This is a genomic window from Sphingopyxis sp., assembly GCF_019459305.1.
GTDB lineage: Bacteria > Pseudomonadota > Alphaproteobacteria > Sphingomonadales > Sphingomonadaceae > Sphingopyxis.
This window is the reverse complement of the sequence record NZ_JAIBES010000035.1, coordinates 1-55,035: the sequence shown is the minus strand read 5'-3', so window position 1 is coordinate 55,035 and position 55,035 is coordinate 1. Positions and strand designations below refer to the sequence as shown.

61 protein-coding genes (1 of these 61 only partly in view) are annotated in these 55,035 nt (G+C 64.5%); 34 read left to right on the top strand and 27 right to left on the bottom strand.

Translation table 11 applies throughout. The features are described from left to right. Positions 1-1,106, top strand: the 3' portion of a protein-coding gene (locus K0M74_RS03920) for a M20/M25/M40 family metallo-hydrolase (protein ID WP_293968258.1). It extends 301 nt beyond the left edge of the window; only the last 1,106 of its 1,407 coding nucleotides appear in the window; its start codon lies off the left edge, out of view; its stop codon occupies positions 1,104-1,106. Positions 1,107-1,402: 296 nt separating this feature from the next. Here the strand turns inward: K0M74_RS03920 and K0M74_RS03915 are convergent, their stop codons facing one another. Then, positions 1,403-2,686 (bottom strand): acyltransferase, encoded by a 1,284-nt coding sequence (locus tag K0M74_RS03915; RefSeq protein WP_293968256.1) that lies wholly within the window; start codon positions 2,684-2,686, stop codon positions 1,403-1,405. A 153-nt stretch (positions 2,687-2,839) separates the two neighbouring features. Between K0M74_RS03915 and parC the strand changes: the two genes are divergently transcribed. Beyond that, the gene (gene parC, locus K0M74_RS03910; RefSeq protein WP_293968254.1) at positions 2,840-5,140 is read left to right on the top strand and encodes a DNA topoisomerase IV subunit A; all 2,301 of its coding nucleotides are present in this window, start codon (positions 2,840-2,842) and stop codon (positions 5,138-5,140) included. An 89-nt stretch (positions 5,141-5,229) separates the two neighbouring features. Then, the gene (locus K0M74_RS03905) at positions 5,230-6,912 is read left to right on the top strand and encodes a bifunctional diguanylate cyclase/phosphodiesterase (protein WP_293968252.1); all 1,683 of its coding nucleotides are present in this window, start codon (positions 5,230-5,232) and stop codon (positions 6,910-6,912) included. On the opposite strand, the gene K0M74_RS03900 is transcribed toward K0M74_RS03905, so the two are convergent. The 4 genes from K0M74_RS03900 to K0M74_RS03885 form a co-directional block, all read right to left on the bottom strand. Next, a complete protein-coding gene (locus K0M74_RS03900) occupies positions 6,885-8,081 on the bottom strand; it encodes a CCA tRNA nucleotidyltransferase (protein WP_293968250.1) in 1,197 nt (398 codons plus the stop codon). The two genes, K0M74_RS03905 and K0M74_RS03900, sit on opposite strands and share 28 nt — an antisense overlap. Beyond that, entirely contained in the window at positions 8,078-8,662 is a 585-nt protein-coding gene (locus tag K0M74_RS03895; RefSeq protein WP_293968248.1) for a CoA pyrophosphatase, read from the bottom strand. Before K0M74_RS03895 ends, K0M74_RS03900 begins: the two co-directional genes overlap by 4 nt. Continuing rightward, entirely contained in the window at positions 8,662-9,246 is a 585-nt protein-coding gene (locus K0M74_RS03890; RefSeq protein WP_293968301.1) for a DUF1285 domain-containing protein, read from the bottom strand. Before K0M74_RS03890 ends, K0M74_RS03895 begins: the two co-directional genes overlap by 1 nt. Before the next feature lie 175 nt (positions 9,247-9,421). Beyond that, positions 9,422-9,925, bottom strand: a complete 504-nt coding sequence (locus K0M74_RS03885; RefSeq protein WP_293968245.1) for a GNAT family N-acetyltransferase — start codon at positions 9,923-9,925, stop codon at positions 9,422-9,424. A 90-nt stretch (positions 9,926-10,015) separates the two neighbouring features. On the opposite strand from K0M74_RS03885, the gene K0M74_RS03880 reads away from it, so the two are divergent. Beyond that, positions 10,016-10,387 (top strand): dihydroneopterin aldolase, encoded by a 372-nt coding sequence (locus K0M74_RS03880; protein WP_293968243.1) that lies wholly within the window; start codon positions 10,016-10,018, stop codon positions 10,385-10,387. Continuing rightward, positions 10,384-11,145 carry an SDR family oxidoreductase gene (locus K0M74_RS03875; protein WP_293968241.1) on the top strand — a complete coding sequence of 254 codons (762 nt, stop codon included), beginning with the start codon at positions 10,384-10,386 and terminating at the stop codon, positions 11,143-11,145. Before K0M74_RS03880 ends, K0M74_RS03875 begins: the two co-directional genes overlap by 4 nt. Positions 11,146-11,187: 42 nt before the next feature. Here K0M74_RS03875 and K0M74_RS03870 read toward each other — a convergent pair whose 3' ends face one another. Both K0M74_RS03870 and K0M74_RS03865 read right to left on the bottom strand, forming a co-directional pair. Then, positions 11,188-12,621 (bottom strand): NAD-dependent succinate-semialdehyde dehydrogenase, encoded by a 1,434-nt coding sequence (locus K0M74_RS03870; RefSeq protein WP_293968239.1) that lies wholly within the window; start codon positions 12,619-12,621, stop codon positions 11,188-11,190. Between the two features lie 126 nt (positions 12,622-12,747). After that, complete coding sequence (locus K0M74_RS03865) at positions 12,748-13,347, bottom strand: TIGR02466 family protein (protein ID WP_293968237.1); 600 nt, start codon at positions 13,345-13,347, stop codon at positions 12,748-12,750. Positions 13,348-13,393: 46 nt separating this feature from the next. On the opposite strand from K0M74_RS03865, the gene K0M74_RS03860 reads away from it, so the two are divergent. The 8 genes from K0M74_RS03860 (at position 13,394) to K0M74_RS03825 (ending at position 18,525) form a co-directional block, all read left to right on the top strand. Continuing rightward, positions 13,394-14,314, top strand: a complete 921-nt coding sequence (locus K0M74_RS03860; protein WP_293968235.1) for an SMP-30/gluconolactonase/LRE family protein — start codon at positions 13,394-13,396, stop codon at positions 14,312-14,314. A 26-nt stretch (positions 14,315-14,340) separates the two neighbouring features. Continuing rightward, positions 14,341-14,805, top strand: a complete 465-nt coding sequence (locus K0M74_RS03855) for a heme-binding protein (protein ID WP_293968233.1) — start codon at positions 14,341-14,343, stop codon at positions 14,803-14,805. A 64-nt stretch (positions 14,806-14,869) separates the two neighbouring features. Then, positions 14,870-15,127: a type II toxin-antitoxin system Phd/YefM family antitoxin gene (locus tag K0M74_RS03850; RefSeq protein WP_293968231.1), complete on the top strand. Its 258-nt coding sequence runs from the start codon at positions 14,870-14,872 to the stop codon at positions 15,125-15,127. Further along, on the top strand, positions 15,124-15,510 hold the full coding sequence (locus tag K0M74_RS03845; protein ID WP_293968228.1) for a type II toxin-antitoxin system VapC family toxin: 387 nt from the start codon (positions 15,124-15,126) through the stop codon (positions 15,508-15,510). The genes K0M74_RS03850 and K0M74_RS03845 overlap by 4 nt, the downstream gene beginning before the upstream one ends. 11 nt (positions 15,511-15,521) lie before the next feature. After that, entirely contained in the window at positions 15,522-16,211 is a 690-nt protein-coding gene (locus K0M74_RS03840) for a VIT family protein (protein ID WP_293968226.1), read from the top strand. Between the two features lie 93 nt (positions 16,212-16,304). Further along, positions 16,305-17,408 (top strand): DUF2855 family protein, encoded by a 1,104-nt coding sequence (locus K0M74_RS03835; RefSeq protein WP_293968223.1) that lies wholly within the window; start codon positions 16,305-16,307, stop codon positions 17,406-17,408. A 48-nt stretch (positions 17,409-17,456) separates the two neighbouring features. Then, a complete protein-coding gene (locus K0M74_RS03830) occupies positions 17,457-17,861 on the top strand; it encodes a hypothetical protein (RefSeq protein ID WP_293968221.1) in 405 nt (134 codons plus the stop codon). Between the two features lie 16 nt (positions 17,862-17,877). Further along, positions 17,878-18,525 (top strand): HAD-IA family hydrolase, encoded by a 648-nt coding sequence (locus K0M74_RS03825; RefSeq protein WP_293968219.1) that lies wholly within the window; start codon positions 17,878-17,880, stop codon positions 18,523-18,525. A gap of 185 nt (positions 18,526-18,710) precedes the next feature. Here K0M74_RS03825 and K0M74_RS03820 read toward each other — a convergent pair whose 3' ends face one another. Continuing rightward, positions 18,711-19,604: a LysR family transcriptional regulator gene (locus K0M74_RS03820; protein ID WP_293968217.1), complete on the bottom strand. Its 894-nt coding sequence runs from the start codon at positions 19,602-19,604 to the stop codon at positions 18,711-18,713. Positions 19,605-19,695: 91 nt separating this feature from the next. Here K0M74_RS03820 and K0M74_RS03815 point away from each other — a divergent pair, with 91 nt between their 5' ends. The 8 genes from K0M74_RS03815 to K0M74_RS03780 all read left to right on the top strand — a co-directional run bounded on the left by K0M74_RS03815 (position 19,696) and on the right by K0M74_RS03780 (position 25,775). Then, a complete protein-coding gene (locus tag K0M74_RS03815) occupies positions 19,696-20,406 on the top strand; it encodes a CoA transferase subunit A (RefSeq protein ID WP_293968215.1) in 711 nt (236 codons plus the stop codon). Further along, positions 20,406-20,735: a DUF5076 domain-containing protein gene (locus K0M74_RS03810; protein ID WP_293968213.1), complete on the top strand. Its 330-nt coding sequence runs from the start codon at positions 20,406-20,408 to the stop codon at positions 20,733-20,735. Before K0M74_RS03815 ends, K0M74_RS03810 begins: the two co-directional genes overlap by 1 nt. A gap of 26 nt (positions 20,736-20,761) precedes the next feature. Further along, on the top strand, positions 20,762-21,610 hold the full coding sequence (locus tag K0M74_RS03805) for an HAD family acid phosphatase (RefSeq protein ID WP_293968211.1): 849 nt from the start codon (positions 20,762-20,764) through the stop codon (positions 21,608-21,610). Next, complete coding sequence (locus K0M74_RS03800; protein ID WP_293968209.1) at positions 21,610-22,245, top strand: CoA transferase subunit B; 636 nt, start codon at positions 21,610-21,612, stop codon at positions 22,243-22,245. The genes K0M74_RS03805 and K0M74_RS03800 overlap by 1 nt, the downstream gene beginning before the upstream one ends. A 4-nt stretch (positions 22,246-22,249) precedes the next feature. Then, the gene (locus tag K0M74_RS03795) at positions 22,250-22,699 is read left to right on the top strand and encodes a hypothetical protein (protein ID WP_293968207.1); all 450 of its coding nucleotides are present in this window, start codon (positions 22,250-22,252) and stop codon (positions 22,697-22,699) included. Between the two features lie 50 nt (positions 22,700-22,749). After that, positions 22,750-24,057 (top strand): serine hydrolase, encoded by a 1,308-nt coding sequence (locus K0M74_RS03790; RefSeq protein ID WP_293968205.1) that lies wholly within the window; start codon positions 22,750-22,752, stop codon positions 24,055-24,057. A 72-nt stretch (positions 24,058-24,129) separates the two neighbouring features. Next, positions 24,130-25,107 (top strand): NAD(P)-dependent oxidoreductase, encoded by a 978-nt coding sequence (locus tag K0M74_RS03785; protein WP_293968203.1) that lies wholly within the window; start codon positions 24,130-24,132, stop codon positions 25,105-25,107. Continuing rightward, positions 25,095-25,775 (top strand): glutathione S-transferase family protein, encoded by a 681-nt coding sequence (locus K0M74_RS03780; RefSeq protein WP_293968201.1) that lies wholly within the window; start codon positions 25,095-25,097, stop codon positions 25,773-25,775. Before K0M74_RS03785 ends, K0M74_RS03780 begins: the two co-directional genes overlap by 13 nt. 99 nt (positions 25,776-25,874) lie before the next feature. On the opposite strand, the gene K0M74_RS03775 is transcribed toward K0M74_RS03780, so the two are convergent. Next, positions 25,875-26,393 carry a sterol desaturase family protein gene (locus K0M74_RS03775; protein WP_293968198.1) on the bottom strand — a complete coding sequence of 173 codons (519 nt, stop codon included), beginning with the start codon at positions 26,391-26,393 and terminating at the stop codon, positions 25,875-25,877. Positions 26,394-26,550: 157 nt separating this feature from the next. Here K0M74_RS03775 and leuC point away from each other — a divergent pair, with 157 nt between their 5' ends. The 7 genes from leuC to K0M74_RS03740 all read left to right on the top strand — a co-directional run bounded on the left by leuC (position 26,551) and on the right by K0M74_RS03740 (position 31,670). Next, positions 26,551-27,981, top strand: a complete 1,431-nt coding sequence (leuC, locus tag K0M74_RS03770; protein ID WP_293968195.1) for a 3-isopropylmalate dehydratase large subunit — start codon at positions 26,551-26,553, stop codon at positions 27,979-27,981. Positions 27,982-28,006: 25 nt separating this feature from the next. Continuing rightward, positions 28,007-28,855, top strand: coding sequence for an N-acyl homoserine lactonase family protein (locus K0M74_RS03765; protein WP_293968193.1), 849 nt, complete (start codon positions 28,007-28,009; stop codon positions 28,853-28,855). Position 28,856: 1 nt separating this feature from the next. Beyond that, positions 28,857-29,450 (top strand): 3-isopropylmalate dehydratase small subunit, encoded by a 594-nt coding sequence (gene leuD, locus K0M74_RS03760; protein WP_293968190.1) that lies wholly within the window; start codon positions 28,857-28,859, stop codon positions 29,448-29,450. A 10-nt stretch (positions 29,451-29,460) separates the two neighbouring features. Then, entirely contained in the window at positions 29,461-30,456 is a 996-nt protein-coding gene (locus K0M74_RS03755) for an NADPH:quinone oxidoreductase family protein (RefSeq protein ID WP_293968186.1), read from the top strand. Positions 30,457-30,524: 68 nt separating this feature from the next. After that, positions 30,525-30,734, top strand: a complete 210-nt coding sequence (locus K0M74_RS03750) for a DUF167 family protein (RefSeq protein WP_293968183.1) — start codon at positions 30,525-30,527, stop codon at positions 30,732-30,734. Positions 30,735-30,810: 76 nt separating this feature from the next. Further along, positions 30,811-31,098: a hypothetical protein gene (locus K0M74_RS03745; protein WP_293968180.1), complete on the top strand. Its 288-nt coding sequence runs from the start codon at positions 30,811-30,813 to the stop codon at positions 31,096-31,098. 95 nt (positions 31,099-31,193) lie between these two features. Further along, entirely contained in the window at positions 31,194-31,670 is a 477-nt protein-coding gene (locus K0M74_RS03740; RefSeq protein ID WP_293968177.1) for a type II toxin-antitoxin system RelE/ParE family toxin, read from the top strand. A gap of 61 nt (positions 31,671-31,731) precedes the next feature. Here K0M74_RS03740 and sdhA read toward each other — a convergent pair whose 3' ends face one another. From sdhA to ald, 6 genes are all read right to left on the bottom strand, one after another. Next, on the bottom strand, positions 31,732-33,534 hold the full coding sequence (gene sdhA / locus K0M74_RS03735) for a succinate dehydrogenase flavoprotein subunit (protein ID WP_293968174.1): 1,803 nt from the start codon (positions 33,532-33,534) through the stop codon (positions 31,732-31,734). Between the two features lies 1 nt (position 33,535). Beyond that, positions 33,536-33,937 carry a succinate dehydrogenase, hydrophobic membrane anchor protein gene (gene sdhD, locus K0M74_RS03730; RefSeq protein WP_293968172.1) on the bottom strand — a complete coding sequence of 134 codons (402 nt, stop codon included), beginning with the start codon at positions 33,935-33,937 and terminating at the stop codon, positions 33,536-33,538. Beyond that, positions 33,937-34,380, bottom strand: coding sequence for a succinate dehydrogenase, cytochrome b556 subunit (sdhC, locus tag K0M74_RS03725; RefSeq protein WP_293968169.1), 444 nt, complete (start codon positions 34,378-34,380; stop codon positions 33,937-33,939). The genes sdhD and sdhC overlap by 1 nt, the downstream gene beginning before the upstream one ends. A gap of 243 nt (positions 34,381-34,623) precedes the next feature. Further along, complete coding sequence (locus K0M74_RS03720) at positions 34,624-34,818, bottom strand: hypothetical protein (RefSeq protein ID WP_293968166.1); 195 nt, start codon at positions 34,816-34,818, stop codon at positions 34,624-34,626. Positions 34,819-34,855: 37 nt separating this feature from the next. Next, on the bottom strand, positions 34,856-35,098 hold the full coding sequence (locus tag K0M74_RS03715) for a hypothetical protein (protein ID WP_293968163.1): 243 nt from the start codon (positions 35,096-35,098) through the stop codon (positions 34,856-34,858). Between the two features lie 20 nt (positions 35,099-35,118). Continuing rightward, complete coding sequence (ald, locus tag K0M74_RS03710; protein WP_293968160.1) at positions 35,119-36,234, bottom strand: alanine dehydrogenase; 1,116 nt, start codon at positions 36,232-36,234, stop codon at positions 35,119-35,121. 159 nt (positions 36,235-36,393) lie between these two features. Here ald and K0M74_RS03705 point away from each other — a divergent pair, with 159 nt between their 5' ends. The 4 genes from K0M74_RS03705 to K0M74_RS03690 all read left to right on the top strand — a co-directional run bounded on the left by K0M74_RS03705 (position 36,394) and on the right by K0M74_RS03690 (position 40,293). Beyond that, the gene (locus K0M74_RS03705) at positions 36,394-36,867 is read left to right on the top strand and encodes an Lrp/AsnC family transcriptional regulator (protein ID WP_293968155.1); all 474 of its coding nucleotides are present in this window, start codon (positions 36,394-36,396) and stop codon (positions 36,865-36,867) included. 126 nt (positions 36,868-36,993) lie between these two features. After that, entirely contained in the window at positions 36,994-38,346 is a 1,353-nt protein-coding gene (locus K0M74_RS03700) for a methyl-accepting chemotaxis protein (RefSeq protein WP_088442619.1), read from the top strand. 156 nt (positions 38,347-38,502) lie between these two features. Next, complete coding sequence (locus K0M74_RS03695) at positions 38,503-39,195, top strand: SDR family oxidoreductase (RefSeq protein WP_293968150.1); 693 nt, start codon at positions 38,503-38,505, stop codon at positions 39,193-39,195. Between the two features lie 129 nt (positions 39,196-39,324). Beyond that, positions 39,325-40,293 (top strand): 50S ribosomal protein L11 methyltransferase, encoded by a 969-nt coding sequence (locus tag K0M74_RS03690; protein ID WP_293968147.1) that lies wholly within the window; start codon positions 39,325-39,327, stop codon positions 40,291-40,293. 34 nt (positions 40,294-40,327) lie between these two features. Here the strand turns inward: K0M74_RS03690 and phhA are convergent, their stop codons facing one another. The 12 genes from phhA to K0M74_RS03630 all read right to left on the bottom strand — a co-directional run bounded on the left by phhA (position 40,328) and on the right by K0M74_RS03630 (position 53,742). After that, complete coding sequence (gene phhA, locus K0M74_RS03685) at positions 40,328-41,197, bottom strand: phenylalanine 4-monooxygenase (protein ID WP_088442625.1); 870 nt, start codon at positions 41,195-41,197, stop codon at positions 40,328-40,330. Positions 41,198-41,237: 40 nt separating this feature from the next. After that, positions 41,238-42,590: a PepSY domain-containing protein gene (locus tag K0M74_RS03680; protein ID WP_293968142.1), complete on the bottom strand. Its 1,353-nt coding sequence runs from the start codon at positions 42,588-42,590 to the stop codon at positions 41,238-41,240. A 15-nt stretch (positions 42,591-42,605) separates the two neighbouring features. Then, entirely contained in the window at positions 42,606-44,636 is a 2,031-nt protein-coding gene (locus K0M74_RS03675; protein ID WP_293968139.1) for a TonB-dependent receptor, read from the bottom strand. A gap of 71 nt (positions 44,637-44,707) precedes the next feature. Further along, a complete protein-coding gene (locus tag K0M74_RS03670; RefSeq protein ID WP_293968136.1) occupies positions 44,708-45,130 on the bottom strand; it encodes a DUF2946 family protein in 423 nt (140 codons plus the stop codon). Positions 45,131-45,241: 111 nt separating this feature from the next. Beyond that, positions 45,242-46,411 (bottom strand): sterol desaturase family protein, encoded by a 1,170-nt coding sequence (locus tag K0M74_RS03665; RefSeq protein ID WP_293968133.1) that lies wholly within the window; start codon positions 46,409-46,411, stop codon positions 45,242-45,244. 168 nt (positions 46,412-46,579) lie between these two features. Further along, on the bottom strand, positions 46,580-48,709 hold the full coding sequence (ligA, locus tag K0M74_RS03660; protein ID WP_293968130.1) for an NAD-dependent DNA ligase LigA: 2,130 nt from the start codon (positions 48,707-48,709) through the stop codon (positions 46,580-46,582). Then, positions 48,706-49,107: an antibiotic biosynthesis monooxygenase family protein gene (locus K0M74_RS03655; RefSeq protein WP_293968127.1), complete on the bottom strand. Its 402-nt coding sequence runs from the start codon at positions 49,105-49,107 to the stop codon at positions 48,706-48,708. The genes ligA and K0M74_RS03655 overlap by 4 nt, the downstream gene beginning before the upstream one ends. After that, positions 49,104-49,790 (bottom strand): GNAT family N-acetyltransferase, encoded by a 687-nt coding sequence (locus K0M74_RS03650; protein ID WP_293968124.1) that lies wholly within the window; start codon positions 49,788-49,790, stop codon positions 49,104-49,106. Before K0M74_RS03650 ends, K0M74_RS03655 begins: the two co-directional genes overlap by 4 nt. 4 nt (positions 49,791-49,794) lie before the next feature. Further along, positions 49,795-50,457, bottom strand: a complete 663-nt coding sequence (locus K0M74_RS03645) for a hypothetical protein (RefSeq protein ID WP_293968121.1) — start codon at positions 50,455-50,457, stop codon at positions 49,795-49,797. Further along, positions 50,454-52,121, bottom strand: coding sequence for a DNA repair protein RecN (gene recN / locus K0M74_RS03640; protein WP_293968118.1), 1,668 nt, complete (start codon positions 52,119-52,121; stop codon positions 50,454-50,456). The genes K0M74_RS03645 and recN overlap by 4 nt, the downstream gene beginning before the upstream one ends. A 47-nt stretch (positions 52,122-52,168) precedes the next feature. Beyond that, positions 52,169-52,960, bottom strand: coding sequence for an outer membrane protein assembly factor BamD (locus K0M74_RS03635; RefSeq protein WP_293968115.1), 792 nt, complete (start codon positions 52,958-52,960; stop codon positions 52,169-52,171). 62 nt (positions 52,961-53,022) lie between these two features. Then, on the bottom strand, positions 53,023-53,742 hold the full coding sequence (locus tag K0M74_RS03630) for a peptidylprolyl isomerase (RefSeq protein ID WP_293968112.1): 720 nt from the start codon (positions 53,740-53,742) through the stop codon (positions 53,023-53,025). 190 nt (positions 53,743-53,932) lie between these two features. Here K0M74_RS03630 and K0M74_RS03625 point away from each other — a divergent pair, with 190 nt between their 5' ends. Together K0M74_RS03625 and K0M74_RS03620 are read left to right on the top strand one after the other, a co-directional pair. Next, positions 53,933-54,310: a metalloregulator ArsR/SmtB family transcription factor gene (locus tag K0M74_RS03625; RefSeq protein WP_293968109.1), complete on the top strand. Its 378-nt coding sequence runs from the start codon at positions 53,933-53,935 to the stop codon at positions 54,308-54,310. A gap of 2 nt (positions 54,311-54,312) precedes the next feature. After that, a complete protein-coding gene (locus K0M74_RS03620; RefSeq protein ID WP_293968106.1) occupies positions 54,313-54,846 on the top strand; it encodes an SRPBCC family protein in 534 nt (177 codons plus the stop codon). The last annotated feature ends 189 nt before the right edge of the window (positions 54,847-55,035 follow it).

Below are 55,035 nucleotides of genomic sequence, written 5' to 3'. Positions count from 1 at the left end.
TGCTGATCGCGCATATCGACGTGGTCGAGGCGAAGCGCGAGGATTGGGAGCGAGACCCGTTCGTGATGGTCGAGGAAAATGGCTATTTTTACGGCCGCGGCACCGCCGACATCAAATCGCAGGCGGCGGTGTGGGTCGACACGCTGATCCGGTTCCAGCAGCAGGGCTATAAGCCCAAACGCACCGTCAAGATGGCGCTGACATGCGGCGAGGAAACCAATGGCGCTTTCAACGGCATCGAATGGCTGGCGGCGAACAAACGCGACCTTATCGACGCCGAATTTGCGCTCAATGAAGGCGGCGGCGGTGATAGCGACGGCAAGGGCAAGGTGATCGGCCAGTCGGTGCAGGTCGGCGAAAAGACCTTCGCCAACTTCCGCCTCGAGACCCGCAACTCCGGCGGTCACAGCTCGGCGCCGGTGCCTGACAACGCGATCTATCAACTGGCGCGCGCGGTAACGAAGATCGAGGACTATCGCTTTCCGCTTGAAATGACCGCAACGACGCGGCGCTATTTTGCCCAGGCGGGCGCGGTGCGCGGCGATGCGATCGGTAACGCGATGGTCGCGTTGGCCAAGAACAACGCCGACAAGGATGCCGAAGCGATCGTCAACAAGGATCCGTTCCTGCACAGCAATTTACGCACCACCTGCGTCGCGACCTTGCTCGATGGCGGTCACGCCGCCAACGCGCTGCCGCAGCGCGCCGGTGCCAACATCAACTGCCGCATCTTTCCGGGCCACAGCATCGAATCGATCAGGGACGAACTGGCGACGGTGATCGGCGACCCCGGCGTCACCATCACCCAGCTGCCCCCCAAACGCCCCGCCCCGCCCGCCCCCCCGCTCGATCCCAAGATCATCGGCCCGATGGAAATGCTGGTCGCCAAATATTGGCCGGGGCTGAAGGTCATCCCGTCGATAGCGAACGGCTATACCGACGCGACCTTCCTGGGCGCGGTCGGCATCCCGACCTATGGCATCCCGGGCATGTGGGGCGACCCCGACGGCAACGGTGCGCACGGCCTGAACGAGCGGATGGAGGTCAAGTCGGTGTATGTCGGGCGCGACTATATGTTCGATCTGGTGAAGGCTTATGCGGATTAGCGGCCGCTGAGCCGACAGGCCGGACCTGAAAAGTGCAGCGCACGACGGCTTGCGACCATTGCTCCTCCCTATGGCGCAGCCGTGGGGAAGTGGCAGCGCGAAGCGCTGACGCAGGGGCAATTGCGCAAACGTCGCTGCCCCTCCACCCCTCGCTTCGCTGCGCGACAGGGAGGATTTTCTCCTCATCGTCATCGCGGACTTGATCCGGGATCCAAAACCGCACTGCCGTCGTGGATCCCGGATCAAGCCCGCGATGAAGATGCTGGCAAGCGTCCGCTACCCTAAAAAACCAACCCTCACCCCGACCGCGCCAGCCGATGCACCGGTCCAAACTGCGCAACCGCCGCCCCGACGAACGGCAGCGCAACCAGCCATAGCCTCACTCCGGTGACGCCTTCGGGGCTCGCAATGCTGATCGCCGCGGTCGCGCCGAGCCCGGCGCAGATGAGTAGGAGCCCGACGATTAGACGCCAGTGCGCAACCGCCTTGTCGCTGCCGCTCGCACGCTCGTAGCGGGCAAATGCCATGATCAGCGGAAACAGCGCCGCGATATAGAGCGCAAACCAAATCGGCCGCGCGAGCCACCACGCGGCACTGCCCGGCGGCACGTCGAGCCCGATGCCGCCAAGCAGCCACGCCGCGATCATGACAAGGACGAACGCGGTGAGGTGCCAAAGATAGATCGTCATGATCATGCCGTTGACGAACACCACAGAGGTCCAGATGCGAATCCCGTCGAGCATCCGCCGCCCCGCGGGTTGGAGCGCCAGCGCGAAGCCGCTTTGCGCGATGCCGAGCGCGAGCAGCGCGAGCGTCGGCGGCATCGAATTGCTGAGCCCCTCCCCCGGCACCCCGATCATCGCCACCGGATAGGGGCCAAGACCGACGAGCAGGCCGAGCGCGGCCAATCCGCCGACTCCCCACCATAGCGCATTATTCGGCGCCAGCCGTCCCTCGCTCCACGCAAAACCCAGCTGGTGGATCGCCAGCCACACGAAAGCGAAGTTGAGGAAATTGACATACGGCACGTCGAAGCGCAGAACCGCGACATCGATCAGCACCGCCCCCGCGACGAGCATCCAGAAAGACGCGAAGCCGAACCGCCGCCACGCCATCCACGTCAGCGGCACGACCGCCGCGACCATCAGATAAACCGCGAGGAACCACACCGGGATCAGCGCGAGCTGCGCCGCCATTGCGACCACGGAGCGTTCGATCCCCAGCAAAGTCCCGAACATCGCGACCAGCGTCCAGATCAGGAACAGCGGCAGCACCGGGTTGATCAGCCGCTGCAAACGCCCGCTGTACCAGCTGGCGTAGCTGCCACCCTTGCGCCGCGTCGCGGCCCACGACATGCCGTTCGAAAAACCGCCGACAAGGAAGAACAGCGGCATCACCTGAAACCCCCAGGTCAGCCACTGCGTCCACGGCAAGATACCGAGCAGATGCCCACCCTCGACCGCACCGTCCTTCATATAGGGCGAAGCGACGAGCCAATGCCCGACGACGACCGCCAGGATCGACAGTGCGCGTAGGAAATCGACGTAGCGATTGCGTTCGGGCGGCGACTTTTGCGCCATGTCTTTCGCGCGGGACCAGATGTTTTTTCGAACGGCGCCAGTGGTTTCGTTCAAGATGTCGCCCCTCTTGCGATTGATCGGACAAGCTAGTGTTGCCGGGCGCGAACGCAAGGCTTTGCGTTGGCGCGCCAGCCTTGCTATCGCGCCGCGACCATGGCGACCACCACCGACGATCCCGACAGTCCAGAACCCGTCCCCGGCATGACCGACACGCCGTTCGGCAGCGCGCTGTCCGAGCGCTATCTGGTCTATGCGCTATCGACGATCACCGCGCGATCGCTGCCCGATCTGCGTGACGGGTTGAAGCCCGTCCACCGCCGCCTTCTGTGGGCGATGCGCGCGATGCGGCTCGATCCATCGCAGGGTTACAAGAAATCCGCGCGCGTCGTGGGCGACGTGATCGGTAAATTCCACCCGCACGGCGATGTCGCGGTCTATGATGCGATGGTCCGCCTCGCGCAGGATTTCTCGCTCCGATATCCGCTCGTCGACGGCCAAGGCAATTTCGGCAATATCGACGGCGATAACGCCGCTGCCTATCGTTACACCGAAGCGCGGCTGACGCGCGTCGCGGTCGACCTGATGCAGGGGCTCGACGAGGGCACCGTCGATTTCAAGCCGACCTATAATGGAGAGGATGAAGAGCCCGAAATCATGCCGGGGCTGTTCCCCAACCTGCTCGCCAATGGCGCCAGCGGGATCGCGGTCGGCATGGCGACGAATATCCCGCCGCACAATGCTGCCGAGGTAATCGGCGCCGCGCTGCTGCTGATCGAAAACCCGCAGGCCGAGCTGTCCGAACTGCTCGCGCATGTCAAGGGCCCCGATTTTCCGACCGGCGGCATCGTCGTCGACAGCGCCGAGACGATCGCCCACGCCTATGCTACCGGTCGCGGTGGCTTCCGCGTCCGCGCGCGCTTTTCGACCGGCAAGACCGACGGCGCTTGGGAGGACAGCGGGATCGAGAAACTGCCTGGCGGCACCTGGCAGCTGGTGATCAGCGAGATTCCCTATGGGGTCGCCAAGGGCAAGCTGATCGAACAGATCGCACAGCTGATCGCCGACAAGAAATTGCCGATCCTGGAAGATGTTCGTGACGAAAGCGCCGAGGATCTGCGCATCGTCATCGAACCCAAGAGCAGGAACGTCGACCCCGATATTCTGAAGGAAAGCCTGTACCGGCTCACCGATCTCGAAAGCCGCTTCGCGCTCAATCTCAACGTCCTCGACGCAACACGGACGCCGAAGGTGATGGGGCTGCACCAGCTGCTCACCGAATGGCTCCAGCACCAGATCGTCGTGCTGGTCCGCCGCGCGCAGCATCGGATCGCGAAGATCGACGACCGGCTGGAGCTAGTTGCGGGCTATATCATCGCCTTCCTCAACCTCGACCGGATCATCGAGATCATCCGCACCGAAGATGAGCCCAAGCCGGTGATGATCGAAGAATTCATCCTGACCGATCGGCAGGCCGAGGCGATCCTCAACATGCGGCTGCGGAGCCTCCGCAAGCTCGAGGAGATGGAGCTCAAGCGCGAGCAGGCGGACCTCACCGCCGAGCGCGAAGAGCTGGTCAAACTGGTCGAAAGCCCGCAACGCCAGCGCACCCGGCTGCGCAAGGATCTGGAAAAGCTGCGCACCGTTTACGGGCTCGACACGCTGCTCGGTGCGCGCCGCACGACGATCGCCGAAGCTGCCCCGGCGCGCGACATTCCGCTCGACGCGATGATCGAGAAGGAGCCGGTGACAGTCATCCTTTCGAAACGCGGCTGGATCCGCGCCCAGCGCGGCCATGTCGCGGCCAATCAATGGGCGGAATTTAAGTTCAAGGAAGGCGACGAACTGCTGTTCGCCGCGCACGCGCAAACCACCGACAAACTGCTGATCGCGGCGAGCGACGGGCGTTTCTTCACCATCGGCGCCGACAAGCTGCCCGGCGGGCGCGGCTTTGGCGAGCCGCTGCGGCTGATGGTCGACATCGACCCGGAGGCAAAGGTCGTCGCGATGATCCCGGCGAGCGCCGACGGTCGCCTGCTGCTCGCCTCGACAAGCGGCCATGGTTTCATCGCGCAAATGGCAGAGGTGGTCGCCGAGACGCGCAAGGGGCGCAACGTCGTCAACCTTAAGACCGGCGCGCAGCTGGCGGTCGTCCGCTCGATCGTCGTCAGTGACGACAGCGTCGCGGTGGTGGGCGAAAATCGCAAGCTCGTGGTCTTCCCGATCAGCGAAGTGCCGGTGATGGCGAGGGGTCAGGGGGTCATGCTGCAACGCTATCGCGACGGAGGCCTGTCCGATGCAGTCAGCTTTGCCTTTGCCGACGGGCTAAGCTGGGCAATGGGCGGCGAAACGGGGCGGACGCGGACCGAAACCGATCTGGCGCCTTGGCGCGTCGCGCGCGGCGCGGCGGGGCGGATGCCGCCAACCGGCTTTCCGCGGAACAATCGCTTTGTCTGACCGCATTTTCCCTTTGCCGTAAATAGCTTCTTTACCTCCCGCCCCATAAGCATATGCCAATGGGGAAAGGTCGCACAAAACCCACTGTTATGCCACTTGATCGAACCGGTGAAGACCGGCCCTTGTTGTTTGTCGGCTGGATCGACGCGCTCCCGGTGCCAGCGGCACTGATCCGCCCGCTCGCGCGCGGCAATTTTCGCCTGCACGCAAGCAATGCTGCATTCGACCGGTTGCGTCTGTCGCCCGCCGGCGCCGACGCCCCGATCCAGCTCTTGCGTGCCGTCGAACGCGCGGCGCAATCTCCCGATGACACGCAGGAATTCAGCTGCCAGCTGGGCGACGGCGTCGCGGCGCGCGACCTGCGCGGATCGATCGGGCCGCTGCCCACCGAAACGGGCGACGAAAGCCTATTCCTTTTGACACTGATCGACCGCACCCAGGAAATGATGACCGAGCGCAACCTGCGCCGTGAACTGGTGTCTGACAGCCTGACCGGCCTGCCCAATCGCGCCGGGTTCGAAGAAATGGTCGAACAGCGCGGCGTCACCGACGGCATCGGCGCCGACCATGCCGTCCTCCTGCTCGACCTCGCGCGCTTCAGCCGCATCAACGAACATATCGGCCCGATGGCGGGCGACGAGCTGATTATAACCGTCGCGCGACGGCTGAAATCATCCTTGCGCAGCGGCGACATTTTGGCCCGCACCGGCGGCGATGAATTCGCCATTTCGACCCGCGTCGCGGGTGGCCGCGCCGATGTGCGCGAAATGGCGCGGCGTATCCGCGGCTGTTTCGATCATCCTTTCCGCATCGGCGACCTGAAGGTCAGCGTCGATTGCGCGCTCGGCTGCGCGATCCAGCCCGCGACCGAAATCGACGTCGCCGACCAGATCCGCCACGCCCAGATCGCGCTGAAACGCGCCAAACAGACCGATCGCATCGAAATCTACGAACCCGAATCGGCAATGCTGTCGGACAATCGTTTCGGGCTCGAAACCGAATTGCGCAATGCGATCGAGGACGACCGGCTCCACCTGGCTTTTCAGCCGCTGATCGAGCTTGCGACCGGCAAGGTCGCCGGTTTCGAAGCGCTCGCGCGCTGGGACAAACAGGACGGGCATGCGATTTCGCCGAGCGAATTCATCCCGATCGCCGAGGATTCGGGGCTGATCGTCCCGCTCGGCCAATGGGCGATCGGCAAGGCGGCGGCGGTGCTCGCCGACTGGGACAAACAAAATGGCGGCGAGACGGTCGATTGCTATGTCTCGGTCAATGTCTCAGCGATCCAGCTGCTGCGCGACGATGTCGCGGCGGTGGTGCGGGGCGCGCTCGAAAAGCACAAGATCGGCGGCGAGCGGCTGATGATCGAGCTCACCGAAAGCGCAATCATCGGCGACCCCGATCTCGCGCTGTTGGTGCTCAGCGAGTTGAAGGCGCTCGACGCGCGCGTTGCGATGGACGATTTCGGCACCGGCTATTCGAACTTGGCTTATCTCCAGCGTCTGCCGCTCGACGTGCTCAAGATCGACCGCAGCTTTGTCGAGCATATGGTCGACGACCGCGACAAGGTGGCGATCGTCCGCACGATCCAGAGCCTGGCCGAAGTGCTGGGAATGAAGACCACCGCCGAGGGGGTCGAGACCACCGATCAGGCACGCCTGCTGTCGGCGCTCGGCTGCGATTTCGGGCAGGGCTATTTGTTTGCGCGGCCGCTGGAAGGCGCCGCGGCGCTCGATTTCTGGCGTCAGTCGCTGGTGCGCCCGATCTTCTGATTGACGAGTTCCACGACGCGCGCCGCATCGGGAAAATCTTCGGCCACCCACGCCGCCTCGATATCCTTCAGGATGCGCGCGACCTCTGGCCCGACCGCAATCCCGCGCGCGACGATGTCGCCGCCTTTGACTGGCAGCTGCGGCACTGCCCATCCCGTCAGATCGCGCACCGCGGCGGCGTCCCCCGCGATCAGATGCACGTCGCGTGCCGCCTCGACCCCGATCGCATGCGCAAGCTGCCGGATCGGCCGCGCGACGTCGCCGCGATGCTCGGCCACGGCGCTTAGATATTTGCGCTGCCGCGTCGATAGCCGCAGGCGGCTCGCCACGTGCTCGGCAATCGCGCGATCGGCGGGGAGTAGCGCCGCAAGACGGCGGTGCGCCGCCACATCGGCCCCGGCCGCGGCTTCGTTGGCGAGCAGGCAGTCGAGCGTGACGGCAAAATCCGGATCGAGTTCGGGCAGGACCACCGCAAAAATGCCGTCGGCCGCCATCTGGCCAACAATCGCACTCGGATCCGACAGGGTCAAAATCTTCATCAGCTCGTCGGCGATGCGTTCGCGCGACAGGCTTTTGAGCGACTGGCGCGCGGTCACCACCGCGGCGTGGCTGGCCGCATCAAGATCGCCGCGCCCGAAGCGCGCCGCAAAGCGATAGTAACGCAGGATGCGCAGATGATCCTCGGCGATCCGCGTTGCGGCATCGCCGATAAAGCGCACGCAGCCACTGTGCAGATCGGCAATGCCGCCGAAATAGTCGTCGACTGTCCCGGTTTCGGGATCGGCATAGAGCGCGTTGATCGTGAAATCGCGCCGCGCCGCATCGTCGTGCCACTCGCTGGCGAAAGCGACCATCGCGCGGCGGCCGTCGGTTTCGACATCGTGGCGCAGCGTCGTGATCTCGTGATGATCGCCGCTCGCGACCGCGGTGACGGTGCCATGCGCAATGCCAGTCGGAATCACCTTGATATCCGCCGTCTCCAGCCGCCGCGTCACCTCGTCCGGCAACAATGGCGTCGCCAGGTCGATGTCGGTCACCGGCAGCGCCAACAGCGTGTCGCGCACCGCGCCGCCGACGATCTTCACCGCCCCGCCATCGCTGCCGAGCGCCGCGACGATGCGGCGCAGCCCCGGCCGCACCCGCCATTCAGCATCGGGCAGCACGCTCACCGGTGCCAGCCCGCCGGCATCCGCCGCGCCAGATTGATGATGATCCCCGCCGTCACGCCCCAAATCCGCCGTCCTTGCCAGTCCATGTCGTAATAATGCCGGTCCTGACCCTGCCAATGCGCCTGCTGGCGCGCATAATTGGCGGGATCAAACAATATGTCGAGCGGCACTTCGAACCAGTCTTCAACCTCGTCGGGATTGGGGTCGAGCGGCAGGTCAGGCGGGATGACGCCCAGCACCGGGGTGATGATGTAGCCGCTACCTGACCGATAGGGTTCGGTCACCCCCGCGACCATCACGTCGCGCGGGCTGAGGCCGATCTCCTCCTCGGCCTCGCGCAGCGCCGCATCAATCGCATCGCGGTCGTCGGGGTCGACCTTGCCACCCGGAAAAGCGACCTGCCCCGCGTGGCTGCGCAGCCATTGCGGGCGCTGGGTCAGGATGACGCCAGGGTCGGGGCGGTCGGTAAAGGCGATCAGCACCGCGGCATCGCGCAAGGTCGGCGTGCCCAGATACGCCTCATCCTCCCCCGCATCGGGTAGCAGATTATTAAGCGCGGCGCGCAGCTTCGTCGACAGCATCAGCGATCGACCAGCGGAAATCGTGCACCGTTCGACCAGATCGCGGGGGGATCACTTTGGTCGGCGAGCGCCATCTCGACGATTTCGTAATAAAGCGCGCGATCGATCCGTGCCTCGAGCCTGTTGCCGATGGCGCCGCGGACATGCAGCCGCGGGTCGGGGCTGTCGGGATCGCTTCCGAACGTTAGCAGATGATCGGGTCCGGCCATAACGAGGTCGTCGGTGTCCAGCCGGAAGACGAGCTGGCGCGCCGCGCCTTCGCCCTCGCTCTTCATTTCTACGGCGCGAAACGGCGTGTCCTCGACCGCGATGCTGAGCCGTTCGGCGGGGGTGACGAGGACATGGCTGCCATCGGCTTCACGGCGCAGGATCGTCGAGAACAGCTTCACCATCGCGGGCCGGTTGATCCGCCCGCCCTCATGATACCAGCTGCCGTCGGCGCGGATTTCCATAAAGCTGTCGCCGCTGCGCTCCGGGTGCCATTGGTCAACCGGCGGCAGCTTGCGCGCCGCGAGCAGTTCGGCAGCTTCGGTGAGCGAGAGCTGCGAGAAGTCTTTGGGGAGTGAAGGCGCCGGGGTGACCATGGCAACCGACATAGGGGGGCCAACGGATCGTGCAAGTCGCAGCGTAGATCTGACTACTGAGCCGTGCCCCCTGCGAAGGCAGTGGCCCATCATCGACCCTATGCGTCCCCGATCCAGCGGTTGGCCAGCGCGAAAAATCAGGTGATGGGCCCCTTCCTTCGCCGGGGCACGGGGCCTAACGCGGCCCGATCATCCCCGCGCCGGTCGGCAGGTCATGCCGATTCACCGCGCGCGCCAGCAAACGCCGCTGCTCGAACGGCCCCGGCAAATCCCACGCTCCCGTCGCGTCAGCGTCAAAGCCGAAGAATCGCCCATAATATTCGGGATCGCCAATCATCATCAGCGCGCCATCGGCCTCGCTTTCCGCCGCATCCAACATATGCGCCATCAACACCCGACCGTGACCTCCACGCTGGAGATCGGGGCGCACCGCGACCGGGCCGACCATCACCAGCGGCGTCGCAGCACCATCGACCGCGCGATGCGCGACCGGCCAGCACTGGATGGTGCCGATCAGCGCGCCATTATCGACCAGCGCAAAGCTGAGCGCCGGGACCGCATCTGCACCAGCACGGATGCGATAGGCGGTTCGTCCAAAGCGATCGGCCCCGAAAGCGGCGTCGAGGAGTTCCTCGACCGCCTGCGGTTCGATGTCCGACAATGGAAGTAACTCGACCAACGCGCGTCCTTTCGCTAATGCGGCGGCGCTTTAGGGTCCGAGGTCGACATTGCAAAGGTGAATGTCGCCGCGGCAGGAACAGGATTTCTTGTGACCGATACATTGTGGCTGGAGGTGGACGGGCTGATTACCCAGGTGCTGACCGGCATTTACTCCGAAGAAACCCACCTGCCGCAGCCGCTGCGCATCGGCGTGCGGGCGCGGCTGAGCATGGCCGGTCATTACGATCCCACGACCCCGCTCAGCGCCTCCAAAAATTACATGCACCTGAAATTTGCGGCGACCGAGGGCATCCCCAAGGATGTCCATTTCGTGCTGATCGAAAGCGTCGCCGACCACATCATCGACACTTTGTTCCTACAGGACGACAAGGTCGAAGAGGCCGAGGTGAAGATCGTCAAGCTCGCGATCGCCGAGGACGGCGAAGAGATTGGCATCACGATGCGGCGGGCGCGCAAGTGACGCAAAAGCTGGCGCTGGTCACGGGTGGCCTCCACCGCGTCGGCGCCGCGATTTCGGCGCGGCTGGCGCGCGAAGGCTATGCGCTGGCGATCCACAAGCGCAGCCCGGGTAATGCCGATCCGGTGCTCGCCGACGCGCTTGCCGAGACCGGAACACTCAGCCATCGCTTCGCCGCCGACCTGTCCGATCCCACTGCGGTCGATGCGCTGATCCCCGCGGTGATCGCAAAATTCGGCCGCGCGCCCGATCTGCTCGTCAACAACGCCGCGCTGTTCGCCGAGGGCGAATGGGCCGAACTGTCGGCGGTCGCGCTCGCGGAAATGATGCAGGTAAACCATCATGCGCCGGTGATGCTGACGAAAGCGCTTGTCGCCGCCAGCGAGGGCGCACGTCCGGCGATCGTCAACATCGTCGACCAGCGCGTCGTGCAGCCGGTACCCGACCAACTCGCCTACAGCCTGTCGAAATCGGCGCTGTGGCAGACGACCGTGACATTGGCAGTAGCGTTCGGCAGCCGCGCGCGCGTCAACGCCGTTGCGCCGGGGCTGACGCTGGCGACCGACGACTATTCAGAGGCGCAGGTCGAGCGGCTGGCGGGGCGGATGCTGCTCGGAGCGCTGCCGACGCCCGGACAGATTGCCGATGCCGTCGTCTATCTGGCCCGCGCAGAAGCGGTGACCGGGCAGACGATCTTTGTCGACGGCGGCGCGCATCTGGCGCCGATGGGCAGGGATTTCGTGGCGCTGGATCGGGATTGAATTCTCCTCCCCGTGGCGAAGCCATGGGGAGGATCGTCACCCTCAATAGATATGCACCGCCTTGGTCACGAGATACCCATCCAGCCCCTCCGGCCCGCTCTCGCTGCCAAAGCCCGATTCCTTGATCCCGCCAAACGGCATGTCGTTCGCCGAGATGACGAAGCTGTTGATCCCGACCATCCCGCTCTCGATACCATCGGCAATCCGGTTGATGCGGCGGCCATTCTCGGTGAACGCAAAAGCCGCGAGGCCATAAGGCAGCCGGTTCGCCTGCTCTAAAGCCTCATCCTCGGTTCCGAACGGGCGGATCAGCGCCATCGGACCAAAGGGTTCGTTGTTCATCGCATCGGCGTCGATCGGCACGTCGGCAAGCGCGGTCGGCTGGAAGAAATAGCCGTCGCCCGTCGCCGCGCCACCCGCGATCACGCGCGCACCCTTGGCGGTCGCGTCGGCGATCATCGACTCGAGCGCCGGCGCGCGGCGCGCATTGGCGAGTGGTCCCATCTGGGTGTCGGCGTCGAGCCCGCTGCCGATCTTCACCTTCTTCGTCCGCTCGGCGAACCCCGCCACGAAGGCGTCGTAGATCCCCTCTTGAACGTAGAAGCGCGTCGGCGAGACGCAGACCTGCCCGGCATTGCGGAACTTCTGCATCACGACGCGGTCGAGCGTGCTCTCCAGATCGCAATCATCAAAGATCAGCACCGGCGCATGGCCGCCAAGCTCCATCGTGATCCGCTGCACCCGATCGGCGGCGAGTTTCATCAGATGTTTGCCCACCGCAGTCGATCCCGTGAAGCTGACCTTGCGGATCACCTCGCTGCCGAGCAGATGACGGCTGACCATGTCGGGATTGCCGTAAACGAGCTGGACGACGTCGCCGGGAATGCCCGCGTCGGCCAGGCAGCGCATGATCGCACTGGTGCAGCCTGGCGTTTCCTCGGGCGCTTTCGCGATCACGACGCAGCCCGCGGCGAGCGCGGGGGCGATTTTCTTGACCATCAAATTGACCGGGAAATTCCATGGGCTGAATGCCGCGACCGGACCGACCGGCTGGCGCAGCACCATCGCGCGCTGGCCGGCAGGACGCGGCGCAATACGGCCTTCGACGCGCTTTCCTTCCTCGGCAAAATATTCGAGAAGCGACGACGCCGACAGCACTTCACCGCGAGCCTCGGCGATCGGCTTGCCCTGTTCGAGCGTCAGCAGCGTTGCGATATGGTCGGCGCGCTCGCGGATGAGCCCCGCGGCCTTGCGCATCAGCGCAGCGCGCTCGTCGGGGGTCTTGGCCCGCCACACCGGCCAGCCAAGCGCCGCAGCCGCCAGCGCCTCGTCGAGATCCGCGGCCGTCGCGACCGGCAGTTCGGCGATCGTACCCGCGGTCGCGGGGTTATACACCGGCCGCGCTTCGCGCCCCTCACCGCTCCGCCAGGCGCCGTTGATGAAAAGCTGGAGGTCGGCGTCGTAGGTCGCGGTCATGGTGGAGCTTTCATTCTAGAGCCTCGTCATTGCGAGCGAAGCGAAGCAATCCAGGGCGATTGACGCGGGCTCTTGGATTGCCGCGTCGGTTCATTCCTCGCAATGACGATGGTGATATAGTCGCGCTCAGCGATAGTTAAAGCTGATGCTGATCCGCTCGCCCTTTCCGCTATGCGGCATCACTTCGTGGCGCAGCCAGCTTTCCCACAAAAACACGCGCCCCGCCGCGGGCTCGGCATAGACGAAGGGCAGCAGATGTTCGGGCGCATCGTCGCTGCGTCCCGGCGCCGCCATCAGCATCGCGAGGCGCGGATCTTCGAGTTTCAGCGCGCCCGATCCAAGGGGGACCGCAACATAGTAGGTGCCCGACACGATGCTGTGCGGATGGATGTGGCCGCTGTGGGTGCCGCCGGGTTTCAGGACATTGACCCACATACTGTCGAGCTTCAGCGGCTTGGCGAGGTCGAAATGCGCCGTCTTGGCAAACGCCTTAACCTCCTTGTCGAGCAGGCGCTTGAGGTCGTGAAACGCCGGATTGCGCTCGGGAAGGTCGTTCAGGCTAGCATAGCTGGTATAGCCCTTGTAGCCATGGTCGCGGCTCCACGCGCGTCCCGCGCCATCTTCCTCGGCAAACATCCGGCTGCTGTCCTCCAGCTCTGCGAGCAGATCAGGCGTGCCAATATCGGCTTCGTAGAAAGTTGTGGCGAACAGCGAACGAACGGGCATGATGGCCGCAAAGCACAGCCAATGTGGACAAGCAAGGGAGTCGAGAATGGCCGAGTTCGAATTGATCGCCGATGGATTGCGCTTTCCCGAAGCCCCGGTGGTGATGAACGACGGTAGCGTCATCGTCGTCGAGATTGAGGCGGGGCGCATCACGCGCTGCTGGCCCGGCGGCAAGAAGCAGGTCATCGCGACCCCCGGCGGCGGCCCCAACGGCCTTGCGATCGGCCCCGACGGCAAGCTCTATTGCTGCAACAACGGCGGCTTTAACTACGTCGAATCGGATGGCTACCTCGCGCCGCACGGCATCGCCGACGATTATTCAGGCGGCCGGATCGAGCGCATCGACATCGACACCGGCGCGGTCGAAATCCTCTATCAATCGGGCGATCATGGCGTCGTGCTGCGCGGTCCCAACGACATCGTGTTCGACGGCCATGGCGGCTTCTGGTTCACCGATCATGGCAAGGTCGATTATGCCAAACGCTGCCACGACATCGTCGGCATCTTCTACGCCAAGGCCGATGGCAGTTTCATCGAGGAAGTCATCTTCCCCTCGAACAACCCCAATGGCGTCGGCCTGTCGCCCGATGGCGACGCGCTATATGCCGCCGAAACCTACACCTGCCGCCTGATGAAGTTCAACATCATCGCCCCCGGCAAGGTCGCCGCCGACGCTGGTCCCGGCGGCCCCGGCATCCCGCTCTATCGCCCCGCGGGCTATAAATTCTTTGACAGTCTGGCGGTCGAGGCATCGGGCAATATCTGCGTCGCGACGATCGGCGAATGCGGAATTTCGGTCGTCGGTCCGGATGGACAGCTGGTCGAATTTGTCGCGACCGACGACATCTTTACCACCAACATCGCGTTCGGCGGACCCGACCGGCAGGATGCCTATATCACTCTGTCGGGAACGGGGCGGCTGGTAAAAACGCGCTGGGCCAGACCAGGGCTGCAACTGCAGCACTGACCCCGCGCCTCGATCGGGAGGCGAGGATGAAGATATTGTGGACCGCGGTAATGCTCGCGGCGACGCCCGCAAGCGCGCAGATGCTCGACGCCAATATGGCGGACGTAATCGTCAAGGGCTGCGCCGCGCACGCAAGCGCGAAGGGACAGAGCCACGCGATTGCCGTGGTTGACACCGGAGGCCATCTCGTCGCGGCGTGGCGGATGGATGGCAACGGCCATGGGGCCATGGAATTCTCGTTGCAAAAGGCGCGCGCCGTCGCAGCTTGGGGCTTTCCGACCAGCGGCATGGAAGAGGCCGTCAAAGGCACACCGGGTTTCGCCGAAGCAGCCTATGTCGTCACCGTCGCGGGCGGAATTCCCGTGTTTTCGGCGGACGGCCGCACCCGCATCGGTGGGGTCGGCGCGTCGGGCGAGGCGCCCGCTGACGATGCCGCTTGCGCCGCCGCGGGGATCGCAGCAGCAGGGCTGAAGTCAGAGCGCGCCCGCTGATGGCTTTGGGCCGTGTATAACCATAGCATTGACTTAGCTAAGTAGCTTAGCTAATTTTTTCAGCATGACCGTCGTTACCATTCACGAAGCGAAGACCAACCTGTCGCGCCTGATTGCTCGCGTCCTCGCGGGCGAAGAGGTAACGATCGCGCGCGGCAAGGAGCCGGTGGTGAAACTGATGCCGGTGAAGGAAGTGACCAAGCCGAAACGCGTTTTGGGCACGCTGAAAGGCACGATCGATCTCGACGCTGGCTTTTGGGACCCCCTGCCCGAAGAATATCTGGCGCTGTGGAACGGCGAAGACAGTCCAGAGGCGCAATGAACCTGCTGCTCGATACGCACGCGCTGATCTGGGCCGCCAATGAACCGGAGAAATTGCCTGATGCCGTGAGGTTCGCCATCGAAGACCCCGACAATCAGATCTGGATCAGCGCGGTCTCCGCGACCGAGGTCGCGATCAAATTCCGGATTGGCAAGCTGGACGGCGCCGACGAACTCGCCGAGCGCTTCGAAACCGTCATCGCGGGTTTTGGCTTCGACCAGCTCCCCATTTCGGTTGCTCATGCCAGTCTGGCGGGCTTGCTGCCGTTCGACCATCGCGACCCGTTCGACCGCATCTTGATCGCTCAATCGCAGATCGAGCAATATGCGCTGGTCTCAAACGAAAAGCTGTTCGACCAGCTTGGCGTTATCCGTTTCTGGTAGGAGTGCCGTCCATGCACCGCGAAACCCATGCCGCCAGCCGCATCGGCTGGCTGCGCGCAGCGATCCTGGGCGCCAACGACGGGATCGTGTCCACCGCCAGCCTGATCGCCGGGGTCGCGGCGGCCGGGACATCAGCCTCAACGATCCTTGTCACCGGCACCGCCGGGCTCGTCGCAGGGGCGATGTCGATGGCCGCGGGCGAATATGTTTCGGTCAGTTCCCAAGGCGATGCCGAAAAGGCTGATATTGCCAAGGAGAAGCGCGAGCTCGCCACGGTTCCCGAACTGGAGCTCGAAGAGCTGACCCAGATTTATCAGCAGCGCGGCCTCGACCGTCCGCTTGCAGAACAGGTTGCGGCGCAGCTCACCGCACATAATGCGCTGGACAGCCATTTACGCGACGAACTGGGCCTGACCAGCGAACTGGCGGCGCGCCCGATTCAGGCAGCGGCCGCATCAGCGGCTAGCTTTACCGTCGGGGCCGCTCTGCCGCTGGCGATCGTGCTCCTCGTCACCGGCCCATCGCTGCCATGGATCGTCTCCGCTGCGTCGCTGATATTCCTCGCCATCCTAGGCGCGCTTGGCGCGTGGGCAGGCAATGCGCCGATCGCGCGCGCCGTCGTGCGCGTCGGATTCTGGGGCGCTGTCGCGATGGTGGTGACGATGGCGATCGGATCGCTGTTCGGGACGACGGTCGGCTGAATAGTGCGCCCTGCGTGATTGTCACCACGGGCTGTATCTGTATGACTAGGGCGTAACCCGCGAAAGCGGGACGACAATCGGAGGGGTCCGGAAATGAGTAACACAAGCTGGGCGATCGACATCGATCGCGACGATATCACGCAAGCCCGGTTGGTTAGCGATCCCGCTACGCCGCTCGTAGCGGGACAGGTTCGCGTCCATGTCGACAGCTATGCGATGACCGCTAACAACATCACCTATGCCGTGTTTGGCAAGCCCGCCGGGCTGTTCGGCAATGATCTGGGCTATTGGGATTTCTTCGCTGAGCCGGGCGAACCCGGCCGTCTGCCCGTCTGGGGTTTTGCCATTGTGACCGAAAGCGCAGCAGAGGGCGTATCGGTCGGCGACCGCTTCTACGGCTATTATCCGATGGCGAGTGACGCTGTGCTCACCGTCGGCAAGGCCGGACCGGGAGGCTTCACCGACATCACCCCGCGCCGCACCACGCTGCCGCCGATCTACAATCAATATCAGCGGATCGAGGCACTGGCCGACTATCGCGCCGCCGACCATGAATATTGGCCGGTGTTCCGCCCGCTGTTCCTCACCGGCTGGCTGATTGCGGACCAGTTCGATGATGAGGGCGATTATGGCGTCCAGCAGATTTTGATCGCCAGCGCGTCGAGCAAGACAGCGATCGGGCTGGGCTTTGCGCTCAAGCAACGCGCTGACCGCCCTGAAACGATCGGGCTGACCAGCGCCGCCAATGTCGATGCGCTCGCCGCGCAGGGCATCTACGACCGGGTGATCAGCTATGACCAGATCATGACGCTCAACGCCTCCACCCCCGCTGCGCTGGTCGACATGGCGGGCAATGGCGCGGTCACGCGCGTCGTCCACAGTCATTTCGGCAGCCAGCTGCTCGCATCGATCATCGTCGGCAAATCGCATTGGGACGCGCAGGCCGATGTCGAGGGCTTGCCCGGCCCCGAACGCCAGGGTTTTTTCGCCCCCGGCCGCAGCCAGAAACGCATCTCCGACTGGGGCGGCGCGGTGTTCGGGCAAAAGATCGCGGAAGCATGGCTGGCATTCATGGATATTGCCCCGCGGCTGGCATCGGTCGATAAGCGCAGCGGCGGCGACGCGGCGCTCGCCGCCTATCGGGAAATGCTTTCGGGACAGGCCGACCCCAGAACGGGGATCGTCGTCGTCCCATGAGGGTGGTGAGCGCACATCCCGTCGGGCCGCGCCGGAAAGGTTAGATCCATGCTCCGTACCCTGATAGTCGCCATGACACTCGCGCTGTCGCTCCCGGTTGCCACCACACAGGCCGAGACGCCCAAGGCCTCCCCCGCGCGCAAGGCCGACCTCGCCGATCGCGTCGCCGGCACCTACAATGGCGCCGTCATTTCCGACGCGCGCGGATCGTCGCGCGACAATGTCACGATCACCGTCACCCGAGTCGGCGCGAATAAGGTCGAGATAAAATCCGCCTATGCGCGCATCCCAACGGTCACCATTGCGCTCGAAAAGGCAATGGATGCAATCCTCGCCGCCAGCGGCCCTTATGTTTTTCTGCTCGACATGGTGCGGTCACCCGATCGGCTCGATCTCACCATCGACGACGCCAGCTGGTCGGGTACGCGCATCGCCAGCCCCGCCCCCAAATAAGGTTGCCCCTTCTTTCATGATCTACAGCACTGTGATTTTCGATTTCGGCGGCGTCATCACGTCTTCGCCGTTCCAGGCGTTCAACCGGCTGGAGGAAGAGCGCGGGCTGCCGCGCGATTTCGTGCGCCGCGTCAACGCCGCCGACCCCGACGGCAATGCCTGGGCGAAGTTCGAGCGCGCCGAGATCGATGCCGCGACCTTCGACACTTTGTTCGCCGCCGAGGCACGCGCGCTGGGCCATGAGTTGGAAGGCGAAGCGGTTCTCGCGGTGCTGGCGGGTGCGGTGCGCCCGGCGATGGTCGCAGCCCTCGACACGCTGAAAGCCAAGGGCTTCACGATCGGCTGCATCACCAACAATGTGCCCAGCGGCCAAGGCGCTGGCATGGCGCGCAGCTTCGCCAAGGCCGAAGAGGTCGCCGCGATCATGGCGCGCTTCGACCATGTCATTGAATCGAGCAAGGTCGGGGTCCGCAAGCCCGATCCGCTAATTTATGAAATGATGTGCGAAGCGCTCGGGGTTGGTCCCGCCGCCTGCATCTATCTCGACGACCTCGGCATCAACTGCAAACCCGCCGCGAAGCTGGGCATGCACGCGATCAAGGTGACCAGCGGCGCGCAGGCGCTGGTCGACCTTTCGGCGGCGCTGGCGATGCCGTTGGCCTGACAATTGGCCTACGCTTGCGCCCTGAATGACGGTTTAGGGGTGGCGAGCTGCCGTTTCCCATTCGTCATCCCAGCGAAGGCCGGGATCTCACCCTCTCGGATTTACGTACCGGCGAGATCCCGGCCTTCGCCGGGATGACGAGGTTTTTTTGATGGCGGATTGTGGTCGACACCCTCCGCCCCCGCTCAGCTTCCCGCCTCGGCAATGTCAAGCTGCGCCGCGCGTGCAAAAATCTGCGTCAGCACCGGCTCGGTATCCGCAACGCGCATCGCGACCTGAAATTCGACTGGCTCGAGCGCAGGCATGCCCCCGATTTCGACGAGCGCGCCGCTCGCCACCTCGGCCCGCACCATCGGCTGCGGGAAAATGCCGATTCCCCCGCCCGCTTTGGCGATGTCGATCATCGTGCGCGCATTGTTGCAAAGGTTGAGCGACTTTTGCGCAATGTGCGACGCCGCGATCGCCTCGCGCATCCGGCCGTGGATCGGCGAATGGCTGGCGAGCGACCAAACGGGCAAGCTGGTGCAGCCATCCGCAAACGCCCCCGCGACGCCCGGACTGGCCAGCCACACCAGTTCGACCTCGCCGATCGGGCTGGTCTTGAGTGCCGGATGCGCGATCGGTCCGGCGGCAAAGGCGATGTCGGTGCGGCCGGTCAACAGCTGCTGGATCAGGTTGGCGGTCAGGTCGATTTCGATCTCGAGCCCGACATGGGGCATATCGGCCTTCAGCCCCGCGACGAAGGCGGGCAGGCAGCTTGCTGCCGCGATCTCGCCCGCCCCGATCCGCACCACCCCGCTCGCTTCGCCATAACCGCCGCTGCCGAGCAGAGCATATTGCATGTCGCGCAGCAGCGGATCGCAATCGCGCACCAGCTTGCGCCCCGCCGCGGTGAGCGACATGGTGCGGCCGTCGCGCCGAAACAGCGCCGTCCCCAGACGCTGCTCCAGCTCGCGCATTCGCGCCGAGACTGTCGGCTGGGTGGTGTTCAGCCGCTCGGCGGCGGCCGAAAACGTGCCCAACCGGTCTATCCAGAGCAAAGTTTCGAGGTGATAGAGCGCAACGCGATTGATAGACATTGCCTATGCATAATCACAAATTAGAACAATTAGAATTGATGAATTAAATGCGCCAAGATCCGCGCGCCATCACAGTCAGGAGAGCCGTCCCATGGGGAAGAAGCAATATCCCACCGCCACCGCTGCGCTGGAAGGCCTGCTCTTTGACGGCATGCAGATCTGCGCGGGCGGTTTCGGCCTGTGCGGTATTCCCGAACGACTGATCGACGCGATCCGCGATGCCGGTACCAAAGACCTGACGATCGCCAGCAACAACGCCGGGATCGACGGCGAAGGGCTCGGCAAACTGCTCCGCACGCGGCAGGTCAAGAAGATGATCAGTTCCTATGTCGGCGAGAACAAGGAATTCGAGCGCCAATATCTGGCGGGGGAGCTCGAGGTCGAATTCTGCCCGCAGGGCACGCTCGCCGAACGCTGCCGCGCCGGCGGCGCGGGCATTCCCGGCTTTTACACCAAGACCGGCGTCGGCACCGCGGTCGCCGAGGGCAAGGAAGTCAAGAATTTCGACGGCCAGGATTATATCCTCGAACGCGGCATCTTCGCCGACCTGGCGATCATCAAGGGCTGGAAAGCCGACGAAAGCGGCAACCTGATCTTCCGCAAGACCGCGCGCAATTTTAACGCACCGATGGCGACCGCGGCGAAGATCTGCGTCGCCGAGGTTGAGGAAATCGTCCCCGTCGGCAGCCTCGACCCCGACACCATCCACCTGCCTGGCATCTATGTGAAGCGCATGATCATCGGCGCGCCCTATGACAAGAAGATCGAGTTCCGCACGACACGCCCGCGCGAGGCGGCGTAATGGACTCGCCACCCATTTCCGGGCGGATCGCGGACGAGCTATTGGTCGACGACTGTGACTTTTTCAACAATTCGGTCAAAGTCGTCCAAATGTGGGTGGAGAACAAGGGCCCGGCCACGTGCATCATCCAACCTGAACGGTGGGCTACCCCAGAGATGTGCGCAATGTTGATGGTCGATGCAGTCCGTCATGGAGCGAGAGCCTTCGCCCAACCAAACGGAACCAGCGAGTCCGAAATGCTCGATCGCATTTGGCTGGGGTTGGATGCAGAGCGCGATGATCCAAAGACGGTTTCTGCTCCGCTCACAAACTGTGGAGAATTGAACTGATGCCTCGCTTGTCGCTTACTCTTGCGATGGTATTGGTACTTTCGGGCTGCGCTAGTGCACCTGCCCAAATCGCAACGTCGCTTGCTGCACCGGCACCAGCGAACGCCGCCAAACCGCCCGTCGCGCTGCAATATCTCTACGGCTCGGCCGAGGCCGCTATCGCCGTTCGCGCGACCAATGCGCGCATCGCCGACTACGGCCTCGCACGGATCAAGCAGCGCCCGACCGACAGCGTCATCCTCGCCGCCGTTGCGACGATGGACGCGCCGCGTTTTGAACCATGCGGCAACAAGCCCTTCGCCGCAGTGTTTGACGCCGACGAAACGCTGATCTGGAATCTCGGCCCGATGCGCTGGTTCGCACAGCAGGGCGTCGCCTTCGATCCGAAAATCTGGGATCAGTGGGAAAAGACCGGCGCGGGCAAGGCCTTCGCGATGCCCGGCACGGTCGAGATGATCGGGAAGCTGCGCGCGGCCGGGATCACCGTCATCGCCAACACCAACCGCAGCGCCACCAATGTCAAAGGCAGCGAAGACACTCTTCGCGCTGCCGGGCTCGGCGACTTCAAGCATGGCGAGACCTTGTTCCTGATGGGCGACGATGCCACCGGGTCGAGCAAGGACATGCGCCGCGCGACCATCGCGGCGAAATATTGCGTCATCATCCTCGCCGGCGACCAGCTCGGCGATTTCAGCCAGCAGTTCAACCTCAGGGATCTGCCCGCCGCAACCCGCACCGCGCTCGCCAACGGCCCCACCGTCGCGGCGCTGTGGGACAAGGGCTGGTTCCTGTTCCCCAACCCCGTCTATGGCCCATGGGAAAAGCTGGGCTGGGACGATACCTTCCCCTCCGACAAAAATTGGGAGCCGAAATAATGCCCTGGACTCGCGACGACATGGCGGCGCGCGCCGCAAAGGAACTGCAGGACGGCTATTACGTCAATCTCGGGATCGGCATTCCGACCTTGGTTGCGAACCATATCCCCGCCGGGATGACGGTGACGCTCCAGTCGGAGAACGGTATGCTGGGCATCGGTCCCTTCCCGTTTGAGGGCGAAGAGGACGCCGACCTGATCAATGCGGGCAAGCAGACGATCAGCGAAGTCCCCAATTCGGCCTATTTCAGTTCGTCGGACAGTTTCGCGATGATCCGCGGCGGCCATATCGACCTGACCGTCCTGGGCGCGATGGAGATCGCCGAAAATGGCGACATCGCCAACTGGATGATCCCGGGCAAGATGATCAAGGGCATGGGCGGCGCAATGGACCTCGTCGCCGGGGTCAAGAAGATCATCGTCGTGATGGAGCACAACGCCAAGGACGGCAGCCCGAAATTCATCCCCGAATGCACGCTGCCGCTGACCGGCAAGAATGTCGTCGACATGATTATCACCGACTTGGCGGTGTTCCGGCGCGACGATCACGCCAGCCCGTTCAAGCTGATCGAACTGGCCCCCGGGGTAGCCGCAGAAGAGGTCGCCGAAAAAACTACCGCGCATTATATTGCCTGAATCGATGACTAGCGTCGCCGCCAACCCCGGTTCTACCTGGCTGATGATCGGCGGCGCGTTGTCGGTCGCGGCGGCCTTGGTCCATATCGCGTGCATTTTTGGCGGCTCCGACTGGTATCGCTTCTTTGGCGCGGGCGAAGGCATGGCGCGGGCGGCGGCGCGGGGCGACTGGCAACCGACGATCATCACCCTGTGCATCGCTGCGGTCCTGCTGATCTGGTCCGCTTACGCCTTTTCGGGCGCGGGCACTCTTCCCCGCCTGCCCCTGCTACGCACCGGATTGGTGACGATCACCGCTATCTATCTTATCCGCGCGCTGGCCTTCGTGCCGGTGAACTTTGCCAGCCGCCAATATACGGACAGATTCGCAATCTGGTCGTCGCTGATCGTCCTGATTTTTGGCGCGGTTTACGCCATCGGTACCGTCAAAGCCTGGCGCCACCTGGTTCCCTAACGCCTCCGGGGGTGACGGCGGCGGCAGGCGCGGCTAAGACGGCGTCAACTATGAGGTCGCAGTCCAATCCCGCTTCGATGCCGCGCGTTGTCCTTCTCCTTGTCGCGATAGCCGCGCTGGGGGTTTCGGGCTGGTTCGGCATTCATGCCTTTGGCGGCAACCAGCCGCTCGCCAGCGTTCCCATCCCGATCATGGCGCCGGAAAACCTGCCCGACACCCCCGCGCAATGGCGCGGCCGGATCGACTATCGTGCGCTCGACCGGCAACTCGCCGACCTCGCGCAGCGGCCCGAAATGGCCGGACTGGCGGTGGCGGTGGTCGAGGACGGTGAATTGCGCTTCGTGCGCGCTTATGGCGTCACCGACGTGTCGACCGGTGCGCCGGTCACTGCGCAGACGATGTTCCGCTGGGCGTCGGTCTCTAAAACCACGACCGGCGTGATGGCGGCGGCGCTCGCCAAGGACGGCACGCTCGATCTGGACCGTCCCGTCGCCGACTGGTCCACATCGCTGCGCCTGCCGCGCGGCGCAGAAGCGCAGGTGACCCTCGATGACCTCCTCGCCCAGCGCACCGGCCTCACCAAAAATGCCTATGACGACAGACTGGAGGAAGGGCAGAACCCCGCGCTGATCCGGACCGGACTCGCCGCCGCGCCGCTGCAATGCGACCCCGGCACCTGCCACACCTATCAGAACATCGCTTTCGACGCGGCGACCGAAATTTTGACGGCGGCGGCGGACAAGCCCTTTTCCAACGCCGTCGAAGATCGCTTTTTCCTTCCGCTCGGCATGGTCAGCGCCGGTTTCGGGATGGAGCGGCTGACCGGCGCGAATGACTGGGCGAAACCGCACCGGGGTCACCATATCCTTCCCGTCAAGGAGGCCTATTGGCGTGTTCCTGCGGCGGCGGGCGTCGAAAGCGACATCGTCGATTTCGCCAAATGGATGCAGGCGATGATGGGGACGCGCCCCGATGTGCTACCGCAATCGGTGTTGCAGCTCGCCCACCGCCCCCGCGTCGGCACTGCAAAACTCTATGGCGGCGACTTGCGTCAGGCGATGGGCGATGCATCCTATGGCCTCGGTTGGCGCAGCTTCAGCTATAGCGGCCACCGGCTCGAAGGCCATTCGGGCGCGGTTTCGGGATATCGCGCGACCATGATTTTCGAACCCGCAACGCGGACGGGCGTCGTCGCGATGTGGAACAGCGACTGGGGCTTCCCCTTCCGCATCCCGTTTGCCGCGATCGACAGCTACCACAAGCGCGCCGACGCCGGCTGGCTCGACCTCAGCGAGCTGCCGCCCGCGCCGGGCGTGGCCGCGGCGCCCACCCCGGTTGCGGGCGCGGCGAAAGGGTAACGCGCGGGACGCTTGCTCCCGGGACCGCTGCTTGGTTAAAGCGCGCGTCCGAGAGCGAGAGGAGACTCATTGATGCGCGTGCTGCTTACCGGATCGTCCGGCTGGCTTGGCCGGTATCTCTTTCCGTTGCTCAGACAATATGGTCATACGGTCACCGGCCTTGATGTCGTGCCCGGCGTCTGGACGCAGGTGATCGGCACCGTTGCCGACCGCGCGCTAATCGATCGGACAATGGCCGAGCATGGCATCGAAGTCATCATCCATAGCGGCGCGCTTCACAAACCCGACATCGTCCGCTATCCGCGCCAGGCCTTCATCGACGTCAACGTCAGCGGCACGCTGAACCTGATCGAGGCGGCGGTTGCGGCGGGCAACGATCGGTTCCTGTTCACCTCGACCACCTCGCTGATGGTGCGCGCCGACGTTCGGGCCGGCGCAGGCGACACCGGCGCCTGGTGGATGGACGAGGATTTCGGTCCGCTGGAGCCGCGCAACATCTATGGCATCACCAAGCTCGCCGCCGAGCAGGCGTGCCGCCTCGTCTACCGCGAACATGGCATCAACGTGGCGATCCTGCGCACCGGACGCTTCTTTCCCGAGGATGACGACACCCATGCGGTACCGAGCGGTCCGAACCTGAAGGCGAACGAGATGCTCCACCGCCGTCTGGCCGTCGAGGATGCTGCGGCCGCCCATCTCGCGGCCCTGGAGGCGGCGCCGACGATCGGCTGCGACACCTTCATCCTCTCCGCGCCGCCGCCGTTCGCGCGCGACGATGCCGAGGAGCTTGCCCGCGACGCCCGCGCGGTCATCGCACGCGCACACCCTGATGCCGCCGAGCTCTATGCAGCGGCGGGCTGGGTGCTTCCTGACAAGATCGACCGCGTTTACGACCCGTCGCGCGCCGAGCGCCGCTTCGGCTGGCGCGCCCGCAGCGATTTCGCGAGCGTACTGGCGGCGCTGCGCGAGGGGAGCGCGCTGCCTTTCGCGCACGACCCCGCCTACACCTCCCCCATCGTCGCACAGGAGCGCGAAGCATGTACGAGTTGATCACTGCCAACCGCAATTATTCGAGCTGGTCGCTGCGTCCATGGGTGCTGATGAGCGCGCTTGGCATCGCGTTTCGCGACCGCATCGAGCCGTTCACCAAGCCTGCCAATTACGACGATTTCCGCAGCTTCTCGCCGACCGGACAGGTTCCCGCGCTACTCCACAAGGGGCGCACCATCTATGATTCGCTCGGCATCACCCTGTATCTCGGTGACCGGCACGACGGCGTGTGGCCGACCGAGCCGGACGCGCGCGCCTGGGCGCAGTGCGCGGCGTGCGAAATGCACAGCGGCTTTGCGGCGCTGCGCAACGATTGCACGATGAATGTCGGGGTGCGCGTCACCCCGAAGCCGATGTCCGACGCGCTAAAAGCCAACATCGCGCGGATCCGCGAATTGTTCGAAGAGGGGCTGGCAAAATTCGGCGGCCCTTGGCTAGCCGGGCCGGAATTTACCGCGGTCGACGCCTTCTTCGCCCCGGTCGCGTTTCGCATCCGCGCCTATGGCCTCGACGTCGGCGCCGGGCAGGCGTGGGTCGACCACATCCTCACGCACCCCGCGATGCTCGATTGGGAACGGCAGGCGCTCGCCGAAAGTTGGCGCGAGGTCGGACATGAGGAAGAATTGCGCGCCTGCGGGGCGATTACGGCGGATTACCGGACGGGGTAGCTCCATTTTCTTCGTCATTGCGAGCGCAGCGAAGCAATCCAGGCCGGTTGACGCAGGCTGTGGATTGCCGCGTCGCTTCGCTTCTCGCAATGACGAAATTTAATCGCTCAAAGCTTCACGCACGACCGCAATCCCGGCCTCGCGCTGGACCTTCAACTCCACCTTCAACTTCGCTGGATCGCGCGCAAAGACGAAGCCGAAACTGACCCCGCCTTCCTTGCCGATCGTCGCATGGTGCAGCTTGTGCGCCTGCACCAGCCGCTTGGCATAGCCGCGCCGCGGCACCCAGTGGAAATAACGTTGATGCACCAGTCCGTCGTGGACGACGGTATAGATGATGCCATAAAACAGCACCCCCAGCCCGATCCACGTCCCCGGCTCCCACGCCGCCGATCCCATGATCATCTGGCTGCCCACCGCAAACATCGAAATGCTGAGCGCCGCGCCGAACAGCCCGAACAGATCATTCTTTTCCAGCATCTTGTCGTGCGGTTCATGATGGTCACGGTGCCATGCCCAGCCGAAACCATGCATGATATATTTGTGGCTCGCCCAGGCGACGAACTCCATCGCGAGGACAGTGGCGAGAATGAGCGCGATGATGGTGGGCAGCGACATGGAGCGAATATAGGCGCGGCCAATCAGTCACGCCACTCCCTTCGCCGGGGTGACGGCAAAATCGCTACCAAGGATTAACGGCAACCGTCACGACCGAAAATTGCGTTTCTTATCGCCACCAGCTTGCAAAGTTGTGCCGCTGATCTAAGGCAGCGGCATGACTCGCCCCCGCACACTGTATGAAAAAATCTGGGACGCGCATGTTGTCGAACAGCGCTCCGACGGTACCTGCCTGATCTTCATCGACCGCCACCTCGTCCATGAAGTCACCAGTCCGCAGGCGTTTGCCGGGCTGCGCGCGAGCGGGCGCACGGTGCGCCGCCCCGACCTGACGCTGGCGGTACCCGATCACAACCTGCCGACGACGGCGCGCAAGGATGCGGCGGGCAACCGGCTGCCGATTGCCGACGTGGAAAGCGCGGCGCAGCTCGCCGCGCTCGAAACCAATGCCCCCGATTTCGGCATCCGCTACATCGACGCCACCGCCGCCGAGCAGGGCATCGTCCATGTCGTCGGCCCCGAACAGGGCTTTTCACTGCCCGGAACGACGATCGTCTGCGGCGACAGCCACACCGCGTGCCACGGCGGCATCGGCGCGCTGGCATTCGGGATCGGAACCAGCGAGGTCGAGCATGTGCTCGCGACGCAGACCTTGCTGCTCCAGCCTGCGAAAACGATGGAAGTGCGCGTCGAGGGCGAGGTCGGTCCCGGCGTCACCGCGAAAGACATCATTCTCCACATCACCGGCACCATCGGTGCCGCTGGCGGCACCGGCCATGTCATCGAATATACCGGCAGCACAATCCGCGCGTTGAGCGTCGAGGGTCGCCTGACGGTCAGCAACATGGCGATCGAGGGCGGCGCGCGCGCTGGGCTGATCGCGCCGGATACAACGACCTTCGCCTATCTCAAGGGTCGTCCCTATGCGCCGAAGGGCGCCGACTGGGACGCCGCGATCGCTTACTGGACCAGCCTCGCGACCGATCCGGGCGCGACCTATGACAAGACCGTCGTCATCGACGCCGCCGAAATCGCGCCCAGCGTCACCTGGGGCACCAGCCCCGAGGATGTCGTGCCGATCACCGGCACCGTCCCCGCGCCGGACAGCTTTGCCGACCCGTCGAAACAGGCCGCCGTCGCCAAGTCGCTCGCCTATATGGGGTTGGAGCCCGGTACGCGGATGCAAGACGTACCGATCGAGAATATCTTCATCGGCAGCTGTACCAACAGCCGGATCGAAGATCTGCGCGCTGCCGCCGCCGTGCTGAAAGGTCGCCACAAGGCGGCCAACGTCAAATGGGCAATCGTGGTCCCCGGATCGGGGCTGGTGAAGGCACAGGCCGAGGCCGAAGGGCTCGACCGCATCTTCACCGACGCGGGTCTGGAGTGGCGCGAGCCGGGCTGCTCAGCGTGCCTCGGCATGAACCCAGACAAGGTACCCGCGGGCGAACGCTGCGCCAGCACCAGCAACCGCAATTTCGTCGGCCGTCAAGGGCCGGGCAGCCGCACCCACCTCGTCTCCCCCGCGATGGCAGCGGCGGCGGCGGTGACCGGGCGGCTCACCGACGTGCGGGAATTGATCGATTGAGCGCGTGACGGAGGGAGCCAAGAGCATGATCTGGAAAGCTATCGCATCAGCCGCAGCGGCACTGGCACTCGCCGCCCCCGCCATCGCGCAGGACAAGCCTGCGGCGGCCAAGGTCAGCCTGACCCGCCTCGATTGCGGCACGGTGCGGGTGAACCGGCTCAACGCCTTTTCGGACACCGAGGCCTATCCGGGGCAGAGCCGAGACCTGACGGTCGGTTGTTACCTCATTCGCCACGGCGACCAGCTGATGCTGTGGGATCTGGGATTGCCGTCTGCGCTGAAAGGCGCGGCCTTCAGTGCAGACGGCGACATGTCGGCGTCAGTGACCCGTACCCTCGTCGAGCAGCTCGCCGAGCTTGACCTCAAGCCCGAGGACATCGACATCGTCGGGGTCAGCCACTTCCATTTCGACCATATCGCCCAGCTGCCCGATTTCCCCACGGCGAAGCTTTTTATCGGCAAAAGTGACTGGGACTTGCTGACCCAGAGCCCTCCACCCGCGTTTGTCGATCCGACACCTTTCGCGCATTGGATCAGCGGCGGCGGCAAGGTCGATCCGGTCGCGCGCGACAAAGATGTTTTCGGCGATGGCAGCGTGGTGATGTTCGACATGCCGGGGCATACCCCGGGCCATCATACGCTGCTGGTGCGACTGGCGGGAATGGGGACGGTGCTGCTGACCGGGGATCAGGCGCATTTTCAGGAAAATTACGACAGCGAAGGCGTGCCGACCTTTAACACCAACCGCGCCGACACGCTCGCGTCTTTCGACCGCTTCAAGGCGCTGGCCAAAAATCTGAAAGCGACGGTGATCATCCAGCATGAACCGCGCGACGTCGGCAAGCTGCCTGCTTTCCCGCAGGCCGCCGAATAGCATGGCACCGATCGAAAAAATCGAAGGCCGCGCCATCCCGTTCGGGCTGAAGAATGTCGACACCGACGTCATAATCCCGGCGAAATGGCTGAAGACGATCAGCCGCGAAGGGCTGGGCAAGGGTGCGTTCGAAACGCTGCGTGCCGACCCCAACAATCTGTTCGACCAGCCCGAGTACAGGCAAGCCCCAATCCTGATCGCGGGCGACAATTTCGGCTGCGGGTCGAGCCGCGAGCATGCCGCGTGGGCGCTCGGTGACCTCGGTATCCGTGTCGTGATCGCGCCCAGCTATTCCGACATCTTCTCGGGCAACGCGGTCAAGAACGGCATCCTGCCAGTCGTGCTTCCCCAATCGGCCATCGACCGGTTGATGGAAGTCGCGGCGACCGATCCGATCCATGTCGATCTCGACACCCAGACGGTGACGACGCCGTTCCAGGACCGCTTTACTTTCGAGATCGACCCGTTCCGAAAAATGTGTCTGCTGAACGGGCTCGACGAGATTTCACTCACCGAAAAAAGCGATGCGGCGATCGCCGCGCATGAACAAATGATAGCAAAAACCCAGCCTTGGCTAACGCCGACGCTGGCATAAGGAGAAGATGATGAAGGCTCTCTTGTCGACCGCCACTGGCGGCCCCGAAACGCTGGTTCTCGGTGAGTTGCCACGGCCGACCGCAGGCGCTGACCAGATCGTCATCGACGTCAAGGCGTGCGCGGTCAATTTCCCCGACACGCTGATTATCGAGGACAAATATCAGTTCAAGCCCGCGCGCCCCTTTGCCCCCGGCGGCGAAGTCGCGGGCCTCGTCGCCGAAGTCGGCGAAGGCGTGACCGGGTTCAAGATCGGCGACCGCGTCATCGCCGGGTGCGGCAATGGCGGCATGTCCGAAGCCGTCGCGGTCGGCGTCCACAACGTCTATCACCTGCCCGAAGGCCATGACTTCGCCGAGGGCGCATCGCTGCTGATGACCTATGGCACCAGCATCCACGCGCTGGTCGATCGCGGTCACATTCAGGAAGGCGAGACTTTGCTCGTCCTCGGCGCCTCGGGCGGCGTCGGTATTGCCGCGGTCGAACTGGGCAAAGCGTTCGGCGCGCGCGTCGTCGCCGGGGTTTCAAGCGAAGAAAAGGCCGAAATCGCGCGGCAGGCGGGCGCGGATGAGGTGGTGATCTATGGCCGCCAGCCGTTCGACAAGGATCAGTCCAAGGCACTCGCGAACACCTTTAAGGAAGCGGTCGGACCGGGCGGCGCGAATGTCATCTATGACGCCGTCGGCGGTGATTATGCCGAGCCCGCGCTGCGTTCGATCGCATGGGAAGGCCGCTACCTCGTCGTGGGCTTCCCCGCGGGCATCCCGCGCCTGCCGCTCAACCTGACCTTGCTCAAAAGCTGCGACGTCGCGGGCGTGTTCTGGGGCGCCTTCGTCGCGCGCGAGCCGGAGCGCAACCGTGCGCATGTCGCGCGCCTGTTCCAGTTGTGGGAACAGGGCAAGATCAAGCCGCGCGTCACCGGCACCTACGCCCTCGCCGACGGCGGCAAGGCGATCGCCAAGCTTGGCGACCGCAGCGCGGTCGGCAAGCTGGTCGTCACGATCTGAAATATCGGCGCGATCCCGTCCTGACGGCGGCGCTGCGGGATCTCGCGGCGCCGACCGGCAGGCTGGAGGTGCGGGTCACGCCCGGCGCAGCGCGCGACGATGTGCAGATCGACGGTCAAAGCGTCCTTCTGCGCGTCACCGCCCCGCCTGCCGACGGCGCTGCGAACCATGCCGTGCTCGCTTTGCTCGCCGCCGCTCTGGGCCGCCCGCGCCGCGACCTCACCCTGCTGCGTGGCGCGACGGGTCGGATCAAACTCATCGCGATCGCGCCCGATTGATTTGCCTCAAGTTAACGCTTTCGCAGGGGCTGTGCCTTATGTCCGGCGGCAGGACTATCTGGGTCAGGGTGCAACAATGGCGACTCGCCGCGCAAAGGTTGATGAAAGTAACGCGAGTATCGCGAATATCTCGCGTACCCGTCGCGCGCAGCTGGTTGCCGAGTTCGAGGGCGAGCTCGGCATCGATTACAAGGCGCGGGCCGCCGCCGCCGAAGCCGAACGCCGCTGGATCGCGCGCAAGACCTTCATCGTGTGGACCGTCGCGCTGATCTTTTTCGCCATTGCGTGCCAGAAGCTTTGGATTATGGGCCAGGACGTCGATCGGCCCTTCTCGGACATCAACCCGATCGAAAGCTGGTTCTAGCCGCTGGTACCGAATTTTGGTAATTTGACGTCAGGGCTCGCAAAAACACATCGGTCGCCCTCGGCGAACCCTTCATCAAATTCGCACGCCGCAAGGTGGAATCGGGCGAATTTGCGACGACGAGCGAAGTCGTGCGCGAAGCGATGCGGCGCTATATCGCCTATGATGACCGGGCCGAGGCTTTGCGGCGCGAAATTCAGAAAGGCATCGACAGCGGCCCCCACAGCCATTCGACTGGGATGCTTTCATGGAACGAAAGTTCGGCCCCGAAGGCGATGCATAACATCGTCGTGCACCCCGAGGCGGAAGTGGATATCGAAGACGCCGCCGACTACACCATCGAACAAGGGGGTCGCGACCAGGCGCTTCGCTACGTCGGTGACATTCCAAAAGTTATCGATCGTCTCGCCATCAACGGTCTGCGCTATCCCGAAGAGTGGGAAGCCTGTCCGGGGCCACGCCGGATGCGGAGCGGACATCACTTCATCTTCTTCCTGATCGAAGACGAAAAGATCGACGTCGTTCGCGTGATGCACGAGCGCCGCGATGCCGTCCGCCATTTGACAGATTAGGATCGCCTGGCGTCAGCTTGCTGCACTTGGTTTCGCGCAGAACTCCGACCCCGCCGCTCCCTCAATAAACCCGCGCCTTCGGCTTGATATATTCGACATCGTCCGACAGCGTATATTCGTGAACCGGGCGGTAATCGAGGCGAACGCCGCCGCCCTTGCCACCCCATCCGTCGAACCATGCCACCGTGTGCTTCATCCAGTTCGCATCGTCGCGGTTCGGGAAATCCTCATGTGCGTGAGCGCCGCGGCTTTCCTTGCGGTTATACGCCGAATGCATCGTGACCGTCGCCTGGCTGATCAGATTGTCGAGCTCGAGCGTTTCGACCAGGTCGGTGTTCCAGATCAGACTGCGGTCGGTGACGCCGACGTCGTTCATCCGCTGGTAGGTCTTGGTCAGCTTTTCCTTGCCCTCGGCCATCAGTTCGTCGGTGCGGAACACCGCGGCGTGCGCCGACATGGCGCGCTGCATCTCGGTGCGGATTTCCGCGGTCGGCGAGCCGCCCTTGGCGTGACGGAAATGGTCGAGACGGCCGAGCGCCAGATCGGCGCTATCGGTCGACAGCGGCTGCTGCGCCGCACCCGGCTTGATGATGTCGCGTAGGCGATGCCCGGTCGCGCGGCCAAAGACGACGAGGTCGATCAGGCTGTTCGAGCCCAAGCGGTTCGCGCCATGCACGGACACACAGGCCGCTTCACCGACCGCGAACAGGCCGGGGACGACGGTATCGGGTCCGTCCTTGCCCAAGGTCACGACTTCGCCATGATAATTACACGGGATGCCACCCATATTATAATGGACCGTCGGCACGACTGGCAGCGGCTGACGCGTCAGGTCGACCCCCGCGAACACCTTGCCGCTTTCGGTAATGCCGGGCAGCCGCTCAGCCAGCACCGCCGCGTCGATATGGTCGAGGTGCAGGAAGATATGGTCCTTGTGCGGGCCGACACCGCGGCCTTCGCGAATTTCGAGCGCCATCGAGCGCGACACGACGTCGCGCGACGCCAGATCCTTGGCAGACGGGGCATAGCGTTCCATGAACCGCTCACCCTCGGAATTGGTCAGATACCCGCCCTCGCCGCGCGCACCTTCGGTGATCAGCACGCCGGCGCCGTAAATGCCGGTCGGGTGAAACTGAACAAACTCCATGTCCTGCAAAGGCAGCCCGGCGCGCAGCACCATGCCGCCGCCGTCGCCGGTGCAGGTGTGCGCCGAGGTCGCGGTGAAATAGCTGCGGCCGTAGCCGCCGGTCGCGAGCACGACGGCTTGCGAGCGGAAACGGTGGATGCTGCCGTCGTCCATGCACAGCGCGATCACGCCGCGGCACTCGCCATTTTCCATGATCAGGTCGAGCGCAAAATATTCGACGAAGAAGTCGGCGTCATATTTCAGCGACTGCTGATAGAGCGCATGGAGCATCGCGTGGCCGGTACGGTCGGCGGCGGCGGCGGTGCGCTGGACCGGCGGGCCTTCGCCCATATTCTGCATATGGCCACCGAACGGACGCTGATAGATCGAGCCGTCGGCATTGCGCGAGAAGGGCACCCCGGCGTGTTCAAGCTCGTACACCGCCTGCGGTGCTTCGCGGACCATATATTCGATCGCGTCCTGGTCGCCGAGCCAGTCGGAACCCTTGACGGTGTCGTACATATGCCATTGCCAATGGTCGGGCGAATTGTTGCCCAGCGATGCGGCGATGCCGCCCTGCGCCGCAACGGTGTGGCTGCGGGTCGGGAACACCTTGGTGATGCACGCGGTCTTCAGCCCCGCTTCGGCGCTGCCCATGGTCGCGCGCAGGCCCGATCCCCCGGCGCCGACGACGACGGTGTCATAGATATGGTCGATGATCTTGTAAGCTTCGGTCATGTCACATGCCCCCCGGGCCGGCCACGACGGGTGCCAGCGCGATGCGGGCGATCGTAAAGATCCCGTAGGCGGCGCCGCCGATGGCGTAGAAATTGAGCAGGACGAGCGCGAGCAAGCGCATCGGCCCATGGACATAATCCTCGAGCAATACGGTGAGGCCGAGCCGCAGATGCCAGAAGACGCTGACCACCATCAGGATCAGCGCGAGCGCGACCATCGGGTTCGCCGCCCAACGCAGCACCGCGCCATGATCTCCGAGCGGCAGCCGTATCAGCGACACGAACAGGAAACCGACAAGCAAGATATTGCCGAGCGCGGTCAGACGCTGTTGCAGCCAGTGGTGCGAACCATGCCCCGACGAGCCAAGGCCGCGGACCTTGCCGAGATGCGAGCCGTCGCCCATCAGAGTGCTCCCGCCATGATATAAAGCCAGGTCGCGGCGGTCGCGAACACGCCCGCGGCGATCACGACGATCGACCACAGCTTGTTGGTCTTGAGCTCATATCCCGCGCCGGTGTCGAGCACGAGGTGACGCAGCCCCGAAAACAGATGCTGGAAAAAGGCCCAGGTCAGCCCGATCAGCACGACCTTGCCCAATATGTTGGTGATCTGGTGAAACAGGCTGATTTCGGGGTTGGGATCATGCCAGATGCATGCAACAAACGACGCATAAGCCTCGGGTCCAGCCGCAATCGCCCCGAGCCACCACAGAAACAGGCCTGCGCCGACAATCGCCAGGCCGTCGCCGCTGGCGCGATGAAGGATCGAGACCGCCATCGCGGGGCCCCATTTATACACTTGCAAGTGCGGCGCGCGCGGGCGCGCATTCGGTTCGTTGCCAGCCATATCAGCCCCGTTTCTGACTCTATTCGGTCGATGGGCGCCGGTTTAGCGCCATGGACGCGATATGCAATTGCTTAGCGGGCGTGGGCGGGAAGAAATCGATGGGGGCAGCGCCGCTTTATGTTGGCGTGCAGACCGCTATCGACATTGGGATGCAATTCGGGTTGCTTCCTTATCGATGGGTTCTCGACTTCGCTCTGAAAGAACGAAGGTCGGGCATTGCTTATTGCGTCCCCTGAACTTGTTTCAGGGTTCATGGCCTGCCGTTTCCTTCGGCGCGGCGTGAAACAAGGGGTCGGGCCATCGATGCTGAAACAAGTTCAGCATGACGAAGTTGGAAATGGCCGCTTCCCAACCCAAGGCAGCCATTCTGTCGCAAAAAAAAGGGACTCTCGACCCTTCTTCCTTACCTATATCCCGGCTTTCGCCCGGATCACGCATTGCCATTCCGTTCAGGTCAGCCGAACGGGTTGATCCGTCACTTGATCTTGTCGCGGTTCGCGTAAAGCAGCGCCGCAATCACCGCCGCCGAACCGATACCCAGCCCCGCCGCGGCCGCAGTTTTCCAGCCGCGCTTGCCGCCCTTCGTCGCTTCGCGATCCGCCGCCTGGGCCGCGTCGGCGGCTTCTTTCTGCTGACGCTGCTCGCGCGCCGCGCGCAGCACTTCATTTTCTTCGGGTTCGTCGTCCTGGGGCGGCGGCGGGGGAGATTGGTCGGTCATGATCACTTATGTCCTTGTATTCAGGCGAGTGCCTGCTCAACAGACACATAATCGGTTCCGATCGCTTCCGCTACGGCTTCGAACGTCACCTTGCCATTCCATACGTTCAAACCCTGCGCAAGATGCACGTCCCGTCGCAAAGCTTCCTTCCAGCCCAGATCGGCAATGCGCAGCGCGTGCGGCAAAGTGACATTGTTGAGCGCATAGGTGCTGGTGCGGGCGACCGCGCCGGGCATGTTGGCGACCGCATAGTGAACGATGCCGTCGACGACATAGGTCGGGTCGGCGTGGGTCGTCGCATGGCTGGTTTCGAAACAGCCGCCCTGATCGATCGCGACGTCGACGAGCACCGAGCCCGCCTGCATCGTGCCGAGCATCTCGCGCGTGACGAGCTTGGGCGCTTCGGCGCCGGGGATCAGAACCGCGCCAATGACCAAATCGGCCTCGGCGACGCATTCGGCCAGATTGGCACGGTTCGAAAAGCGCGTCTTGGCGCGCGATTCAAAGAAAGTACCGACGCGTTCGAGCACTTCGGGGTCGCGGTCGAGGATGGTGACGTCGGCGCCGAGGCCCGCCGCCATCTGCGCCGCGTTGAAGCCGACGACGCCACCGCCGATCACGCACACCTTGCCCGGCGCGACGCCGGGAACGCCGCCGAGCAGCACGCCGCGACCGCCATGCGCCTTTTCGAGCGCGGTCGCGCCGGCCTGGATCGACATGCGCCCCGCAACCTGGCTCATCGGCTTTAACAGCGGCAGGCCGCCGTGCGGGCTGGTGACGGTTTCATAGGCGATGCACACAGCGCCCGATTTCATCAGGTCGCGCGTCTGATCGGGATCGGGCGCAAGGTGGAGATAGGTATAGAGGATCTGCCCCTCGCGGAGCATTGCGCGCTCGCCGGACTGCGGTTCCTTGACCTTCACCACCATGTCGCAGGTCGCGAAAATCTCTTCGGCCGTCTGAACGATCTCGGCGCCCGCCTCGACATAATAGCGGTCGTGTGCGCCGATGCCCTCGCCGGCGCCGGTCTGCACGAGCACGCGGTGGCCATGCGCGCTGAGTTCGCGCGCGCTTTCGGGGGTCAGCCCGACACGATATTCGTGATTCTTGATTTCCTTGGGGGTGCCGATGATCATGGTCGCTCTCCATTGGTTCGCCGCCGGTCGCGCTGTCCCGGCGCCGCGTCGTTCATGCTGCGCCTGATAGCAGAAACAGCGCGCGAGGTGCTTGCATATCATCGCTGATTTCGCGACAAACGCGCACAAATTTTGCGCTAAACTTGCCAAGGACGCACAATGATTGATCGAATCGACCGCAAGCTCCTCGACTTGCTGCAACGCGGTGGTCCGCGCCCCGCCGCCGAGCTGGGCGAAGCGGTCGGCTTGTCGGCGTCGGCGTGCCACCGCCGCATCCGCGCATTGGAGGCTTCGGGGATCATCACCGGCTATACCGCGCGCCTTGCGCCCGAGCGCATCGGTCTCGGGCTTGATGTGTTCGTCGACATCAGCCTGACGTCGCAGAGCGAAGAGGCGCTGACCGCGTTCGAAAGCGCGGTCAAAAGCTTCGACGAGATCCTCGAATGCCAGCTTTTGTCGGGCGCGTCCGATTACCGACTACGCGTCGCGGCGCGAAACGTCGCCGATTTCGACCGGCTGCACCGCCACTGCCTTTCGCGCCTGCCCGGGGTCGCGGCCATGCACAGCGCCTTTGCACTGCGCACGATCAAGGCGTTCGAGGGCTATCCGGTTCCTGCGGGCGAGGCGCACTAGCCGCGAAAAACGCGGTGCTGGTTAACGCGCAATTTACCAAAAGCACCGCATAGCCGGGTCATATGTTTTGCGGACGACAGGCGGGCGCCAGACTCGTGCGTCGGGATCGATCAGGGAAGCAGGATCATGGTGAAGGAAAATCCGATTCATAAGCAGCAAATCGACCCGATTTCGATGGCCGACCGCTTCCCCTATTACGACCTCGACGGCCAGCTTGCCGCCAATGCCGCCGAGATCTACACGATCATCGCCGGGCGCGAAGAAGCCGTCGCCCGTGCCTATTGGGACGCGTTCAATGCGCTGCCCAGTGTCGAACGCGCAGTCGAAGGCGAACTTCTCGAATCCTATGTGCGCGGCAGCGCGCGCCACTCCGAAGTCAAATATGCCGACGCCGCCGGACAGGAAGTCGCAACGATCGCGTGCCAGAACGCGCATATGGCGCGGCGGGTCAAATTGCCGCTTGCCTCGGTCATGTCGTGCATTGCCGAAAGCCAGCGCCTGACCATCGAATATGTTGTTGCCGCCTGCATCGACGATGCGGCGCGCCTGACGCGGCTGACCAGCGCGGTAAACCGGCTGGCCTTGCTCGAATTCGACATTATGCAGCGTTATGCTGAAAAGCTCGATCGCGCAGTGATCTCCAGCGAACGCCAGTCGCTCGCGGGCGATTTCGACCGCTCGATCGCCTCGCTGGTGCAGGACACCGACGGGGTGCGCGAACAGCTCGCCAAACAGGCCGCCTCCGCCGACCAGGCGGCGAAAGGCATGATCGCCAAGACCAGCGAAGTCGCCGCCGCATCCGAACAATCGGCGATGGCGATGCGCGAAGCCGCCTCGACCGCCGCCGGACTGATCCGCGCGATCGAGGATGCGCGCAGCGAGGTCGAGGCATCGGCGAGCGTTGCCACCCGCGCCTCCGAACAAGCAGGCGAAGCCGTCGCGATGTCGGAAACACTGTCGCACCACGCCGAATCGATCGAATCGATCCTGGGTCTGATCCGCGAGATCGCGGGCCAGACTAACCTGCTCGCGCTGAACGCCACGATCGAGGCCGCGCGCGCGGGCGAGTCGGGGCGCGGCTTTGCTGTCGTGGCGCAGGAAGTCAAAAGCCTCGCCAACGAAACCGCCCGCGCGACCGACGACATTGCGGGCAAGATCACTGCGATCCAGCAAGCGACGCGCGGGTCGGTTTCCGCCAACCAGTCGATCCAGGCGACGATCGTCGAGGTCCAGCAATCGGCGCAACGCATTCGCGACGCGATGGATGCGCAGGCACAGACGGTTACTTCGATCACCGCCGCCGTCGACGAAACCGCGCTTGCCGCGGACAGCATGTCGTCGACGATCGCCAGCATCCGCAACGATTCGGGCATGGTCGCGAGCGAAATCAGCGTGCTGAGCCAAGAATTCGGCAAGATGGGCGGGCGCTTGCAGCAGCTGGAACAGGCCGCGAGCGAGTTCAGCCGCCGGGTGGCGTAACCGCACAATCCACCCTTCTCGTTCACCCCGGCGAAGGCCGGCGTCTTACCCTCGCCAGCTGACGCACCGGCGAGATCCCGGCCTTCGCCGGGATGACGATAACGTATGACATCGCTGCAACTTGGCAAGGGCAGCCGCGCTGCCTAAAGCCACCCCATGCAAACCCACATTCTGATCACCGGCGCCAGCCGCGGCATCGGCGCCGCGATCGCCGCCGCGCTGACTTCGGCCGCCACAAAAATCGTCGCGCTTTCCAGCGCCGACGGAGACCTCGCCGACCCGGCGGCCCCCGCCCGCCTGTGGCAGGCCAGCCTCGACCGGCTCGACGGCCGCATAAACGTGCTGATCAACAATGCCGGAATCTTTGAGGCCAGCCCGCTCGACAACACCGACGCCGACTGGCTGGAAAACTGGAACCGCACGCAGCAGATCAATCTGACCGCCAGCGCCGACCTCTGCCGCCGCGCCGTCCTCCATTGGCAAGAACGCCAGGCCGCAGGCCGCATCGTCAACATCGCCAGCCGCGCCGCGCACCGCGGCGACAGCCCGGCGCACTGGCATTATGCCGCGTCAAAAGCGGGCATGGTCGCAATGACCAAGACGATCGCGCGCGCCTATGCCGCTGACAATATCCTCGCCTTTGCGATCTGCCCCGGTTTCACGATGACCGGCATGGCCGACGACTATCTGGCCAGCCGCGACGGAGACAAATTGCTCGCCGACATTCCGTTGGGCCGCGTCGCGATGCCGGAGGAGGTCGCCGAAATGGCGCGCTGGTGCGCTATCGACGCGCCCGCGTCGATGACCGGCGCGGTCCTCGACGTCAACGGCGCCAGCTATGTGCGCTAAGCGACAAAATCAGGGTTGTTCCCCCGCGAAGGTGGGGGTCCATCTCCCGCCGCCGAAATCCGAAACGACCGGTGATGGGTCCCTGCCTTCGCAGGGAAACAGCATTTTTGTCATCACGGCGCGACACAAATGAGCTGGCTGATCTCGCTCCCCTGCACCCGCGCCGAGGCCGAAGCTGTGTCGGACGGCTCGCCGCTCGATGCGCTGGCCGAGCCGCCGGTTGTGGTGACGCGCGAAATTGATGAGGATGCGGGGCTGTGGCAGCTCGACGCCTATATGGACGACAAGCCCGGAGCGGCCCTGCTGAGCCTGCTCCAGTCGCTCGTGCCGAGCGCGAAAGGCCATAAGCCAATCGTCGAACAGTTGGTCGAACAGGATTGGGTCACGCTGTCGCAGCAGGGACTCGAACCCGTACAGGCGGGCCGCTTCTTCGTCCACACCAGCAGTTACGCCGACCGCGTCCCGCCCGGCACCACGCCCTTCCTGATCGACGCAAGCCAAGCGTTTGGCACCGGCGGCCACGATACCACCGCGGGCTGCCTCGCGATGCTCGACCGACTGAAGCGCAAGGGCATCGCACCGCGCGACATCGCCGACATAGGTACCGGCACCGGCCTGCTCGCCTTTGCGGCAATGGCCTTATGGCCGGCAGCGCGGACGATTGCATCGGACATCGACCCCGCCAGCATTTTCGTCACCCGCGATAACGCCGCGATCAACCACGTGCCACTTGGCCGCGGGAGCGGCGCGCTGACGCTCGAGGTCGCGCCGGGGACCGACCATCCGGCGATCCGCCACCGCGCACCTTATGATCTCGTCATCGCCAATATCCTCGCCGGGCCGCTGATCACTCTCGCTCCCGACATCGCGGTCGCCACCGCGCCCGGCGGCCATGCCATCCTCGCCGGACTGATCGCGCGCCAGATGGAACCCGTGCTCGCGGCCTACCGCGCGCAAGGTTTCCGCCTCGCCGCGCGCGGCGGCAGCTCCGAATGGCCATGCCTGCTGCTGGTCAAACGCCGCCGCTATGGCTGGCGCCGCAAGGAACGCGCTTTCCACCGCGCCGACCCGGCGGATGCGAGTTTCGGGAGCTGGTAGCATTCCGCTCCCCCTTGCGGGAGGAGATGGTTCATCAGGCTTTCGCCGTCGCGTAATCCTGCGTGCCACGCGTGACGACTTCGTCATCCGGCAAGATATCTGCAATCGCAATCGGCGGCAGCGCGTCATTGGCGGCGTAAAGCGGCGCAAAATCGGTGTTCACCGTCGTGTCGAGCAGCTGGTCCAGACTGTCGATGACGAAGTAATTTTGCTGAAAATCGTCGATCCGGTAATCGGTCCGCATCACCCGCGCGAGGTCGAACCCGATCCGGTTCGGGCTGTCGCTGTCCAGCGCGAACACACTTTCTGCATAGGAGGATACGATCCCAGCGCCATAGATGCGCAGGCCGCCCGCCTCGCGGATCAGCCCGAATTCGACTGTGTACCAGTACAGCCGCGCCAGCTGCTTTAGCGCATCGAACTTCAGGCTGCGCAGCCCACCCTCGCCATAGGCGACCATATAATCGGCGAACACCGGGTCGGCGAGCATCGGGACATGACCGAACACGTCGTGGAACACGTCGGGTTCCTGCAAATAATCGAGCTGCTCGGGGGTGCGGATGAAATTGCCCGCGGGAAAGCGCCGGTTCGCCAGATGGTCGAAAAACACATCGTCAGGGACGAGTCCCGGCACCGCGACCACCTGCCACCCGGTCGCCGCCATCAGCCGCGCATTCAGCTCGCGATAGTCCGGAATCCCCGGCTTTTCGAGCTTCAGCACGTCGATCCCGCGCAGGAACGCGTCCGACGCGCGTCCGGGCAGCATCGCCGACTGGCGCGCGAACAGCTTGTCCCACATCGCATGTTCGGCGGCGGTAAACGCGTCCCAATTTTGCGAAATCGTCCAGTCGGCCGCGGCACCCGGCGGCGGCGTTGCGTGGACATGGGTAAAGCCGTCTTTCATAAGCTGCGACCTAACATGAACTGGTTTCAAAAGAAACCACTTACGCGCGCGCCATTCCCAACCAACGCGCGGCGCGCGGAAGGCGCGGGATGATGAGCCGATCGACGATCCATAGCAAGATCAGCGAGGCCGCGAGCAACGGCAGCAGCGCAGCCAGCGCCAAGATGATCGCCGCAACCCCTTTAAGCTTCGCCGGATCGCGCGGCAGCGGCGGGGCGCCCAGCGCATCGTCGGGCTTGCGGCGGCGCCACATCAGAAATCCGGAGACGGCGAGAATCATCAGCATCAACGCGGTGAGCACCCCGATCAACTGGCTGACGATCCCGAACAAGGCCCCCTCATGCCAGGCGATGCCGATCCCGACGACGCGGTCGATCACATGTTTGTCGACAAAGCCGCTGCGCGACACCTCGATCCCGGTGACGACGTCATAACTCACCTTGCGCACCAGCGGCCGGTTCTGCGTCCGGGTGGTCAGCGTCCAGGTGTCGCCATTGGGCGGCCCGAACATGTTCGGCGCCCCCGGCGGCTGGATGATTACCGGCGCGGGCAAATTCTCGTTCCGCGCGCGCAGCACGATGCGGTCGAGCAGGACGCGCGGCGCATCGCCGACCGCGACCGGCCCGGGCATCGCCTTGGCCATCGCACTATGATCATGCGCCGCATAATGATCCGCCGCACCGCTTTTCCAGTCCTGCGCGCCCTGTACCCACCCCATCTCGGCGCGCACGGCGCGAAAGCCCTGCGCCCAGACATCGGTCCACGGCAGCGCGGTGAGCAGCAGCACCAGCGCCAGTCCTGACACCCAGAAACCGGTGACGGCATGCAGGTCGCGCAGCGCCGTGCGCCCGCCCAGCCCCCGCCGCGGCCATACCACCCCCCCAATCCCGCGCCCGCGCGGCCACCACAGATACAGCCCGGTCAGGATCATGACGATCGCCCAGCTCGCCGCCAGCTCGACGATGATCCCGCCGGGCTTGCCGATCAACAGGCTGCCATGGATCTTTGCCAACCACGCCGAAATGCGGTCGTCGGGATTGGCTGACCCGATCACTTGTCCCTGCGGTGCCACCGCCACATCGCGCATACCGCCGTCCGGCAAGCCGACATGGACGATCGCCGCATCGCCCAGCGCCTCCGGCACGCGATAATAATGGAAGCTTGCTCCGGGAAAGGCGGTCAGCGCCGCCTTCACCTGCGCATCGGCATCGACCCGCTTTGCCGTAGGCAGCCCGCGCCACGCGCTTTCCTGCCACCGGTCGAGCTGCGGCTTGAACAAATAGGCCGCCCCCGTCACCGACAGCATGACGATGAAAGGGATGACGAACAGCCCGGCATAGAAATGCCAGCGCCAGATCGTGCGATAGAGCGGAATCCGGTTGATGTCGGTCATCCCCTGTCCTTTCGCTTAGAAGCGCGCGCGAATGCCGGCGGACACCGCGCGGCGCTCGACCGGATAATAGATCGCCGAAGCGGCCGGTGTGACCACCGACGGCGCCGTGGCAGTGATCACCGCGCTGATGTCGCCGATCGCCTTCTTGCCCGTGATGTTACGGACATCGACAAACGCGTCGATCCCTTCGGCAATCCGCGCCCCGCCGGTCACGCCCAGCAACGCATAGCCCGGCGTTTGCACCAGATTGCGGTAATCGACGTAGGGACCGTTGGGCACCCACTCGACATTCGGCGCAATGTGCAGCGCGTCGCTTCCGATCCGCGCCTCGGCACGGTAGACATGTTTCGGCACCACCGGCAGGCGGTTGTCGCCGAACTGGCTGTCATTCCGGAAGCGGAAGTCGCTGTACGTATAGACCTGCAGCAGCCGCAGCCAGTCGGTCGGCGCGATTTCCAGCGCCGCCTCAATCCCCTGATGCAGCGTGCGGTCGGCGTTGAAGGTCGCTGCAGGAATGCTGACATTGGTGGTGAATTGCAGCAATTCGCCCTTCAGCGTCGAGCGATAGAGCGCCAGATCCCAACTGACGATGCCGGTCCTGCCGCGCGTTCCGATCTCGGCCGTCCAGGCGCGCTGCGGGCGGATGGTGGACACCACCTGGCTGATCGGCGGAGTGCCGATGGTCTGGAACACTTCGCCAAAACCGGGAAATTCCGCCGAGCGGCTGTAATTGGCGAAGAATTGCACATTTTCGTTCGGCTCGAACAGCACGCCGAACTTGGGTGAAAAGGCGTCGAATTCGATCCGGCCGTCGCGCGACGTCGACACATTGACCCGCCGCTTGCGGAAACCGTCGGCATAGACGCCGCCCGCGATCAAGGTCAGCTGCTCCACCGGTCGCACGCGCACCTCTCCATAGACATTGGCGGTGCGCGCGGTCTGGTCGGCATCGAACACCAGCGCGCCGCGCCGCCCCGCGACATTGACATATTGGCGCGCGTCGGTGCTGCCGCGGCGCAGCTCTCCGCCCAGCGTGACCTCGACCGGCCCCGCGGCATAATCGGCGCGGAAGAAGCCGCCGAGATCGAGCGAGTCCTGATCGATCACCTGAAAGATCGGGTGATAGAGCGACTTCGCATTGACGAAGCCGCCGACGTCGAGCTTGAACGCCCCCCAGTCGAACGTGGTGCGGTTCTGGAGCCGCAGCGACACGATGTCGCGCGCCTGATCGCCCGCCACGGCTGCCGCGCTGGCGACGCGCGGGGTGGTCAGCGCCTGGTTGAAGGTCAGCGCGCCGGGGATTTGCTGCATGATGTCGTTATAGCTCGCATAGAAACGCGTCGAAACGACGTCGCTCAGCTTCAGCCCGACATTGCCGTGAAAGCGAAAGCTGCGCCGATTCACATGATCGCGGTCGCCGCTCGACGTGTCGGCGCTGACCGCCGCCCACGCATCGACGCGCTGACTGGCAACGCCCGCCGACACCAGCCCGCGATAGCTGTCGAAACTGCCGACATCGCCGCGCAGGTAAAAGCCTTCGGCCGTCCGCCCGGTCGGCGTCACGCCATTGACCGCGCCACCCAAAGTCCCCGACCCGAAGCGCAGTGCATTCGCGCCGCGATACACTTCGAGATGGTCAAAAAAGATCGGCTCGAGTTCCTGGAAATCGCCATTGTCGTCGGCCAGGTTGATCGGCACCCCGTCCTGGAGCAGCGTCAGCCCGCGCATATGGAACCCGCGCGACAGCCCCGATCCGCGGATCGAGATGCGGACCTCCTGCCCATAGCGCGGCTGGAGATAGACGCCGGGCGAAAAGGCGAGCGTATCTCGCAAGCTGACGATCGACTTGTCGGCATAATCCTGATGGCTGACGACATCGGCACCGCCCGCGGTCTTGGCGACGCGCGCTTCGGCGTCGTTGGTCAGTTCGGGGGCGGTGACGATGATCGTCGGATCGGCTTCGGCCTCGGCGGCGTGCGCCGCGACAGGGACGAGCGAGAAGGCGAGCGCCAGCAAGGGCGCCGCCCGATAGGCGTGAGGTGTCATGGTTCAATCTTTCGCGTGAAGTCAGCAAAGCGCCGCGCCGCGCATCTGCGCGGGCGGCCGTTTAATCTGGTTCAGGCGAAAGCGGGCGGTCCGGTACTGGGCGGCAGTGGTGACGCAATACCCGGCGCATAGCCCAGCGACCGCACCGCAACCGGGGTCGGCGCCGCAACCATCGGTGCGGCAAGCAACACGGGTTCAGCGGGGACGATCGGCGCATTGGCGAGCGCGCCCCACGGGCAATGCTGCTGCGTCTCGCCCGCGTCGTGACTACCCGCCTTTTCCAGCGGGATCGTTACCGTCTTGCCGGGGTCGGTTGGGTCCGAACAGATGCGCACGGTGATCGACCCGCCCGCATCGCTCTCGATCATCCACCCCGGCGCGACCAGCACCCGCGAGCCGATCGCGAGCAGCAGCGGCAACAGCAGCAAAATGCCGGGACGGCGAAAGGCGGCGAGCAGACTCACGCGGCGGCCATTATGATCGATGTCGATCACTGACAAGCCATCTTACCTCGTCATTGCGAGCGAAGCGACGCAATCTAGGGGCGGCCTTGCTCCGCTCTGGATTGCCGCGTCGCCTTCGGCTCCTCGCGATGACGACAGAGTCTATTCCGCCGGCGTCTCGTCGATCTTCTTCCCCGTCCGCTGCCACGGATACAGGAACTGCCCCCAGTAATTTTTCGGTACATCTTCGGGAATGCCGTAATTCTCGGGCCAGCGGTCCTTCGGCAGATGAAATGTCCCGAAAATCTTGTCGAGCCACGGAAAGTGGATCGCAAAATTGACGTCGAACGCCTCGCGTTCCAGCCCGTGGTGCCAATGATGGAAACGCGGCGTCGCGATCCAGTGGCCCAGCCGGTTGAAATTGCCCCCGACATTGGCGTGGAGCAGCGAAGACCACACATAGACGAAACCGATATAGGCCTGCATCACCGACGGGCTGAACCCGAGGGTGAACAGCGGCAGCGAGGTTATCGAGCGGAGCAGGATGATCTCGACGAAGTGCATCCGCGATCCCGCCAGCCAGTCCATCGATTTGGCGCTGTGGTGGATCGCGTGAAAGCCCCACAGGAACGGCACCTTGTGGAACAGCCGGTGGTACCAATATTGGGCGAGATCCGACGCGACGAGCACGATCGCGAACTGGACGATCCAGGGCAGCGACGCGATCCCGGCGCGAAATGCCTGCCAGCTCGACGTATTCTCATTGATGATCGTCGACGGCGCGAGCGCCAGGAAGCCCAGCACCTGCACAAACATCGTGCTGACGAGGTAATAGAATAGGTCCTCGCGCCATTCGGTGCGGAACAGGCGTTGCGCGCGGCGATGCGGGAACAATCGTTCGAGCGGCGCGAACATGAAACCGGTGATCAGCAGATTGACGACAAAAAAATCGAGCCCGAAGAAAATCCCCCAGCTCCGCGTCTCAGCGGGCTGGACATTGGCGCCACCGATCAGCGTCGCGGCCAGCGCGATGATCAGCGCAGTCGCGCCCAACACCTTGCGGAGGCGGAGCAACAGGCTGAGCAGCGCAAGCCCGTAACTCGCGAGCAGCACCAGATGCACCACCCCGCGAAACCCGCCCCAATCTTTGATGATTGCGAGTTCGGGCGTCGCAAACCAGTCGGGAAAGCGCAACGCGATCACCATCCCGAACCCGACGATCGCGAACAGCAGGGCGAAAAAACCTGACAACCACCCGCTACCGAACCGCCTCACCTCGGTATGCGATTCCAGATCGCGCATCAGATGGTTCAGATAGTCGCGTTTGGCCATATGGTCCCCACCCCATTTGCCCCGCCCAATTCCTCCCCGCTTGCGGGGGGAGGGGGACCATGCGAAGCATGGTGGAGGGGGCAATCGTTCTGAAAGCGAGGCTTGATGACGCAAGCCCCCTCCGTCAAGTCTGCGGCTTGCCACCTCCCCACAAGTGGGAGGATCATCCTACCCTGCCGCCACGACAATTGCCGCCCACGCGGCCTCGTCAATCACCCGTATCCCCAGCGCCGCCGCCTGCTTCAGCTTCGACCCCGCCCCCGGCCCCGCGACGACCAGGTCGGTCTTGGCGCTGACCGATCCCGCCGCCTTGGCGCCCAATGCCTCCGCCTGCGCCTTCGCCTCGTCGCGGCTCATCGTCTCCAGCTTGCCGGTGAACACCACCGTCATCCCAGACACTTCGCTCGCGCGCGTTTCGACGACAAAGGGTGGCGGCGACACCTCGGAGAATAAATCGTCCCACAGCGCGCGGTTGTGCGGTTCGTGGAAGAAATCGCCGAGCGCCTCGGCGACCGCGGGGCCGATGCCGTCGGCGCGGACGTCGAGGATCGCCTTGATCGCCTCCATCTTGCGCGTCACATATTTGCCGTCGGATTCGCCCTCGGCGCGCGGGTTTGCCTCGACATAAGCGTTAATCTCGGCTGCCTTGGCGGGCAGCAGCGTGATGTTACCCACACCTTTCAGCAGATCGCGCGCGGTCACCGCACCGATATGACGGATGCCCAGCCCGAACAGCAGCCGCGCCGCGTCGGGCGCGCGTTTCGCCTCGATCGCGGCGAAAAGATTGTCGACCGACTTTTCCTTCCACCCCTCGCGCACCAGCAGTTCGTCGCGGTGCCGATGCAGCCGGAAAATATCCGCCGGCCCCTTGTCGAGCCAGCCGAGCTCCAGAAATTCGGCGATGCTTTTCTCGCCCAGTCCCTCGATATCGAGTGCCCCGCGGCTGGCGAAATGACGCAATCGCTCGAACTTTTGCGCCGCGCAGATCAGCCCGCCGGTGCAGCGCACATCGACCTCGCCCTCCTCGGCGACCGCTTCGCTTCCGCACACCGGGCAATGATCCGGAAAGACATAGGCGTCGCGTGCCTCATCGCGGGTCAGATTCGCAACCACCTGCGGGATCACATCGCCCGCGCGCTGCACGACCACCCGATCGCCCGGGCGCACGCCCAGCCGCCCAACCTCGTCGCGGTTGTGCAACGTGACGTTCGACACCACCACCCCGCCAACCGTCACCGGAGTCAACCGCCCGACCGGGGTTAGCTTGCCGGTGCGCCCGACCTGGATGTCGATCGCCTCCAACGTCGTCTGCGCGCGTTCGGCGGGGAACTTATGCGCGATGGCCCAGCGCGGCGCCTTCGCCACGAACCCCAGCCGCGCCTGCCAGTCGAGCCGGTCGACCTTATAGACCACGCCGTCGATGTCATAAGGCAGCTCGGCGCGCCGCGCCTCGATATCGCGATAATGCGCCAACACGTCGGCCACGCTGTCGAAACGACCAAGCAGCGGCGACACCGGCACCCCCCAGCTTTCGATCAACTGCATCATGCCATATTGTGTTGCCGCAGGCACCTCGCTGACCTCGCCCCAGCCATGCGCCAGAAAGCGCAGCGGCCGCGCCGCGGTGACGCTCGCATCCTTCTGCCGCAGCGATCCGGCGGCAGCGTTGCGCGGGTTGGCAAAGACCTTCGCCTCGACTTTTTGCTGCGCAGCATTGAGTGCAGCAAAATCCGCTTTGGCCATATAGATTTCGCCGCGGATTTCGAACACGTCCGGCGACTTTCCGGCCAGCTTTTCCGGTACATCCGATATGGTGCGGACATTCGGCGTCACATCCTCGCCAACATTCCCGTCCCCGCGCGTCGCCGCCTGCACCAGCACCCCCTGCTCATAGCGCAGCGAGCAGGACAGCCCGTCGATCTTGTCCTCCGCGGTCAGCGCAACCTCGGCGCCTTCGGACAGGTTCAGGAACCGCCGCACCCGCGCGACAAATTCGGCGACATCCTCGTCGGCGAACGCATTGTCGAGGCTCATCATCCGCTGGGCGTGGGTGATCTTGGCGAGCGGCGACGCCTCGACTGCGGCGCCCACCAGCTTGTTCGGACTGTCGGTGCGGATCAGGTGCGGAAAAGCTTCTTCCAGCGCATTGTTGCGGCGCACCAGCGCGTCATAATCCGCGTCCGAAATCTCTGGACTGTCATCGGCATGATACAGCCGGTTGTGATACGCGATGGACTTCGCCAGCCGCATAAGTTCGTTGGCAGCATCGGCCTCGGTCAAGTCTGAAATGTCGGTCATTCGCTCTCGTCGAACAGGGGTTTAAACTCGGCGCGAGTGCCAAAGCCGGTGAGGATCGGGCGCGCCTTCGTGATCGCCGCTCGTACCTGCGGCAAGGCAAGCGACGCCGCGTGCGCATCCTTGTCCGTCCAGAATTCGACGATCCACAAGGCGTCCGCATTCACCATATCCTTGCCGACCAGATAACTCAGGTTTGCGGGCATATCCGCCGTGCCTTCCTGCAGGATCGCGGCAAGTGCGGCACGCTGACCCGGCTTGGCGTTCATCTGCCCGATCAGGCCATATTGGGGCACGATCTTGTCCGCCATGACATCCTGCATTGCTTGCAATTGCCGCGCAGGCAGGTCCATCGCCGCCATCACCAGCAACCCGGCCAGATGCGCACGCCGATCCATCATTCCGCAATGACCAGCACATGCACCGCACGCCGGATACGAAAGCCCAGCGATTCATACAGCGCGATCGCCCCGGCGTTGTCGGCATAGCTGTGCAAGAACGGCTGTTCGCCGCGCGCCACCATGTCGCGCATCACATGGCCGATCAGCGCCCGGGCATAGCCGCGGCCGCGGCAATCGGCCCAGGTCGAGACCCCGCTCACTTCGGCTATGCCGGGCATCAGCATCCGCTGCCCTGCCATCGCGAGCAGGCGGCCAGCATCGTCGCGGATCCCAAAGAACGGCCCATAGCGATGCGTTTTAGGCCCCCATGGCCCGGGCTTGGCGTGGTCAGCCAGCGCCGCCATCTCGGCCGCATCCGCCTCGCCCAGACCGATGATCGCGGGTTCGCCGTCGCGCGCCGTCGGCGGCGCCCCTTCGGCGACCATCTGAGTCAGCACCGCACGCTTCACCTCGCGCACCCCGGCGGGCACCGGCCAGCGCTCGCCCTCGACGATCCACAAGTCCTCACCCTGGGGAATCAGCGCCGCGAGCGCCGCCTGCGCCTCGGCGCCAGTATCGGCGGCGACCCCAAACACGCCATAACCGCGGTCGAGCCGCAGCGCGCGCGCATCCCCCTCCGCCAGATGCGCCTGCCGTCCGGTGAGCATGCTCCACACTGGCCGGTCGAGCGGGTGCGCGGTCATGGGTTCAGCGCCCTTCCATCGCCAGCGCCTCGGTCGCGGGGATCTGCATCCCCTCGAACGCCTGCGCCGCATAAGGTCCGGCGGGATCGACCCAGTGCAGGAACAGATGCGCCGACCAGCGGTTGGGATTGGGCATCAGCCGCCCGTGCAGGCGGTGAACGCCCTGATACAGCACCGCATCGCCGGCCAGCATCGGCACCGACCCATAGGCTTCGCCGCCAAAATCGGCATCGGCACGTTCGCGCGGTGTTTCGATATGCTGCGACCCGACCTCGAGCGGCCAGGCCTTGTCGTCGCTCGCCGCAAGCAGCAGCGACAAGCTATGTTCGCACGCGTGGCGGTCCGAATGGACACGGCAGATATCGCCCGCGCGGTACATACGGAAATAGCAATAGGTCGGGCGCAGGTCATGGCCGACCAGCGTACTGATCGCGGGAGTCATCCCCCACAGGAACGTCGCCATCGGCGGATATTGCTGGCCATACACCTCGACCGCCTCGGTCTTGAGCAATGCAGAGCCTCGTTTCAGCGCGTCGAACGACACCCCGCCGCGAATCAGGTCGGATTTCAGCGTCGCGAGGAAGGCGTGCGTCACATCGGTCGGGACAAACCCCGGCAACGCAAGATAACCCTGTTCGCGGTAATCCTGTCTCCGGTCGTCGGTCATATCGTCTCCAGCAGCCTTTCCGCCTGCGCCCGCGCTTCGGCGGTCACCTCGGCGCCTGACAGCATCCGCGCGATTTCCTCGCGGCGGCCCGCTTCGTCAAGCGCGTGAACGCTCGTGCGCGTCACCACGCCCTCGCTTGACTTGGCGATGACGAAATGCGCTGCGCCCTTGGCCGCGACCTGCGGGCTGTGCGTCACCGCCAGCAATTGCTTGCCCGCGCCCGCCAGCCTTGCCAGCCGCTCGCCGATCGCCGACGCGACCGCGCCGCCCACGCCGCGGTCGATTTCGTCAAAGATGATCGTGTCCGCTCCACCCTCTTCGGCGAGCGCGACCTTGAGCGCGAGGATGAAGCGCGACAACTCGCCCCCCGACGCGATCTTCGCCAGCGGCGCAAAGGGCGCGCCGGGATTGGTCGAAATCAGATATTCGACGCGGTCGATGCCTTCTGGCCCCCAGCGTTCGGCGGGCAAGCGCTCGACCAGCGTCTGGAACCGCGCCGCGTCGAGCTTCAGCGGCACCAGTTCGCCCGCCACCGCGGCATCGAGCCGCGCCGCGGCCTTGGCGCGCAGGTCGGACAGCGCGCTCGCAATATGGGTGTAGGCGGCGGCGGTTTCCGCCACTGCGGCCTCCAGCTTCGCGAGCCCGGCGCTGCCGCCCTCGATCGCATCGAGCCGGGCCGCGAGCGTGCCACTGAGCTCCGTGAGCTCGTCGGGCTGGACATTGTGCTTGCGCGCCATTGCCCGCAGTTCGAACAGACGCGTCTCGGTCGCGTCGAGCCGTTCGGGGTCATATTCCATCGCCCGCGCAGCTTCGCGCAGCCGCGTCTCGGCCTCGTCGGCCTCGATAATCGCCCGATCGAGCCCGGCGAGCGCTTCGGCAAGCAGCGGGTGATCGCCCGCGACCCGGTCGAGCCGCCGCGCCGCGCCGCGCAGCAGCGCCGGGCCGCTGTCGCTGCCCTCGAACGCCTCCAGGATCGCGCCCAAATCGCCCGCGATCTTTTCGCCCTTCTGCATCGCCGCGCGCGCTTCGGACAGTTCGGTATCCTCGCCCGGCTGCGGGCTGAGCACCTGCAGTTCGGCGACGCAATGTTCCAGCCATTCGCGGTCGCGCGTCGCCTCATCGAGCGCGCTGCGCGCCGCCGCCAGCTTTGTTTCGGCCGCGCGCCACGCCGTATGCGCCGCTGCCACTGCGCCCGTGTCGGCGCGCGCAAAGGCGTCGAGCAAAGCGCGATGCCCCGCCGGCGCGAGCAACCCGCGATCGTCGTGCTGACCATGGATCTCGACCAGATGCCCACCAACCTCGCGCAGCAGCGCCGCTGAACAGGGCTGGTCGTTCAGGAACGCGCGGCTGCCGCCGTCGGCCTTGAGCGTGCGGCGCGCCAGCAGCGGCTCGCCCGGCTCCAGCGCAATCTCGTTGCCGGCGAGCAGCGCAGCGAGCGGCGTACCCGCCACCGGCGCGACAAAACTCGCGGTCACCTGCGCCTGCCCGCTCCCCTGCCGCACCAGCGCGCTGTCGGCGCGCGCACCCAGCGCGAGCCCTAGCGCGTCGAGCAGGATCGACTTGCCCGCTCCCGTCTCGCCGGTGAGCACACCCAATCCGGCCGCGAAATCGAGGTCGAGCCGTTCGATCAGAACGATATTGGCGATGGATAAAGCGGTTAGCACGAGCCGTCCTTACCGCAGAACAAAGGCAGAATCTATTCCCGGCGCGATCAGGCGCTCGGCGCGTGCTTCTGCATCAGCTTGTAGGCGCGGTCGTACCATTCGTTACCCGGATAGTTGGCACCCAGCACCGCGGCCGACTTCTTCGCTTCGACGGGAATTCCCAGCGCGAGATAGGATTCCGTCAGGCGGTACAGCGCTTCGGGCGCATGGCTCGTCGTTTGATATTTGTCGACGACCTCGCGGAAACGGATCGATGCCGCCAGCCAGTTCGAGCTGCGCTGATAGAAGCGGCCGATTTCCATTTCCTTGCCCGCCAGATGGTCCTGCACCAGATCGACCTTGAGCCGCGCGTCCGACGCATAACGGCTGTCGGGATAGCGGCGGATCACTTCACCGAGCGCGTTGGACGCCTGCTGGGTGATTTTCTGGTCGCGGGTGACGTCGCTGATCTGCTCATAATAGCTGAGACCGATCAGATAATAAGCGTAGGGCGCATCCTTGTTGCCCGGATGGATCGCCAGGAACCGCTGCGCGGCTTCGATCGCCGGGGTATATTCGCGGTCCATATAGTAACTGAATGAGCTCATCAGCTGCGCGCGGCGCGCCCAGGGCGAATAGGGATGCTGGCGCTCGACCTCGTCGAACAGCGCCGCCGCAAGGCCATATTGCTGGCGATCGAGCCGGTCCTGCGCCGCGCGGTACAGCGTGTTGACGTCGCGCGCGACATAGCGCGTATCGGGCTTTGACCCGCCACCGCCGGCGCAGGCCGCAAGCGGCGTGATAATCAGGGCGGCGGCGAGCAGGCGCGTCATGGCGCGCGAGGGTAAACGCTGAGTCATGCGCGCGGTATAGCCACAGCGCGGATGAACGCAAAATAAATGATGGACGGCTCAGCGCAGATTTACGGCGCCTGCACTACGCACCCCTTGGGCGCATCCGCGGGCGCGGGAACGCGGCGCGCGGTCTTGATCGTCACCTGCGGCTCGAGCATCTGGCCGACCATCACGCCCTGCCCCGCGGTCGGCGAGACCGGCGCATTGAAGATCGCCTCAGCTACCGTGGTGCCCGCAACCAATTCGCCGAACACCGCAAAGCCCGCACCGTCACCGCCCGGCGAATCGCTGTCGAACCCCTTGATATCGGAGAGCAGCAGGAAAAAATCGGTCGTCGCATCGCCGGGGTTCAGCCGCGCCATCGACAATGCGCCCTTGCAATTGGTCAGCCCGCTCGCCTTCGTCGGCTCGTGCGCGATCGGCGGAAAATTCCCGCGCGCATCGCCGCGATTGCCCGCCTGGATCAGTTGGTTGCCGGGCCCCCAGCTTTTGGTCGAGCGATAAAATTTGAACCCGTCCATCTGCTTGGCATCGACATAACGCAGGAAATTGGCCGCCGTCACCGGCGCCCGCTCGTTTTCCAGCCGCACCACGATCGTGCCCAGGTCAGTAACCAGCGCGACATGCGGGCGCGGGTCGATCGCCGCGGAATCGCGTGGCACCGGCAGCGGCGGGGGTGGTGGTGGCGGCGCAAAGGTCGGCCGCGGCCGCGGTGGCGAGGGGGCAGTGGGCGGCGAGGCCGGAGCGGCCTGGGCCGCTAGGGCGAGCGAGAGGATCATGGTCAGCATGGCTCTTCTTATGACCCGCTCCTTACGTCCAAGAAAGCCGGAATTTTCGGCATGCCATTGCCAGGTGCCACCAAAGCGAACCTGTTCCGCACGTTCGATGCCAATCTTGCGGGCCGTTGGAACGCGACACCCGAGGAAATAATTAAACCATCTGGTTGACAATGTTTACCGCTTGATTATATTAAACCACATGGTTGAACATAATTCGCACGCACTCGACACCGTCTTCCACGCCCTCGGCGACGCCACGCGGCGCACCATGCTCGGCGACCTTGCCGCCGGAGAACGCACGGTGGGCGAGCTCGCCCAGCCCTTCGCGATGTCGCTCGCGGCGGCCTCGAAACATATCAAGGTACTTGAAGCCGCCGGACTGATCCGTCGCGACATCCGCGGTCGCACGCATGTCTGTAGCCTCGACCCCGCACCGCTGATGTCCGCCGACGAGTGGCTCGGCGTCTATCGCCGCTTCTGGACCGACCGCCTCGATACCCTGGAACAGCTGCTGCGCGCCGAAGACGCCGCACCGCCCCCCCCCAAGCCACCCCTCCCCGGGAAAGAAGGAGAATGACGATGAATATCATGACGACAGCCGACGATTATGGCGTGGTCAGCGAGGACGCGACCATGACGCTCGAACGCCTGCTGCCCGGGCCGATCGGGCGCATCTGGGCCCATCTTGTCGACAGCGATCTGCGCCGCCACTGGCTCGCTGCGGGGGCGATGGAGCAACGGGTCGGCGCCCCGGTCGACCTGGTCTGGCGCAACGACGAACTGACCGACCCGCCCGGCACTCGCCCCGACGGCATGGACGAAGAGCATCGCATGACGTGCGAAGTCCTCGAATTCGACGCCCCGCACCGGCTGGCGATCAGCTGGGGCAGCACCGGCGGCGTGACCTTCACGCTGCGCGAGCAGGGCGCCCATGTGTCGCTGACAATCACCCATCGCCGCGTCGCCGATGCCTCGCTGCTGCTGAACGTAAGCGCCGGCTGGCATTCGCATGTCGATGTGCTGGAGGCCAAGCTGCGCGGTACCGCAGCCACGCCGCACTGGGACAATTTTGTGCGCCTGCGCGGTGAATATGCGGCTCGGCTAAAGGGCTGATCGAGCCATTTCGACAGGACGGTGGGAGCCGCGCGAGTGGCCCCTTACTGACATCTGGCAGCGACCGGTTCTAGCCGTTTATCCTCCCTGTGGCGAAGCCATGGGGAGGTGGGCAGCGGCGTAGCCGCAGACGGACGGGTCATGGCGCAACGTCGCCGCCCCTCCACCATCGCCTGCGGCGACGGTCCC

What these genes read in the sequence shown, in the direction of transcription:
- K0M74_RS03915 (WP_293968256.1), bottom strand. Translation starts at nt 2,686, where the DNA reads ATGGCGCAAAAGTCGCCGCCCGAACGCAATCGCTACGTCGATTTCCTA.
- parC (WP_293968254.1), top strand. Translation starts at nt 2,840, where the DNA reads ATGGCGACCACCACCGACGATCCCGACAGTCCAGAACCCGTCCCCGGC.
- K0M74_RS03905 (WP_293968252.1), top strand. Translation starts at nt 5,230, where the DNA reads ATGCCACTTGATCGAACCGGTGAAGACCGGCCCTTGTTGTTTGTCGGC.
- K0M74_RS03895 (WP_293968248.1), bottom strand. Translation starts at nt 8,662, where the DNA reads ATGCTGTCGACGAAGCTGCGCGCCGCGCTTAATAATCTGCTACCCGAT.
- K0M74_RS03890 (WP_293968301.1), bottom strand. Translation starts at nt 9,246, where the DNA reads ATGGTCACCCCGGCGCCTTCACTCCCCAAAGACTTCTCGCAGCTCTCG.
- K0M74_RS03870 (WP_293968239.1), bottom strand. Translation starts at nt 12,621, where the DNA reads ATGACCGCGACCTACGACGCCGACCTCCAGCTTTTCATCAACGGCGCC.
- K0M74_RS03865 (WP_293968237.1), bottom strand. Translation starts at nt 13,347, where the DNA reads ATGCCCGTTCGTTCGCTGTTCGCCACAACTTTCTACGAAGCCGATATT.
- K0M74_RS03860 (WP_293968235.1), top strand. Translation starts at nt 13,394, where the DNA reads ATGGCCGAGTTCGAATTGATCGCCGATGGATTGCGCTTTCCCGAAGCC.
- K0M74_RS03855 (WP_293968233.1), top strand. Translation starts at nt 14,341, where the DNA reads ATGAAGATATTGTGGACCGCGGTAATGCTCGCGGCGACGCCCGCAAGC.
- K0M74_RS03850 (WP_293968231.1), top strand. Translation starts at nt 14,870, where the DNA reads ATGACCGTCGTTACCATTCACGAAGCGAAGACCAACCTGTCGCGCCTG.
- K0M74_RS03845 (WP_293968228.1), top strand. Translation starts at nt 15,124, where the DNA reads ATGAACCTGCTGCTCGATACGCACGCGCTGATCTGGGCCGCCAATGAA.
- K0M74_RS03840 (WP_293968226.1), top strand. Translation starts at nt 15,522, where the DNA reads ATGCACCGCGAAACCCATGCCGCCAGCCGCATCGGCTGGCTGCGCGCA.
- K0M74_RS03835 (WP_293968223.1), top strand. Translation starts at nt 16,305, where the DNA reads ATGAGTAACACAAGCTGGGCGATCGACATCGATCGCGACGATATCACG.
- K0M74_RS03830 (WP_293968221.1), top strand. Translation starts at nt 17,457, where the DNA reads ATGCTCCGTACCCTGATAGTCGCCATGACACTCGCGCTGTCGCTCCCG.
- K0M74_RS03825 (WP_293968219.1), top strand. Translation starts at nt 17,878, where the DNA reads ATGATCTACAGCACTGTGATTTTCGATTTCGGCGGCGTCATCACGTCT.
- K0M74_RS03820 (WP_293968217.1), bottom strand. Translation starts at nt 19,604, where the DNA reads ATGTCTATCAATCGCGTTGCGCTCTATCACCTCGAAACTTTGCTCTGG.
- K0M74_RS03815 (WP_293968215.1), top strand. Translation starts at nt 19,696, where the DNA reads ATGGGGAAGAAGCAATATCCCACCGCCACCGCTGCGCTGGAAGGCCTG.
- K0M74_RS03810 (WP_293968213.1), top strand. Translation starts at nt 20,406, where the DNA reads ATGGACTCGCCACCCATTTCCGGGCGGATCGCGGACGAGCTATTGGTC.
- K0M74_RS03805 (WP_293968211.1), top strand. Translation starts at nt 20,762, where the DNA reads ATGGTATTGGTACTTTCGGGCTGCGCTAGTGCACCTGCCCAAATCGCA.
- K0M74_RS03800 (WP_293968209.1), top strand. Translation starts at nt 21,610, where the DNA reads ATGCCCTGGACTCGCGACGACATGGCGGCGCGCGCCGCAAAGGAACTG.
- K0M74_RS03795 (WP_293968207.1), top strand. Translation starts at nt 22,250, where the DNA reads ATGACTAGCGTCGCCGCCAACCCCGGTTCTACCTGGCTGATGATCGGC.
- K0M74_RS03790 (WP_293968205.1), top strand. Translation starts at nt 22,750, where the DNA reads ATGAGGTCGCAGTCCAATCCCGCTTCGATGCCGCGCGTTGTCCTTCTC.
- K0M74_RS03785 (WP_293968203.1), top strand. Translation starts at nt 24,130, where the DNA reads ATGCGCGTGCTGCTTACCGGATCGTCCGGCTGGCTTGGCCGGTATCTC.
- K0M74_RS03780 (WP_293968201.1), top strand. Translation starts at nt 25,095, where the DNA reads ATGTACGAGTTGATCACTGCCAACCGCAATTATTCGAGCTGGTCGCTG.
- K0M74_RS03775 (WP_293968198.1), bottom strand. Translation starts at nt 26,393, where the DNA reads ATGTCGCTGCCCACCATCATCGCGCTCATTCTCGCCACTGTCCTCGCG.
- leuC (WP_293968195.1), top strand. Translation starts at nt 26,551, where the DNA reads ATGACTCGCCCCCGCACACTGTATGAAAAAATCTGGGACGCGCATGTT.
- K0M74_RS03765 (WP_293968193.1), top strand. Translation starts at nt 28,007, where the DNA reads ATGATCTGGAAAGCTATCGCATCAGCCGCAGCGGCACTGGCACTCGCC.
- leuD (WP_293968190.1), top strand. Translation starts at nt 28,857, where the DNA reads ATGGCACCGATCGAAAAAATCGAAGGCCGCGCCATCCCGTTCGGGCTG.
- K0M74_RS03755 (WP_293968186.1), top strand. Translation starts at nt 29,461, where the DNA reads ATGAAGGCTCTCTTGTCGACCGCCACTGGCGGCCCCGAAACGCTGGTT.
- K0M74_RS03745 (WP_293968180.1), top strand. Translation starts at nt 30,811, where the DNA reads ATGGCGACTCGCCGCGCAAAGGTTGATGAAAGTAACGCGAGTATCGCG.
- sdhA (WP_293968174.1), bottom strand. Translation starts at nt 33,534, where the DNA reads ATGACCGAAGCTTACAAGATCATCGACCATATCTATGACACCGTCGTC.
- sdhD (WP_293968172.1), bottom strand. Translation starts at nt 33,937, where the DNA reads ATGGGCGACGGCTCGCATCTCGGCAAGGTCCGCGGCCTTGGCTCGTCG.
- sdhC (WP_293968169.1), bottom strand. Translation starts at nt 34,380, where the DNA reads ATGGCTGGCAACGAACCGAATGCGCGCCCGCGCGCGCCGCACTTGCAA.
- K0M74_RS03720 (WP_293968166.1), bottom strand. Translation starts at nt 34,818, where the DNA reads ATGCGTGATCCGGGCGAAAGCCGGGATATAGGTAAGGAAGAAGGGTCG.
- K0M74_RS03715 (WP_293968163.1), bottom strand. Translation starts at nt 35,098, where the DNA reads ATGACCGACCAATCTCCCCCGCCGCCGCCCCAGGACGACGAACCCGAA.
- ald (WP_293968160.1), bottom strand. Translation starts at nt 36,234, where the DNA reads ATGATCATCGGCACCCCCAAGGAAATCAAGAATCACGAATATCGTGTC.
- K0M74_RS03705 (WP_293968155.1), top strand. Translation starts at nt 36,394, where the DNA reads ATGATTGATCGAATCGACCGCAAGCTCCTCGACTTGCTGCAACGCGGT.
- K0M74_RS03700 (WP_088442619.1), top strand. Translation starts at nt 36,994, where the DNA reads ATGGTGAAGGAAAATCCGATTCATAAGCAGCAAATCGACCCGATTTCG.
- K0M74_RS03695 (WP_293968150.1), top strand. Translation starts at nt 38,503, where the DNA reads ATGCAAACCCACATTCTGATCACCGGCGCCAGCCGCGGCATCGGCGCC.
- K0M74_RS03690 (WP_293968147.1), top strand. Translation starts at nt 39,325, where the DNA reads ATGAGCTGGCTGATCTCGCTCCCCTGCACCCGCGCCGAGGCCGAAGCT.
- phhA (WP_088442625.1), bottom strand. Translation starts at nt 41,197, where the DNA reads ATGAAAGACGGCTTTACCCATGTCCACGCAACGCCGCCGCCGGGTGCC.
- K0M74_RS03680 (WP_293968142.1), bottom strand. Translation starts at nt 42,590, where the DNA reads ATGACCGACATCAACCGGATTCCGCTCTATCGCACGATCTGGCGCTGG.
- K0M74_RS03675 (WP_293968139.1), bottom strand. Translation starts at nt 44,636, where the DNA reads ATGACACCTCACGCCTATCGGGCGGCGCCCTTGCTGGCGCTCGCCTTC.
- K0M74_RS03665 (WP_293968133.1), bottom strand. Translation starts at nt 46,411, where the DNA reads ATGGCCAAACGCGACTATCTGAACCATCTGATGCGCGATCTGGAATCG.
- ligA (WP_293968130.1), bottom strand. Translation starts at nt 48,709, where the DNA reads ATGACCGACATTTCAGACTTGACCGAGGCCGATGCTGCCAACGAACTT.
- K0M74_RS03655 (WP_293968127.1), bottom strand. Translation starts at nt 49,107, where the DNA reads ATGATGGATCGGCGTGCGCATCTGGCCGGGTTGCTGGTGATGGCGGCG.
- K0M74_RS03650 (WP_293968124.1), bottom strand. Translation starts at nt 49,790, where the DNA reads ATGACCGCGCACCCGCTCGACCGGCCAGTGTGGAGCATGCTCACCGGA.
- K0M74_RS03645 (WP_293968121.1), bottom strand. Translation starts at nt 50,457, where the DNA reads ATGACCGACGACCGGAGACAGGATTACCGCGAACAGGGTTATCTTGCG.
- K0M74_RS03635 (WP_293968115.1), bottom strand. Translation starts at nt 52,960, where the DNA reads ATGACTCAGCGTTTACCCTCGCGCGCCATGACGCGCCTGCTCGCCGCC.
- K0M74_RS03630 (WP_293968112.1), bottom strand. Translation starts at nt 53,742, where the DNA reads ATGCTGACCATGATCCTCTCGCTCGCCCTAGCGGCCCAGGCCGCTCCG.
- K0M74_RS03625 (WP_293968109.1), top strand. Translation starts at nt 53,933, where the DNA reads ATGGTTGAACATAATTCGCACGCACTCGACACCGTCTTCCACGCCCTC.
- K0M74_RS03620 (WP_293968106.1), top strand. Translation starts at nt 54,313, where the DNA reads ATGAATATCATGACGACAGCCGACGATTATGGCGTGGTCAGCGAGGAC.